General features: G+C 66.7%; 55 protein-coding genes and 2 tRNA genes (1 of these 57 cut by a window edge). 41 read left to right on the top strand and 16 right to left on the bottom strand.

The features are described from left to right. Together typA and thiI are read right to left on the bottom strand one after the other, a co-directional pair. Positions 1-396: the 5' portion of a translational GTPase TypA gene (typA, locus tag HMPREF2924_RS00800; RefSeq protein WP_003096009.1), read on the bottom strand. 1,422 nt of this gene lie to the left of the window's left edge; only the first 396 of its 1,818 coding nucleotides appear in the window; its start codon is at positions 394-396; the stop codon falls past the left edge of the window. 216 nt (positions 397-612) lie between these two features. After that, positions 613-2,067, bottom strand: a complete 1,455-nt coding sequence (gene thiI / locus HMPREF2924_RS00795; RefSeq protein WP_003096011.1) for a tRNA uracil 4-sulfurtransferase ThiI — start codon at positions 2,065-2,067, stop codon at positions 613-615. A gap of 336 nt (positions 2,068-2,403) precedes the next feature. Between thiI and glnA the strand changes: the two genes are divergently transcribed. Further along, the gene (gene glnA / locus HMPREF2924_RS00790; protein WP_003096016.1) at positions 2,404-3,813 is read left to right on the top strand and encodes a glutamate--ammonia ligase; all 1,410 of its coding nucleotides are present in this window, start codon (positions 2,404-2,406) and stop codon (positions 3,811-3,813) included. A 147-nt stretch (positions 3,814-3,960) separates the two neighbouring features. Next, positions 3,961-4,365, top strand: a complete 405-nt coding sequence (locus HMPREF2924_RS00785) for a hypothetical protein (protein ID WP_003096019.1) — start codon at positions 3,961-3,963, stop codon at positions 4,363-4,365. Here the strand turns inward: HMPREF2924_RS00785 and HMPREF2924_RS00780 are convergent. After that, positions 4,362-6,569, bottom strand: a complete 2,208-nt coding sequence (locus tag HMPREF2924_RS00780; RefSeq protein ID WP_003111156.1) for a mechanosensitive ion channel family protein — start codon at positions 6,567-6,569, stop codon at positions 4,362-4,364. The genes HMPREF2924_RS00785 and HMPREF2924_RS00780 overlap by 4 nt on opposite strands. 287 nt (positions 6,570-6,856) lie before the next feature. Here HMPREF2924_RS00780 and HMPREF2924_RS00775 point away from each other — a divergent pair, with 287 nt between their 5' ends. From HMPREF2924_RS00775 to ntrC, 4 genes are all read left to right on the top strand, one after another. Next, complete coding sequence (locus tag HMPREF2924_RS00775; RefSeq protein WP_003096024.1) at positions 6,857-7,378, top strand: DUF4124 domain-containing protein; 522 nt, start codon at positions 6,857-6,859, stop codon at positions 7,376-7,378. Then, positions 7,375-7,947, top strand: coding sequence for a DUF4124 domain-containing protein (locus HMPREF2924_RS00770; protein WP_003135881.1), 573 nt, complete (start codon positions 7,375-7,377; stop codon positions 7,945-7,947). Before HMPREF2924_RS00775 ends, HMPREF2924_RS00770 begins: the two co-directional genes overlap by 4 nt. A 270-nt stretch (positions 7,948-8,217) precedes the next feature. Next, positions 8,218-9,294 carry a two-component system sensor histidine kinase NtrB gene (gene ntrB / locus HMPREF2924_RS00765; protein ID WP_003096033.1) on the top strand — a complete coding sequence of 359 codons (1,077 nt, stop codon included), beginning with the start codon at positions 8,218-8,220 and terminating at the stop codon, positions 9,292-9,294. A gap of 2 nt (positions 9,295-9,296) precedes the next feature. After that, complete coding sequence (gene ntrC / locus HMPREF2924_RS00760; RefSeq protein ID WP_003104661.1) at positions 9,297-10,727, top strand: two-component system response regulator NtrC; 1,431 nt, start codon at positions 9,297-9,299, stop codon at positions 10,725-10,727. A gap of 811 nt (positions 10,728-11,538) precedes the next feature. Here ntrC and HMPREF2924_RS00755 read toward each other — a convergent pair. Further along, positions 11,539-12,006, bottom strand: coding sequence for a hypothetical protein (locus HMPREF2924_RS00755; protein ID WP_003096038.1), 468 nt, complete (start codon positions 12,004-12,006; stop codon positions 11,539-11,541). On the opposite strand from HMPREF2924_RS00755, the gene trmL reads away from it, so the two are divergent. Continuing rightward, positions 12,005-12,466 carry a tRNA (uridine(34)/cytosine(34)/5-carboxymethylaminomethyluridine(34)-2'-O)-methyltransferase TrmL gene (gene trmL / locus HMPREF2924_RS00750; protein WP_003096047.1) on the top strand — a complete coding sequence of 154 codons (462 nt, stop codon included), beginning with the start codon at positions 12,005-12,007 and terminating at the stop codon, positions 12,464-12,466. The two genes, HMPREF2924_RS00755 and trmL, sit on opposite strands and share 2 nt — an antisense overlap. Before the next feature lie 58 nt (positions 12,467-12,524). Here trmL and secB read toward each other — a convergent pair whose 3' ends face one another. From secB to HMPREF2924_RS00735, 3 genes are read right to left on the bottom strand one after another with little or no spacing between them, the layout of a single operon-like run. Next, positions 12,525-13,016, bottom strand: a complete 492-nt coding sequence (gene secB, locus HMPREF2924_RS00745) for a protein-export chaperone SecB (protein WP_023124789.1) — start codon at positions 13,014-13,016, stop codon at positions 12,525-12,527. 36 nt (positions 13,017-13,052) lie between these two features. After that, complete coding sequence (grxC, locus tag HMPREF2924_RS00740; RefSeq protein ID WP_003096057.1) at positions 13,053-13,307, bottom strand: glutaredoxin 3; 255 nt, start codon at positions 13,305-13,307, stop codon at positions 13,053-13,055. 1 nt (position 13,308) lies between these two features. Beyond that, the gene (locus HMPREF2924_RS00735; protein ID WP_003096058.1) at positions 13,309-13,728 is read right to left on the bottom strand and encodes a rhodanese-like domain-containing protein; all 420 of its coding nucleotides are present in this window, start codon (positions 13,726-13,728) and stop codon (positions 13,309-13,311) included. 324 nt (positions 13,729-14,052) lie between these two features. On the opposite strand from HMPREF2924_RS00735, the gene gpmM reads away from it, so the two are divergent. The 6 genes from gpmM (at position 14,053) to HMPREF2924_RS00705 (ending at position 21,830) form a co-directional block, all read left to right on the top strand. Further along, positions 14,053-15,600, top strand: coding sequence for a 2,3-bisphosphoglycerate-independent phosphoglycerate mutase (gene gpmM, locus HMPREF2924_RS00730; RefSeq protein WP_003096060.1), 1,548 nt, complete (start codon positions 14,053-14,055; stop codon positions 15,598-15,600). 313 nt (positions 15,601-15,913) lie between these two features. Next, a complete protein-coding gene (locus HMPREF2924_RS00725; RefSeq protein WP_003096062.1) occupies positions 15,914-16,732 on the top strand; it encodes a CPBP family intramembrane glutamic endopeptidase in 819 nt (272 codons plus the stop codon). Between the two features lie 149 nt (positions 16,733-16,881). After that, positions 16,882-18,168 (top strand): murein hydrolase activator EnvC family protein, encoded by a 1,287-nt coding sequence (locus HMPREF2924_RS00720; RefSeq protein WP_003135885.1) that lies wholly within the window; start codon positions 16,882-16,884, stop codon positions 18,166-18,168. Between the two features lie 28 nt (positions 18,169-18,196). Then, complete coding sequence (gene cptA / locus HMPREF2924_RS00715) at positions 18,197-19,507, top strand: proteolytic complex protein CptA (RefSeq protein ID WP_003096067.1); 1,311 nt, start codon at positions 18,197-18,199, stop codon at positions 19,505-19,507. After that, entirely contained in the window at positions 19,507-20,280 is a 774-nt protein-coding gene (locus tag HMPREF2924_RS00710; RefSeq protein ID WP_003096069.1) for a divergent polysaccharide deacetylase family protein, read from the top strand. Before cptA ends, HMPREF2924_RS00710 begins: the two co-directional genes overlap by 1 nt. Before the next feature lie 68 nt (positions 20,281-20,348). Next, the gene (locus HMPREF2924_RS00705; protein WP_003135887.1) at positions 20,349-21,830 is read left to right on the top strand and encodes a hypothetical protein; all 1,482 of its coding nucleotides are present in this window, start codon (positions 20,349-20,351) and stop codon (positions 21,828-21,830) included. A gap of 40 nt (positions 21,831-21,870) precedes the next feature. Here HMPREF2924_RS00705 and HMPREF2924_RS00700 read toward each other — a convergent pair whose 3' ends face one another. The 8 genes from HMPREF2924_RS00700 to hisB all read right to left on the bottom strand — a co-directional run bounded on the left by HMPREF2924_RS00700 (position 21,871) and on the right by hisB (position 27,599). Beyond that, on the bottom strand, positions 21,871-22,626 hold the full coding sequence (locus tag HMPREF2924_RS00700) for a substrate-binding periplasmic protein (RefSeq protein ID WP_003096075.1): 756 nt from the start codon (positions 22,624-22,626) through the stop codon (positions 21,871-21,873). 149 nt (positions 22,627-22,775) lie between these two features. Continuing rightward, positions 22,776-23,528: a substrate-binding periplasmic protein gene (locus HMPREF2924_RS00695; RefSeq protein WP_003106330.1), complete on the bottom strand. Its 753-nt coding sequence runs from the start codon at positions 23,526-23,528 to the stop codon at positions 22,776-22,778. Positions 23,529-23,618: 90 nt separating this feature from the next. Next, on the bottom strand, positions 23,619-24,365 hold the full coding sequence (locus HMPREF2924_RS00690) for a substrate-binding periplasmic protein (protein WP_003111636.1): 747 nt from the start codon (positions 24,363-24,365) through the stop codon (positions 23,619-23,621). Between the two features lie 171 nt (positions 24,366-24,536). Next, a complete protein-coding gene (hisF, locus tag HMPREF2924_RS00685) occupies positions 24,537-25,307 on the bottom strand; it encodes an imidazole glycerol phosphate synthase subunit HisF (protein WP_003106334.1) in 771 nt (256 codons plus the stop codon). A 10-nt stretch (positions 25,308-25,317) separates the two neighbouring features. After that, the gene (hisA, locus tag HMPREF2924_RS00680) at positions 25,318-26,055 is read right to left on the bottom strand and encodes a 1-(5-phosphoribosyl)-5-[(5-phosphoribosylamino)methylideneamino]imidazole-4-carboxamide isomerase (protein WP_003106336.1); all 738 of its coding nucleotides are present in this window, start codon (positions 26,053-26,055) and stop codon (positions 25,318-25,320) included. 48 nt (positions 26,056-26,103) lie between these two features. Beyond that, positions 26,104-26,364, bottom strand: coding sequence for a DUF2164 domain-containing protein (locus tag HMPREF2924_RS00675; protein ID WP_003111635.1), 261 nt, complete (start codon positions 26,362-26,364; stop codon positions 26,104-26,106). A gap of 3 nt (positions 26,365-26,367) precedes the next feature. Beyond that, positions 26,368-27,006, bottom strand: coding sequence for an imidazole glycerol phosphate synthase subunit HisH (gene hisH, locus HMPREF2924_RS00670; protein ID WP_003096087.1), 639 nt, complete (start codon positions 27,004-27,006; stop codon positions 26,368-26,370). Next, positions 27,006-27,599 carry an imidazoleglycerol-phosphate dehydratase HisB gene (hisB, locus tag HMPREF2924_RS00665; protein WP_003096088.1) on the bottom strand — a complete coding sequence of 198 codons (594 nt, stop codon included), beginning with the start codon at positions 27,597-27,599 and terminating at the stop codon, positions 27,006-27,008. The genes hisH and hisB overlap by 1 nt, the downstream gene beginning before the upstream one ends. Positions 27,600-27,759: 160 nt before the next feature. Here hisB and HMPREF2924_RS00660 point away from each other — a divergent pair, with 160 nt between their 5' ends. The 8 genes from HMPREF2924_RS00660 (at position 27,760) to HMPREF2924_RS00625 (ending at position 34,559) form a co-directional block, all read left to right on the top strand. After that, positions 27,760-28,158: an acetyl-CoA sensor PanZ family protein gene (locus HMPREF2924_RS00660; protein ID WP_003135903.1), complete on the top strand. Its 399-nt coding sequence runs from the start codon at positions 27,760-27,762 to the stop codon at positions 28,156-28,158. A 36-nt stretch (positions 28,159-28,194) separates the two neighbouring features. Next, positions 28,195-28,431, top strand: a complete 237-nt coding sequence (locus tag HMPREF2924_RS00655; protein WP_011666785.1) for a hypothetical protein — start codon at positions 28,195-28,197, stop codon at positions 28,429-28,431. Beyond that, positions 28,428-29,534 carry an NAD(P)/FAD-dependent oxidoreductase gene (locus tag HMPREF2924_RS00650; protein ID WP_003135905.1) on the top strand — a complete coding sequence of 369 codons (1,107 nt, stop codon included), beginning with the start codon at positions 28,428-28,430 and terminating at the stop codon, positions 29,532-29,534. The genes HMPREF2924_RS00655 and HMPREF2924_RS00650 overlap by 4 nt, the downstream gene beginning before the upstream one ends. Positions 29,535-29,627: 93 nt before the next feature. Further along, on the top strand, positions 29,628-31,880 hold the full coding sequence (locus tag HMPREF2924_RS00645; RefSeq protein WP_003135907.1) for an AsmA family protein: 2,253 nt from the start codon (positions 29,628-29,630) through the stop codon (positions 31,878-31,880). After that, complete coding sequence (mutY, locus tag HMPREF2924_RS00640; protein ID WP_003096098.1) at positions 31,877-32,944, top strand: A/G-specific adenine glycosylase; 1,068 nt, start codon at positions 31,877-31,879, stop codon at positions 32,942-32,944. The genes HMPREF2924_RS00645 and mutY overlap by 4 nt, the downstream gene beginning before the upstream one ends. 43 nt (positions 32,945-32,987) lie before the next feature. Beyond that, entirely contained in the window at positions 32,988-33,260 is a 273-nt protein-coding gene (locus tag HMPREF2924_RS00635; RefSeq protein WP_003096100.1) for an oxidative damage protection protein, read from the top strand. A 27-nt stretch (positions 33,261-33,287) separates the two neighbouring features. Then, the gene (locus HMPREF2924_RS00630; protein ID WP_003110599.1) at positions 33,288-34,370 is read left to right on the top strand and encodes an oxidoreductase; all 1,083 of its coding nucleotides are present in this window, start codon (positions 33,288-33,290) and stop codon (positions 34,368-34,370) included. Positions 34,371-34,483: 113 nt separating this feature from the next. Beyond that, a tRNA-Phe gene (locus HMPREF2924_RS00625) sits at positions 34,484-34,559 on the top strand. 56 nt (positions 34,560-34,615) lie between these two features. Here the strand turns inward: HMPREF2924_RS00625 and HMPREF2924_RS00620 are convergent. Next, entirely contained in the window at positions 34,616-35,353 is a 738-nt protein-coding gene (locus HMPREF2924_RS00620) for an SDR family NAD(P)-dependent oxidoreductase (protein WP_003096148.1), read from the bottom strand. A gap of 157 nt (positions 35,354-35,510) precedes the next feature. Here HMPREF2924_RS00620 and HMPREF2924_RS00615 point away from each other — a divergent pair, with 157 nt between their 5' ends. The 20 genes from HMPREF2924_RS00615 to dctM all read left to right on the top strand — a co-directional run. After that, entirely contained in the window at positions 35,511-36,200 is a 690-nt protein-coding gene (locus tag HMPREF2924_RS00615) for a DUF502 domain-containing protein (RefSeq protein WP_003135910.1), read from the top strand. Between the two features lie 248 nt (positions 36,201-36,448). Further along, positions 36,449-37,252, top strand: a complete 804-nt coding sequence (locus HMPREF2924_RS00610) for an ABC transporter ATP-binding protein (RefSeq protein WP_070700303.1) — start codon at positions 36,449-36,451, stop codon at positions 37,250-37,252. A 14-nt stretch (positions 37,253-37,266) separates the two neighbouring features. Continuing rightward, on the top strand, positions 37,267-38,019 hold the full coding sequence (locus tag HMPREF2924_RS00605; RefSeq protein ID WP_003096156.1) for an ABC transporter substrate-binding protein: 753 nt from the start codon (positions 37,267-37,269) through the stop codon (positions 38,017-38,019). A gap of 61 nt (positions 38,020-38,080) precedes the next feature. Then, a complete protein-coding gene (locus tag HMPREF2924_RS00600) occupies positions 38,081-38,776 on the top strand; it encodes an ABC transporter permease (RefSeq protein WP_003135913.1) in 696 nt (231 codons plus the stop codon). After that, positions 38,773-39,465, top strand: a complete 693-nt coding sequence (locus tag HMPREF2924_RS00595) for an ABC transporter permease (RefSeq protein WP_003096163.1) — start codon at positions 38,773-38,775, stop codon at positions 39,463-39,465. Before HMPREF2924_RS00600 ends, HMPREF2924_RS00595 begins: the two co-directional genes overlap by 4 nt. A 68-nt stretch (positions 39,466-39,533) precedes the next feature. After that, positions 39,534-40,754: a methyltransferase gene (locus HMPREF2924_RS00590; protein ID WP_021263146.1), complete on the top strand. Its 1,221-nt coding sequence runs from the start codon at positions 39,534-39,536 to the stop codon at positions 40,752-40,754. Positions 40,755-41,152: 398 nt separating this feature from the next. Further along, a complete protein-coding gene (locus HMPREF2924_RS00585) occupies positions 41,153-41,623 on the top strand; it encodes a MarR family winged helix-turn-helix transcriptional regulator (protein WP_003110596.1) in 471 nt (156 codons plus the stop codon). Between the two features lie 3 nt (positions 41,624-41,626). Further along, positions 41,627-43,105 (top strand): efflux transporter outer membrane subunit, encoded by a 1,479-nt coding sequence (locus tag HMPREF2924_RS00580; protein WP_003135917.1) that lies wholly within the window; start codon positions 41,627-41,629, stop codon positions 43,103-43,105. Positions 43,106-43,119: 14 nt separating this feature from the next. Next, entirely contained in the window at positions 43,120-44,304 is a 1,185-nt protein-coding gene (locus tag HMPREF2924_RS00575; protein WP_003135919.1) for an HlyD/EmrA/EmrK family protein, read from the top strand. 10 nt (positions 44,305-44,314) lie between these two features. Then, positions 44,315-45,844 (top strand): DHA2 family efflux MFS transporter permease subunit, encoded by a 1,530-nt coding sequence (locus tag HMPREF2924_RS00570; RefSeq protein ID WP_003096173.1) that lies wholly within the window; start codon positions 44,315-44,317, stop codon positions 45,842-45,844. A gap of 73 nt (positions 45,845-45,917) precedes the next feature. Then, positions 45,918-45,993, top strand: a tRNA-Thr gene (locus HMPREF2924_RS00565). A gap of 235 nt (positions 45,994-46,228) precedes the next feature. Next, entirely contained in the window at positions 46,229-47,287 is a 1,059-nt protein-coding gene (gene rfbB / locus HMPREF2924_RS00560; RefSeq protein ID WP_003096179.1) for a dTDP-glucose 4,6-dehydratase, read from the top strand. After that, positions 47,284-48,192: a dTDP-4-dehydrorhamnose reductase gene (rfbD, locus tag HMPREF2924_RS00555; RefSeq protein WP_003135921.1), complete on the top strand. Its 909-nt coding sequence runs from the start codon at positions 47,284-47,286 to the stop codon at positions 48,190-48,192. Before rfbB ends, rfbD begins: the two co-directional genes overlap by 4 nt. Then, positions 48,189-49,070, top strand: coding sequence for a glucose-1-phosphate thymidylyltransferase RfbA (gene rfbA, locus HMPREF2924_RS00550; protein ID WP_003135922.1), 882 nt, complete (start codon positions 48,189-48,191; stop codon positions 49,068-49,070). The genes rfbD and rfbA overlap by 4 nt, the downstream gene beginning before the upstream one ends. Further along, complete coding sequence (gene rfbC / locus HMPREF2924_RS00545; RefSeq protein ID WP_003096184.1) at positions 49,070-49,615, top strand: dTDP-4-dehydrorhamnose 3,5-epimerase; 546 nt, start codon at positions 49,070-49,072, stop codon at positions 49,613-49,615. Before rfbA ends, rfbC begins: the two co-directional genes overlap by 1 nt. A 59-nt stretch (positions 49,616-49,674) precedes the next feature. Continuing rightward, a complete protein-coding gene (dctB, locus tag HMPREF2924_RS00540; protein ID WP_003135924.1) occupies positions 49,675-51,513 on the top strand; it encodes a two-component system sensor histidine kinase DctB in 1,839 nt (612 codons plus the stop codon). Continuing rightward, positions 51,510-52,898, top strand: coding sequence for a two-component system response regulator DctD (gene dctD, locus HMPREF2924_RS00535; RefSeq protein ID WP_003096187.1), 1,389 nt, complete (start codon positions 51,510-51,512; stop codon positions 52,896-52,898). Before dctB ends, dctD begins: the two co-directional genes overlap by 4 nt. A 240-nt stretch (positions 52,899-53,138) precedes the next feature. Further along, the gene (gene dctP, locus HMPREF2924_RS00530) at positions 53,139-54,134 is read left to right on the top strand and encodes a C4-dicarboxylate TRAP substrate-binding protein DctP (RefSeq protein WP_003105525.1); all 996 of its coding nucleotides are present in this window, start codon (positions 53,139-53,141) and stop codon (positions 54,132-54,134) included. A gap of 18 nt (positions 54,135-54,152) precedes the next feature. Next, positions 54,153-54,785, top strand: coding sequence for a C4-dicarboxylate TRAP transporter small permease protein DctQ (gene dctQ, locus HMPREF2924_RS00525; RefSeq protein ID WP_003096191.1), 633 nt, complete (start codon positions 54,153-54,155; stop codon positions 54,783-54,785). Then, on the top strand, positions 54,782-55,637 hold an 856-nt coding region (gene dctM, locus HMPREF2924_RS00520), incomplete at its 3' end, for a C4-dicarboxylate TRAP transporter large permease protein DctM (protein WP_070700300.1). The genes dctQ and dctM, both read left to right, overlap by 4 nt.

Here is a 55,637-nt window from a genome sequence, read left to right as displayed (position 1 = left end):
GCGGTCGATCTTGTTCACCACCACGATCGGACGCAGGCCGGCCTTGAAGGCCTTCTGGGTCACGAAGCGGGTCTGCGGCATGGGGCCGTCCTGGGCGTCGACCACCAGCAGCACGGAGTCGACCATCGACATCACGCGCTCCACCTCGCCGCCGAAGTCGGCGTGACCGGGGGTGTCGACGATGTTGATGTTGTAGCCGTTCCACTTGATCGCGGTGTTCTTCGCCAGGATGGTGATGCCACGCTCTTTTTCCTGGTCGTTGGAGTCCATCACCCGCTCGCTTTCCGCTTCTTTGCGGTCGAGGGTGCCGGACAGCTTCAGCAGCTTGTCCACCAGGGTGGTCTTGCCATGGTCGACGTGGGCGATGATGGCGATGTTGCGCAGATTTTCGATCACAAGTCTTGTCTCGTTTAACGCCCGAAGCGCGGCTTCGCGGCGGTGGTGGGGTCGGACAGGGCGGCGCCCGACACGACAGGCTTCTTCAATTAAGGGGCGGGCAGCAGGCGGACGCTGCCCCGGTCCGGCCGGCACGCCGAAGGGCGGGCATCGGCCTAGGCGGCGGACGTGTCGGGAGGACGGTGGCGGATGCTGCCGCCGAACAAGCCCGGCTGCTTAAGCCGGACGATAAACACGCACATTGGTGTGCCCCTCGTTGAGCAGATGATGGGCATGCAGGCGGCTCATCACCCCTTTGTCGCAATACAGGAGGTACTGGCGGTTGGCGTCCAGTTCCTTGAAGCGGCTGTTGATCGCGTAGAACGGCAGCGCCTGGACTTCGACGCCTTCCAGGGCCAGGGGTTCGTCTTCCTGGGCATCAGGATGGCGGATATCGATGACAATCTGACCGGGCAGCACCTCGCCGACCTCTTCCACCTGCAGGTCCTGGCCGAGTTCGTCGATCACCCGGTCGACGGTGCGCTGGGTGGCGCGCTCCAGGGCGCGCTCGAGCACCGCCATGTCGAATTTCGACTCTTCGTGCTCGACGCGGTAGGGCTTGGCCTGGGTGGTCGGGTTCACCGAGATCACCCCGCAGTATTCCGGCATGTGCCGGGCGAACTCGGCGGTGCCGATCTGCCGGGCGGTGTCGATGATGTCCTGCTTGTGGCTGACGATCAGCGGGCGCAGCACCAGGGTGTCGGTAACCCGGTCGATCACCGAGAGGTTCGGCAGGGTCTGGCTGGACACCTGGGAGATCGCCTCGCCGGTCACCAGCGCGTCCAGCTCCAGGCGCTCGGCCACGCGGCTGGCGGCGCGCAGCATCATGCGCTTGAGGGTCACGCCCATATAGCTGTCGTCGACCTTGGTAAGGATCTCGCCGACCACTTCCTCGAACGGCACGCTGACGAACAGCACGCGCTGCGAGCGGCCGTACTTCTCCCACAGGTAGTGGGCGACTTCCATCACCCCCAATTCGTGGGCGCGCCCGCCGAGGTTGAAGAACACGAAGTGGCTGATCATCCCGCGACGCATCATCTGGTAGGCCGCCACGGTCGAGTCGAAGCCGCCGGACATCAGCACCAGCACCTGCTCCAGCGCGCCCAGCGGATAGCCGCCCAGGCCCGGATGCTGGCGATGGATGACGAACAGGCGGTCGAGGCGGATTTCCATCCGCACCTCGACTTCCGGCTGCTTCAGGTCGATCCCGGCAGCCCCGCATTCGCGGCGCAGGCCGCTGCCGACGTAACGCTCCACCTCCATCGAGGTGAACGCGTGCTTGCCGGCGCGCTTGCAGCGCACGGCGAAGGTCTTGCCGGCCAACTGGTCGCCGAAATGCGCCTTGCACTTGGCGAGGATGTCGTCGAAATCGCCCAGCGGATACTCGTGGACCTCGAGGAAATGACCGATGCCCGGGGTGCAGGTCAGGCGCTCGATCATCTCGCGCCTGGCCTTGGCGTCGACCACGGCGGTCTCTACCTCAAGGTTGTCCCACTCGCCCTCGACCTTCAGCTCCGGGTCCAGGTCGCGCAGCACCGCGCGGATGTTCTTCGCCAACTGCCGGATGAAGCGCTTGCGCACCGGCCGGCTCTTGATGGTGATTTCCTGGAAGGTCTTGACGATGAGTTTCATGCGAGGGACGCGAACGCGCGGGGCGACGGAAAAAAAGGGGCGGAATTATATCTGAAATTGCTCACGTATTGAGCAGAAATATGCACAGTTATTTTTGCTGCACCAAAATGGAATGATGCACCAACATGGAGCACCATAACGGTGCACCCGAAGGCCGCCCAGCTACCCTGAAGAAGACCTGGCCCCGCCAAACATGGGGCCCTGCCCGATTCCGGGCACTGGCACGCAACTTGCTCACTTGTGAGGCAGGTTGCCCTGGCGGAGTATTCCGGCCGGCATCACCCGATACTGGGGCACAGAAAAAGCTCCCAGCTCTAATCCCTCCTGGAGGACAGCATGTCGTACAAGTCGCACCAACTGATCAAAGACCATGACGTGAAGTGGGTAGACCTGCGCTTCACCGATACCAAGGGCAAGCAGCAACACGTCACCATGCCGGCTCGCGACGCGCTGGACGATGAGTTCTTCGAAGCCGGCAAGATGTTCGACGGCTCCTCCATCGCCGGCTGGAAAGGCATCGAAGCCTCCGACATGATCCTGATGCCGGACGACAGCACCGCCGTCCTCGATCCGTTCACCGAAGAGCCGACCCTGATCCTGGTCTGCGACATCATCGAGCCGAGCACCATGCAAGGCTACGAGCGCGACCCGCGCAACATAGCCAAGCGCGCCGAGGAGTACCTGAAGTCCACCGGCATCGGCGACACCGTGTTCGTCGGCCCGGAGCCGGAGTTCTTCATCTTCGACGAAGTGAAGTTCAAGTCCGACATCTCCGGCTCGATGTTCAAGATCTTCTCCGAGCAGGCTTCCTGGAACACCGACGCCGACATCGAGTCCGGCAACAAGGGCCATCGCCCGGGCGTGAAGGGCGGCTACTTCCCGGTACCGCCGGTCGACCACGACCATGAAATCCGCACCGCCATGTGCAACGCCCTGGAAGAAATGGGCCTGGTGGTCGAAGTCCACCACCACGAAGTGGCAACCGCCGGCCAGAACGAGATCGGCGTGAAGTTCAACACCCTGGTCGCCAAGGCCGACGAAGTGCAGACCCTGAAGTACTGCGTGCACAACGTCGCCGACGCCTACGGCAAGACCGTGACCTTCATGCCGAAGCCGCTGTACGGCGACAACGGCTCGGGCATGCACGTGCACATGTCGATCTCCAAGGACGGCAAGAACACCTTCGCCGGCGAAGGCTATGCCGGCCTGTCCGAGACCGCCCTGTACTTCATCGGCGGCATCATCAAGCACGGCAAGGCCCTGAACGGCTTCACCAACCCCTCGACCAACTCCTACAAGCGCCTGGTCCCGGGCTTCGAAGCTCCGGTGATGCTGGCCTACTCGGCGCGCAACCGTTCCGCCTCGATCCGTATCCCCTACGTATCCAGCCCGAAGGCCCGCCGTATCGAAGCGCGCTTCCCGGACCCGGCAGCCAACCCCTACCTGGCCTTCGCCGCGCTGCTGATGGCCGGCCTGGACGGCATCCAGAACAAGATCCACCCCGGCGATGCCGCCGACAAGAACCTGTACGACCTGCCGCCGGAAGAGGCGAAGGAAATCCCGCAGGTTTGCGGCAGCCTGAAAGAGGCGCTGGAAGAGCTCGACAAGGGCCGCGCGTTCCTGACCAAGGGCGGCGTGTTCACCGACGAGTTCATCGATGCCTACATCGAGCTGAAGAGCGAAGAAGAGATCAAGGTGCGCACCTTCGTGCACCCGCTGGAATACGACCTGTACTACAGCGTCTGATCCACCCTTTCCTATAACAACGAGTCACCCTCTTGAGGCCTCCTTCGGGAGGCCTTTTTTATGGGCCGGCCCATGGAGAAACGCAAAGTTCGCCGCGCCGTTCGGTTAGACTTGCCGCGCTCCCCGCCCCAAGGATAAGGACCGTCCATGCGTCACTCTCTCTGGCTCCTGCTTGCCGCCATCCTCAGCCTGCCCGCCCAGGCCGCCACCGAATGCCGCGATATCCACGACCGCGACCTGCGGCGCATGTGCAACGCACTGGAACGCGGCGACAGCGGGGATTGCGGCGACATCGACAGCCGCGACCTGCGGCGTTACTGCGGCGCGCTGCTGGCGCCGGGACAGCGCTACGACTGCGACGACATCCGCGACGGCGACACGCGCCGCCAGTGCCGCGCCATCGTCCGCGGCGACCGCAAGCGCTGCGACGACATCGACAGCCGCGACATGCGCCGCCAGTGCCGGGCCGTGGTATCGCGTGCGCCGTGGCAGTGCGACGGCATCGACGACCGCGACATGCGCCGCATCTGCCGGGTCATCCTGTCGCGCTAGATGCCGCCGTCCGCCGGCGTGCCCTGCTCGTCCGGTTCCGCGGATTTCGCCTTGGGCGCCCGGCTCAACTGTACGTTGAGACGCGGCATGGACAGTTCGAGGCCGGCCTGGTCGAGGCGCCGACGCAGGCGCAGGTTGAACGCCCGCTGGACCTCCCACTGCTTGATCGGCGCGGTCTTGAAGCGGAAGCGCAGGATCGCCTGGCCGTTGTCGAAACTCTCCACGCCCTGCAATTCCATCGGCGACCACAGGTTGCGGTAGACCGCCGGGTCGCTGCGCAGCTCCATCGCGACCTCGCGCACCAGCGCCACCGCGTCGTCGATCGGCATGCTCGCCGGCACCGGCCAGCGGAACATCGCGTAGCCGAACTGGCGCGAGTAGTTCTTGATGCTCTTGATCTCGCTGAACGGGATGGTATGCACCACGCCGTCCAGGTCGCGCAGGCGCACGGTACGGATAGTCAGGCCCTCGACCGTGCCAAGGTGGCCGCCGACGTCGACGTAGTCGTCGATCGACAGCGAGTCCTCGATGATGATGAACAGGCCGGTGATCAGGTCCGCCACCAGCGACTGCGCACCGAAGCCGATGGCCAGGCCGATCACGCCGGCACCGGCCAGCAGCGGGGTGACGTTCATGCCCATGTTGGCCAGGGCGACGATCAGGGCGATCACCGCGATGGTGGCGAACAGCACGTTGCGGATCAGCGGCAGCATGGTCAGCGCGCGGGTGTTCGGCCGGCTCTTGCCGCCCAGGCCGAGGCTGTGCTGGATCGCGGTATCGGTGAGGATCCAGATCAGCCAGGCGACCAGCAGGGTGGTGCCGAAGCTGACCACCTTCATGCTGATCTGCTCGCCCTCGCCTTCCGCATAGCGAATCAGCGACATGCCCCAGACGCGCAAGGCGACCTCGATGAAGAACAGCACCACGAAGATGTGCAGCAGGGTGTAGCCGAAGCTTTGCAACTGCTCGATGTACGGTGCGCTGCGGCGCGGGCCGGCGCCGACCCGACTGGAACGGCGGCGGATCAGCCCGATCACGGTCATCGCCACCACCGCCAGCACCGCGCAGACCAGCGCCCGGCGCAACGCCGAACTGCTGTCGCCGGCGGAAACGAAGGTGGCGAACAGGGAAATCCCCACCAGCACCAGCACCGGCACGAACCACAGCGAGCCGACCAATTGCACCAGGTCGTGCAGGCTACGGCGCTTGAGGCGGCGCTCCAGCGGCTGGTTGCGGATCAGGTGGGCGATCGGCCGGCGGAAACGCATCACGAACAGCGCGGTGAACAGCGCGGCGCTGGCGTTGGCCAGGGTACTCAGGCAGATCGAGGTGTGCTCGCCGAGGCCGGCGATCAGCCGCGGATCGTGGGCGACCTCGCCCAGCGCGGCGAGGCTGCCGATCAGCCACAACGGGCGGAACGCCTGGCGCCGCAGGATATCCAGGGCGCGCTGGCGGTGCGGGCCGCTGAGCAGCGAGAGGGAAATCACGCACAGCGCGGAGAACAGCGTGCCGCAGACCAGCACATAGGCCATGACCATCGCCAGGGTCTTGCTCAGGGAGTCCGGCAGCACCACCGACAGGTACAGGGTGATGAGGAAGGCCACCAGCCAGGGGCCCAGCTTGCGCAGGGAGAACAGCAGCAGGTCGCGGGTCTTCGGATGCTGCGGCAACTCCGCCGACAGGCCGAAGCGCTCGCGCATGCGCCGGCTGAGCCAGAGCAGCGCGCTGGCCAGGCAGGCCCAGAGGAGGATCACCACCGAAAAATCGAAGACCATCGCCGGCAGGTCGCGCCAGCTGGGAAAGCGCTCCTCGAGTTCGGCACGCGCCAGCTGGAACTGGTTGCCCCATAACGCGACCGGGCTGTTCGCGCCCTGGAACTGCTTTTCCAGGCTGGTCAGGGTATCGCCGATCAGCCCCAGCACCCCACCCTCGCTTTCCTTGCCTTTCTTGGTCACGTCGCGCAGCTGTTTCAGCTTTTTCAGCAGGTCGGCGCGCTGCCTGTCGTTCTCCAGGGTCTGGATGACCTGGTTCAGCGATTGTTCCAACTGCGCATCGCTGACCTTCTCGCCACCGGAGGAACTCCCCGCCAACGGGTTCGGCAGCGCCGCGGCGCCCGGCGGCGAGTAGAACAGGGCGGCGCAGAGGCACAGCAGCAGGGCCGCCAGGACGCGGGAGCGAAGGGTGAAGCGGGCGATGATCGGCACGAGAAAGGCAGTCCCCAAGGTGAGAAACCGAAACAGCCGCATCATACAAGCCGGACACCCGCCGTTTCGAACGGGGCCGCCGGCCGGCGGCGCAAGCACAGACACTCTGGCGCAACGAGGGTTCGCCCCGCCAGTGCCGGCTGAGACGAACGCAGCCGCGCGGCGGGGCACAGCGACCGCCAACGTGCCCCAGCGCACACCTTCGAATACCCGCATGCCGCACAATGCACGGCTTGCCAGCGCGCCGATGCGGTGCAACGCTTGGCAGGTTCACCCGGAGACCGTCCATGCGCCTGATCACCAGCTGCCTGCTCCTGGCCGCCGCCCTGCCGGCCATGGCGCAGATCTACCAATACACCGACGCCAACGGCAACAAGGTATTCACCAACCAGCCGCCAGACGGGGTGCAGGCGCAGACCGTCGAACTGCAGCCGACCAATACCGTAGGAATCGACACGCCGGAAAAGTCCTCCGCGGGCAATGCCCCGGCCGCCGATAGCGAGGCCGCCGCCTACGAGATCCTTGCCCTCAGCGACCTCCCCACGGAAGAGGCGCTGCGCGCCAACAACGGCACCTTCAACGTCAGCGTCAGCATCCGCCCGGCCCTGCACAGCGGCCACCAGTTGCAACTGGTGCTGGACGGCAAACCCTACGGCACGCCCAGCGGCGGCACCCGCTTCACCCTGCACGAGATCGACCGCGGCGACCACAGCCTCGCGGTACAGGTACTCAACGGCGAACGGGTGCTGCAATCCAGCCCGCCGGTGACCTTCACCGTGCAGCGCGTGCACCTCGGGAAGAAGCGATGATCCCGCGCGTTCTCGGCGCCTTCCTGCTGTGCCTGGCCTGCGCCGCGCAAGCGGGGGTCTACACCTACATCGACGCCGAGGGCAACCGCGTCTACACCGACCAGCCGCCCAGCGGGCTCAAGGCCCAACGCGTCGAACTGGCGCCGGGCAACAGCGTGGCGCCGCCGGGCATACGCTATCGTCCGCCCGCCGCGCCGCTGGAGGTGAAGCCGCCGGCCTACCAGCTACTGCGCATCCTCTTCCCCGAACCGGACGCAACCCTGCGCGCCAACAGCGGCGACGTCATCGTCACCGTCACCAGCGAGCCGGCGCTGCTGCCCGGCCATCGCTATCGTCTGCTGCTCGACGGCAAGCCTGCCGGAGCGCCGGGACGCAGCCCGGTGTTCCCGTTGAAGAACCTCGATCGCGGCACCCACCAGGTCGCAGTGGAAATCATCGATGGCGACGGCATGACCGTCGAAAGCACCCCGAGCCAGCCCTTCCACCTGCATCGAGTGAGCATCGCCGGGCAACCCCTGCCGGAGGTCGATACGCCGCTGGTCAGCGCGGTACAGCCGAGCGAGCGCTAGCCGAACTTCCCCTGCCCACTCCGCCGTGGGCGGGATTTTCCGGTTTTTTTCCCGACTCTCCTGGCGAAAACGCCGCCGGCCACGTCAACGCACCAGATTGGTGCGATTACCCGCACCACTTTCTATACTGTCCCCATTTCGGGTCACCGCTCGTCGCCGAAAACCTTCCCGGCGCACCTCTAGCCAGCGCCTCGGCAGAAAAAACGCGCCTTTTCGGCGCCTGGTTTGCTTTTTGCATTTTCCTGCCCAACCTTGGAACAGCTGCCCGCCATGCCGACCGATACCCTGCACCGACTGTTGCTCGACAACCTGACCACCGCGGTGATCCTGCTCAACGGCGAACTGCGCCTGGAGTACATGAACCCGGCAGCGGAGATGCTCCTGGCCGTGAGCGGCCAGCGCAGCCACGGGCAATTCATCAGCGAGCTGTTCACCGAATCGCCGGAAGCCTTGAACTCGCTGCGCCAGGCGGTGGAACAGGCGCATCCGTTCACCAAGCGCGAAGCGACCCTGACCTCTATCACCGGCGTCAGCATCACGGTCGACTATGCAGTGACGCCCATCCTCAATCGCAACGAGACGCTGCTGCTGCTCGAGGTCCATCCGCGCGACCGGCTGATGCGGATCACCCGCGAAGAAGCGCAGTTGTCCAAGCAGGAGACCACCAAGCTGCTGGTGCGCGGGCTCGCCCACGAGATCAAGAACCCGCTCGGCGGCATCCGCGGAGCGGCGCAACTGCTGTCTCGCGAGTTGCCGGAAGAGTCGCTGAAGGACTACACCAACGTCATCATCGAAGAAGCCGACCGGTTGCGAAACCTGGTGGACCGCATGCTCGGCTCGAACAAACTGCCGAACCTGGCGCCGACCAACATCCATGAAGTGCTGGAGCGGGTCAGCAGCCTGGTGGAAGCGGAGAGCCAGGGCAGCATCACCCTGGTCCGCGACTACGACCCGAGCATCCCCGACCTGCTGCTCGACCGCGAGCAAATGATCCAGGCCGTGCTCAACATGGTACGCAACGCCATGCAGGCGATCGCCGGGCAGAACGACCTGCGCCTCGGTCGCATCACCCTGCGCAGCCGTACCCTGCGCCAGTTCACCATCGGCCACACGCGTCACCGCCTGGTGTGCAAGGTGGAGATCATCGACAACGGCCCGGGCATTCCGGCCGAGCTCCAGGAAACCATCTTCTACCCCATGGTCAGCGGCCGTCCGGACGGTACCGGACTCGGCCTGGCCATCGCCCAGAACATCATCAGCCAGCACCAGGGGCTGATTGAATGCGAGAGCCACCCCGGCCATACCGTGTTCAGTCTGTTCCTGCCCCTGGAACAAGGAGTGCATTGACCATGAGCCGATCAGAGACCGTCTGGATCGTCGACGACGACCGCTCCATCCGCTGGGTACTGGAAAAAGCCCTGCAACAGGAAGGCATGACCACGGTGAGCTTCGACAGCGCCGACAGCGTGATCGGCCGCCTCGGCCGGCAGCAGCCGGACGTGATCATCTCCGATATCCGCATGCCCGGCGCCAGCGGCCTCGACCTGCTGGCGCAGATCCGCGAACTGCATCCGCGCCTGCCGGTGATCATCATGACCGCGCATTCCGACCTCGACAGCGCGGTGGCCTCCTACCAGGGCGGCGCCTTCGAATACCTGCCCAAGCCGTTCGACGTCGACGAGGCGGTCTCCCTGGTCAAGCGCGCCAACCAGCACGCCCAGGAGCAGCAGGGCCTGGAGCTGCCGGCGAACCAGGCGCGCACGCCGGAGATCATCGGCGAGGCGCCGGCGATGCAGGAGGTATTCCGCGCCATCGGCCGCCTCAGCCACTCCAACATCACCGTGCTGATCAACGGCGAATCGGGTACCGGCAAGGAGCTGGTCGCCCATGCCCTGCATCGCCACAGCCCGCGCGCAGCCTCGCCATTCATCGCGCTGAACATGGCGGCGATCCCCAAGGACCTGATGGAATCCGAGCTGTTCGGCCATGAGAAGGGCGCCTTCACCGGGGCCGCCGCCCAGCGCCGCGGACGCTTCGAGCAGGCCGATGGCGGCACCCTGTTCCTCGACGAGATCGGCGACATGCCGGCCGACACCCAGACCCGCCTGCTGCGCGTCCTGGCCGACGGCGAGTTCTACCGGGTCGGCGGGCACACGCCGGTGAAGGTCGACGTGAGGATCATCGCCGCCACCCACCAGAACCTGGAAAGCCTGGTGCGCGACGGCAAGTTCCGCGAGGACCTGTTCCATCGCCTGAACGTGATCCGCATCCACATCCCGCGGCTGGCCGACCGCCGCGAGGACATCCCGGCGCTGGCCCGGCACTTCCTCAGCCGCGCCGCCCAGGAGCTGGCGGTGGAACCCAAGCTGCTGAAGGCGGAAACCGAGGAGTACCTGAAGAACCTCGGCTGGCCGGGCAACGTCCGACAACTGGAGAACACCTGCCGCTGGATCACCGTGATGGCCTCCGGCCGCGAGGTGCACATCGACGACCTGCCGCCGGAGCTGCTGACCCAGCCGCAGGACAGCGCGCCGGCGGCGAACTGGGAACAGGCCCTGCGCCAGTGGGCCGACCAGGCGCTGGGCCGCGGCCAGTCGAACCTGCTGGACAGCGCCGTGCCGGCCTTCGAACGGATCATGATAGAAACCGCCCTCAAGCACACCGCCGGCCGCCGCCGCGATGCCGCCGTGCTGCTCGGCTGGGGCCGCAATACCCTGACCCGCAAGATCAAGGAGCTGGGGATGAACGTCGATGGAGCCGACGACGAAGGCGACGACTGAAGCGCCACTGCTCCCATGAGCGACCCAACGGGGCCTTCGGGCCCCGTTTTTCATGGTCCGTCGCGCGCCCCTGCCAAGCGAGACGCCGCCCCGGCCTCGGCAGGGCGCCCGCCCGATACCGTCGGTCAAACCGTGGCGTAGGGCGAATAACCGCATCGCGGTTATCCGCCGGTTGTGCAGAGCCGCGGCGGATAACGCCTATGGCGTTATTCGCCCTACCGTCCGCAGCACAGCCCCAGCCTCGGCAGAGCGCCCGCTCGGCACCGTCGATCAAACCGTGGCGTAGGGCGAATAACCGCATCGCGGTTATTCGCCGGTTCGGCGGGGCAGCGGCCCTTGCCCGGATTTTGGGCAGCGTGCACCAGCAGGCGACAAATCGGCATCAATCGCTGGCGGAAAAGCCCGCTCCGTCATTTTTCCGCAATCGACTTCCCACAAACCCCTGGGATGCCGCCAAGCCCTTGATCCACGGGCTTCCAGAGGCATTCATCACCAGCTCGCCCACAGACTTATCCACAACCCTTCAGGAAAGGGAGCGCGCCGCCAGCGTCTCATGAGAATTGGCACAGCCCCTGCATTGGAGCAGATAACGAAGATTTCGGGGGCCTCGGTACAGGCAGGCTGGGGAATCCCCTCTTTTACACCCGGCGGCAGACGCAGCATCCGCGCGCAACCGCCACACCCGTTTCGGGGACCTCGGTACAGGCAGGCTGAGAACTCCCCTCTTTTATGCCCGGCGGCAGCGCAGCGATCCGCGCCTCCGCCCTCCCGTTTGGGGACCTCGGTACAGGCAGGCTGAGAATTCCCCCTTTTATTCCCGGCCGTCGCGCTCCTGCAGTTCGACGACCAGGCGCCAGCCCTCGCCGTCCTCCGACCACTGCCAGCGCCCCTGCAAGGGGCGGGTCGAGACCAGGCTCAACAGCAGCGCCTTTCCCTCCTCGCGGACGCGCCAGCGCAACGGCTGGCCCAGCCATCGCCCGTCTCCCTGCTGCGCCGCGCCCCGGGCGACGATGCGCAACGTCAGGGCACCCTCCACCCGTGCCGCCGTAACCGCAGCCTGGCGATCGAAGCGCAGGACCAGGCCCTGCTCGCTCTCCCCGACCGCCAGCAGTTGCGGCGCAGACGTCGGCAGCGAAGCGGGACCGAACAACCTGCCGAGCATCAGCCCGAACAACAACCCGGCAAGCACCAGCGCACCCCAGACTTTCCAGCGCTGGCGCCGCAGATCGTCGATGGCGGAGGTAGAATGCCGCCCGTTATCTGCTCCGGAGCCCTGCATGTTCCACGTCATCCTGTTTCAACCGGAGATTCCTCCGAATACCGGCAACATTATCAGGCTCTGCGCCAACGCCGGATGCAGTCTGCACCTGATCGAGCCGCTCGGTTTCGAACTGGACGACAAGCGCTTGCGCCGTGCCGGCCTCGACTACCACGAATACGCCAGCGTACGCCGCTACCCGGATCTGCAGAGCTGCCTCGAGGCCCTCGGCCAGCCACGCCTGTTCGCCTTCACCACCAAGGGGTCGCGGGCCTTCCACGAAGTGGCCTACCAGCGCGGCGATGCCTTCCTCTTCGGCCCGGAAAGCCGCGGACTGCCGGAGGACGTGCGCAACGCCCTGCCAACCGATCGGCGCCTGCGCCTGCCGATGCGCGAAGGCTGCCGTAGCCTGAACCTGTCCAACACGGTGGCGGTGACCGTCTACGAAGCCTGGCGCCAGCTCGGCTTCGCCATGGACTGAGCCGGCCGACAGGCATGAAAAAGCCCGCGCAAGGCGGGCTTCTTCGCAAGCGCTGGGCTTACTGGACCGACGGCGTCGGGATCTCGCCGGAGGCCTGCATGCGGGCGATTTCCTGGGCGTAGAGGGCGTCGAAGTTCACCGGCGACAGCATCAGCGCCGGGAACGAACCGCGTACCACCAGGTTGTCCAGGGCTTCGCGAGCGTACGGGAAGAGGATGTTCGGGCAGAACGCGCCGAGGGTATGGCTCATGCTCGACGGATCGAGGTTCTTGATCAGGAAGATGCCGGCCTGCTGCACTTCGGCGATGAAGGCAGTGATGTCCTCGCCGTTCTTCACGGTCACCGATACGGTCAGGACCACTTCGTAAAAGTCGCCGTCCAGCTGCTTCTGGCGAGTGTTCAGGTCCAGGCTGATGGACGGGTTCCATTCCTGGCGGAAGATTTCCGGGGACTTCGGCGACTCGAACGACAGGTCGCGCAGGTAGATGCGCTGCAGGGAGAACTGGGGTTGCTGCTCGTCGGCAGCGCCGTTGGTAGCTTGCTCGGTCATTTTCGGGCCTTCCCTTGGGTCAATTCATGAATGGTTTCAGGCAGACAGCAGCGCGTCCAGCTTGCCGGCGCGCTCCAGTGCATGAAGGTCGTCGCAGCCGCCGACATGGGTCTCGCCGATCCAGATCTGCGGCACGGTGGTCGATCCCGCCTTGCGTGCCAGCTCGGCGCGCAGTTCGGGCTTGCCGTCGCAGGCGATCTCCTGGAAGTCCACGCCCTTGCGTTGCAGCAGCTGCTTGGCGCGGATGCAGTACGGACACCAGGCGGTGGTGTAGATCACGACGGGCGGCATGTCACTTCACCAGCGGCAGGTTGTCGCCGCGCCAGCTGCCGATCCCGCCGGACAGCTTGGCGGCGTTGAAGCCGGCCTTCTTCAGGACGCCGCCCCAGGTACCGGAGTGCTGGCCCATGGCGTCGACCAGGATGATGGTCTTGCCCTTGTACTTTTCCAGTTCGGTCATGCGGCTGTTCAGCTTGTCGGCCGGGATGTTCAGCGCGTCGACGATGTGCCCGCTGGCGAACTCCTTGGCCGGACGGATATCCAGGACCACCGCCTGGTCGGCATTGACCAGCGCGGTCAGCTCGCGGGTCGACAGGCTCTTGCCGCCCTTGCGCAGCTCGTGCAGCAACAGCAGGACCAGCAGGACCAGCAGCGCCGCGACCAGCAGGTAGTGGTTGGTGGCGAACTCGATCAGACGGGAAACGAATTGCATGGTGACGGATATCCAGGGCGTAAAAATGCCGGCCAGTATACAGACCGCGCCGGCCAGGGGGGAACCCGCCGGGCGGCGCCCCGCTCGGCTCCAGGAAATGGCGTCGCGGGAAACTTCACGGTTAGAATGCCGGTCCTTTTCTGTGAAGCTGGCCAGTTCCGGCCCGGGCACGGCTCGGGCAGGACAGAGGGAGCGAGGATAGCGGCATTCGGTTGCGGATCGGCGTCATCGGTTTAATCAATCAGCCTCTTCCTACGTCTTGAACGACAATGTTCCCACTAAATTTGGTCAGTTTCTGAACCCCGCGGAAATAGAGCCGGACATATGACTGCCACGCCCAAACCCCTGGTCCTGATCATCCTGGACGGCTTCGGCCACAGCGAAAGCCCTGACTACAACGCCATCTACGCCGCGAAGAAGCCGGTCTGGGATCGCCTCCTGGCGACCCAGCCGCACGGCCTGATCTCCGGCTCCGGCATGGACGTCGGCCTGCCCGACGGCCAGATGGGCAACTCCGAGGTCGGCCACATGAACCTCGGCGCAGGCCGCGTGGTGTACCAGGACTTCACCCGCGTCACCAAGGCCATCCGCGACGGCGAATTCTTCGAAAACCCGGTGATCGCCGGGGCGGTCGACAAGGCCGTCGCCGCCGACAAGGCGGTGCACATCCTCGGCCTGCTCTCTCCGGGCGGCGTACACAGCCATGAAGACCACCTGGTGGCGATGGCGCAGATGGCCGCCAGGCGCGGCGCCGGCAAGATCTACCTGCATGCCTTCCTGGATGGCCGCGATACCCCGCCGAAAAGCGCGCAACCGTCGCTGGAGCGTCTCGACGCCACCTTCGCCGGGCTCGGCAAGGGCCGCATCGCCTCGATCATCGGCCGCTATTTCGCGATGGACCGCGACAACCGCTGGGACCGCGTCCAGGCCGCCTATGAACTGATCGTCGACGGCAAGGCCGAGTTCACCGCCGACTCCTCGGTGGCAGCCCTCGAGGCCGCCTACGCCCGCGGCGAGAGCGACGAATTCGTCAAGGCCACCGCGGTGGTCCCGGCCGGCGCCGAAGCGGTGCGGGTCGAGGATGGCGACGCGGTGATCTTCATGAACTTCCGCGCCGACCGCGCCCGCGAGCTGAGCCGCGCCTTCGTCGAGCCGGCATTCAATGAGTTCCCCCGCGAACGAGCCCCGCAACTGGCAGGTTTCGTCATGCTGACCCAGTACGCGGCGAGCATCCCGGCGCCCTGTGCCTTCCCGCCGGAGCCGCTGACCAACGTCCTCGGCGAATACCTGGCCAAGCATGGCAAGACCCAGCTGCGCATCGCCGAGACCGAGAAGTACGCCCACGTGACCTTCTTCTTCTCCGGCGGCCGCGAGGAACCCTACGAAGGCGAGGAGCGCATCCTGATCCCCTCGCCGAAGGTCGCCACCTACGACCTGCAGCCCGAGATGAGCGCGCCGGAAGTCACCGACCGTATCGTCGAGGCCATCGAGCAACAACGCTACGATGTGATCGTGGTCAACTACGCCAACGGCGACATGGTCGGCCACACCGGCGTGTTCGAGGCCGCGGTCAAGGCCGTGGAGTGCCTGGACACCTGCATGGGGCGCATCGTCGAGGCGCTGGACAAGGTCGGCGGCGAAGCCCTGATCACCGCCGACCACGGCAATGTCGAGCAGATGGAAGACGAGTCCACCGGCCAGGCGCACACCGCGCACACCTGCGAACCGGTGCCCTTCGTCTACGTCGGCAAGCGCAAGCTGAGCATCCGCGAAGGCGGCGTGCTGGCCGACGTGGCGCCGACCATGCTGACCCTCATGGGGCTGGAGCAGCCGGCGGAAATGACCGGTCGCAGCATCGTCATCCTCGGCTGATCCGCGAACGACGAACTCCCGCGCAGGGCGGATAACCGCGTCGCGGTTATCCGCCGCTTCTGCAGGCCATCGGCGGAGAACGCCTGCGACGTTATCCGCCGTAGCGGGCCGGGCGCCGCGCCCCGTTTCCACGACGTCACCTTCCCCGCTTTAACGCTGCCGATCGGCCGACAGGCCTGGCCACGCGACCTCGAGACGTGTGCCGCGGTTTTCATTTTCCGCGTCTTCCCCCCTGCCTCCCGCTACGTCGCCGAGGCCCGTGCTAGCCTTGCCCGCGCTGTCTTTTCCATCTGCCCTACAAGGATTTCCGCCGATGTGGTTCCTCCTCGCCACCTCGCTCCTCGCCCTGTCCTTCCAGCGCCTGCTGGCTCTCGCCTTGCTGCTCGCGACCTGCTGCCTCGCCTTCTACGACGGAGTTCTCGCTCCGCCTGCGGTCGCCGCCCTGGCTGTACTGGGCGTCCTCGCCCTGTTGCGCCGGCGCCTGGCGGCACGCCGCGCCTGGGCCCTGGGCCTGGAGCTGCTGCTGGTCGCCGGCGCGGTGGGCCTGTTCCTGCACCTGCTACCCGGCTTCGCCAACCCCAAGGTCCTGGACAAGGCGGTGGTCGGCCCGCAGAGCCTGCCGTTCACCATGTACTTCAACTTCGACAAGGCACTGGTGCCGTTCCTGCTACTGGCCTGCCTGCCGAGCCTGTTCCGCGACGAAGCCCGCGCTCCCGGCCGCCCCTGGCACTGGCTGCTGCTCGTGGCGGCGGTGCCGGCGCTGCTTCTGCTGGCTGTCGGCGTCGGCCTGCTGCGGCCGGAACTCCACGCGCCGGCCTGGCTCTGGCAGTTCGTCCTGGCCAACCTGTTCTTCGTTTCCCTTGCCGAGGAAGCGCTGTTCCGCGGCTACCTGCAGCAACGCCTGGGCCAATGGCTGGGCCCCTGGCCCGCCCTGGCGCTAGCCTCGGCGCTGTTCGGCCTGGCGCACTTCGCCGGCGGCCCGCTGCTGATGCTGTTCGCCGGCCTCGCCGGGCTGATCTACGGGTTGGCCTGGCTGTGGAGCGGCCGCCTGTGGGTGGCGACGCTGTTCCACTTCGGGCTGAACCTGACGCATCTGCTGCTGTTCACCTACCCGCTCTACAGACCCGCCTGATGCCCGTGACCTTCGTCGTCGACGACATCCGCCGCTGCCATCCGGCTGAAATACGTGGAAGCGCCCCACAGCGCGCGGTGCGGGGCGTTTTTTTTAACGGCGGCCACGGGCATACTAGGCCGGTCCAATTCCCAGGTGCCCGCCACCCCATGCTCCGCCTCTTTCCTCTCCTGCTATCCCTCGCCTGTCTCGCTCCGGCCTTCGCCGACGAGCGCGCCGACACCCAACGCCAGCTGGAACAGACGCAGAAGGACATCGGCGAGCTGAAGAAGCTGCTGGACGGCATCCAGCAGGAAAAGAGCGGCGTGCAGAAGCAGCTGAAGTCCACCGAGACCGAGATGGGCGACCTGGAAAAACAGATCAAGGCCCTGCAGGACGAGCTGGACAAGAGCGAAGCCGAGCTGAAACGGCTGGATGGGGAGAAAAAAAAACTCCAGGACGCGCGCATTGAGCAACAGCGCCTCCTCGCCATCCAGGCCCGCGCTGCCTACCAGAGCGGACGCGAGGAATACCTGAAGCTGCTGCTGAACCAGGAACACCCGGAAAAATTCAGCCGCACCCTCACCTACTACGACTACATCAACAAAGCCCGTCTCGAACAGCTCGCCAGCTTCAACGAAACCCTCCGCCAGTTGGCCAACGTCGAGCAGGACATCTCTGCGCAGAAAGCCGAACAACTGAGCAAGCAAGGCGAGCTGGACAGCCGCCGCGAGGCGCTGGCAGCGACCCGCAAGGAGCGCCAGCAAGCCCTGGCCAAGCTGAACAGCGACTACCGCGAACGCGACCAGAAGCTCAAGTCCCGCCAACAGGACCAGGCCGAGCTGGCCAAGGTACTGCGGACCATCGAGGAAACCCTGGCCCGCCAGGCCCGCGAAGCCGCCGCCGCGGCGGAGCGCGAGCGCCAGCGCGCGCTGGCCGCCGAACGCGAGCGTGCGCGTCAGCAGCAGGCCGCCCCCGGACGAGTCACCAGCCCGCCGCGCGAACCTGCGCCGGGCCCGCTGGTCTCAAGCACTGGCGCGGTCTACGGCGGCGCGTTCGGCTCGGCCCGCGGCAAGCTGCCGTGGCCGGTGAATGGCCGCGTCGTGGCGCGCTTCGGCAGCCAGCGCGGCGACGATCCGCGGGCGAAATGGGACGGCGTACTGATTTCGGCGAGCGCCGGCAGCACCGTCCGCGCGGTGCACGGCGGACGCGTGGTATTCGCCGACTGGTTGCGCGGAGCCGGCCTGTTGGTCATCCTCGACCACGGTGGCGGCTACCTCAGCCTTTATGGCCATAATCAAAGCCTGCTGAAAGACGCCGGCGACACCGTGAAGGCCGGCGACCCGATCGCCACCGTTGGAACCAGCGGCGGCCAGAGTAGCCCGGCCGTGTACTTCGCCATTCGCCATCAGGGCCGCCCGGCGGACCCTACTACCTGGTGCCGCGCGCAGGGATAGGCGCCGAACTCGTGATTAGGAGCTGAACATGCTGCATTGCTTCCGTCCCACCACCCTGGCGCTGGCCCTGCTGCTCGGCGCGGGCGCGGCCCAGGCTGCCGACGCCCCGGCCGACGCCGCGCCACTGGCCAACGGTAGCAGTGCCCCGCTGCCCCTCGACGAGCTGCGTACCTTCGCCGAGGTTCTCGACCGGGTGAAGGCCGCCTATGTCGAGCCAGTGGACGACAAGACCCTGCTGGAGAACGCCATCAAGGGCATGCTCAGCAACCTCGACCCGCACTCCGCCTACCTCGGCCCGGAGGACTTCGCCGAGCTGCAGGAAAGCACCAGCGGCGAGTTCGGCGGCCTGGGCATCGAGGTCGGCAGCGAAGACGGCTTCATCAAGGTGGTCTCGCCGATCGACGACACCCCCGCGGCCCGCGCCGGCATCCAGCCCGGCGACCTGATCGTGCAGATCGACGGCAAGCCGACCAAGGGCCAGTCGATGACCGAAGCGGTCGACAGCATGCGCGGCAAGGCCGGCTCCCCGATCACCCTGACCATCGTCCGCGATGGCGGCAGACCGTTCGACGTCGAACTCAAGCGCGCCATCATCAAGGTCAAGAGCGTCAAGAGCCAGGTCCTAGAACCCGGCTACGCCTACCTGCGCATCACCCAGTTCCAGGTCAACACCGGCGAGGAAGTGGTCAAGGCGCTGAACCAGCTGCGCAAGGACAACAAGGGCCGTCTCAAGGGCCTGGTCCTGGACCTGCGCAACAACCCCGGCGGCGTGCTGCAGTCCGCCGTCGAGGTAGCCGACGCCTTCCTCACCAAGGGCCTGATCGTCTACACCAAGGGCCGCATCGCCAACTCCGAGCTGCGCTTCAGCGCCGACCCGGCCGATCCCAGCGACAAGGTTCCGCTGGTGGTGCTGATCAACGGTGGCAGCGCCTCGGCGGCGGAAATCGTCGCCGGTGCCCTGCAGGACCAGAAGCGCGCGATCCTGATGGGCACCGACAGCTTCGGCAAGGGCTCGGTGCAGACCGTGCTGCCGCTGAACAACGACCGCGCCCTGAAGCTCACCACCGCGCTCTACTACACCCCCAACGGGCGCTCCATCCAGGCCCAGGGCATCGTTCCGGACATCGAGGTCGGACGCGCCAAGGTGACCCAGGAGCGGAGCAGCTTCGAGGGCTTCAAGGAAGCCGACCTGCAGGGCCACCTGGCCAACGGCAACGGCGGCGCCGACCGCCCCACCGGCAAGCGTGCCGCGCCGAGCGAGCGCCCGCAGGATTCCGACTACCAGCTCAGCCAGGCCCTTAGCCTGCTGAAAGGCCTGAGCGTCACCCGCGGCAACTGATGTCGGCGTTCCGCGTTGCCCTGCTGGGCCTGTGCCTGCTGTTCAACCAGGCCCAGGCCCGCCAGGACCCCGTCCCCTACCAGCGCCCGCCGCTGCTGACCGTGGTCATCGATGACCTCGGGCAGAACCTGGCGCGCGACCGCCGGGTCCTCGACCTGCCCCCCGGCGTAACCCTGGCGATCATCCCGGAAACCCCGCATGCCGCCGAACTGGCCCGCGAGGCGCACCAGCGCGGGCGCACGGTGATCCTGCACATGCCGATGGACCCAGCCGGCGGTCCCTACGCCTGGCGGCCGGAGCTGACCCAGGAAGAGCGTGCGCGGCGGCTGGACGCGGCGCTGGCCAAGGTGCCGTTCGTGCAGGGCCTGAACAACCACGAGGGCAGCCGCATGACCGCGGTGCGCCCGGCGATGGCCTGGCTCGCCGAGGAACTCCAGCGTCGCGGCCTGTACCTGGTCGACAGCCGCACCAGCGCCGCCACCGTGGCCGCCAGCGAGGCGCAGCGGATCGGCCTGGCGAGCGTCTCGCGCGATGTGTTCCTCGACAACGAAGCCACACCGGAAGCGGTCTCCGCACAACTGCAGGCCGGCGTCGCCCTGGCCCGCAAGCAGGGTTCGGCGTTGCTCATCGGCCACCCGCACAAGGCCACCCTCGACGTGCTGGCGCGGGAGCTGCCGAAGCTGCGCGCCCAGGGCATCGAGCTGGTACCGCCGCAGATGCTCATCGGCGAGCGCGGCAACCGCAACGTCAACCCACGCCAGGCGCCGCACTGAAGCCGGGTTTACCGGCGTCGCGGCAGCGGTTAAGGTGACGCCCTCGTCATTCCTGCACGGACGCACCGATGGCCCGCCCTTCCCCTCCCATGCCCCTGCTCGCCGCCGCCCTGCTGGTCGCTGGCGCGATTCCCCTCGGTTTCATCTGGATCCTCACCAGCGCCAAGTTCGAGATAGGCGGCGCCAGCCCCGGCGAGAGCACCGTCGGCAAGGTCGAGAACATCGACCAGCGCGCCATGGAGCAATTCTGCACCGGCGTGCGGGCGACGCCCGCCGGCACCTGGCTGGTAGGCCGGCGCGAGGTCGGCCGCGACGAGCAGGCACTGCCCGAGGGCGTCATCGACCTGGACCTGGTGGCGGCCGCCCAGCCCAGGGAAGAAGAGTCCGAACCCCACCTCTTCAACTTCCTCAACGGCATGCTGCTATCCGGCGGCGATCCGGAAACCACCTATGTCTCGCGCCTGGGCGCGGACGGCGTGTTCCACGAAGTGGCGCGGCTCGGCGAGACCGCCTGCATGGAAGTCACGCCGGACGGTTCCAGCGTCTTCCTGCTCACCGGCCTGCGGCGCCCGGGCAAGGACAACGGTCAGCGCGAGCAGACAGTGGTGCTGCGCAGCGACGACCAGGGCAAGAGCTGGCGGCGGCTCGAGGAAGGCTTCATGGCCGAGGCGAATCGACTGGGCTGGGCTCTCGCACCGCGCTTCCACGGCAAGGACGAAGTCTGGGTCTGGGGTGATTTCGAATACGGCGGTGCCGATGGCGGCCGGGAACCCAGCCAGCCGAGCGGGCTGTTCTATTCGCCCGACCGCGGCGCCAGCGTCGAGTCGATCGCCACCTCCGCGCCGCTGCTGGTCGACCTCGCCTACGCCCGCGAGTTGGCGCCGAACGGCGTCAGCTGGGGCGACTACAACGGCAAGCACGGGCAGATCAAGGCACACGTCGCCCAACTGGATGCGGAGCGCGCCGCGATCTGGGTAAGCCAGACCTTCCGCTATGGCCCGCCCGAAGGGCGCTACCTGACCAGCTCGGTATTGGTCACCACCCAGGCCGAACTGCGCCGCGAGGGCGGACGCTGGCAGATGGGCGCGATCCGGCGCACCGACGGCGTGGCCGTCGAGCGCCTGGAACAGAACATGGACGGTCGGGTGATCGCAGTGCTCGACCACCCGGACGAATCGCGCTCGCTGATCGCCAAGCTCGATCGCGAAGCGCTCGAATGGAAGATCACCGGCAAGCTGCCCAGCCCGTTCTGGCCCCTGCCGTCCAGTTCCGGGCTGCGCGAGTTCTACATGGGCAGGAATGTGCTGCTGGCCAACACCATGAACCACTACGAAGTGCCGCTGTGGCTGTATCCCGACGAAGAGCCGGCGAGCGTCTCCGCCAACGCGGTGTACTACTCGGACGACTGGGGATCATCCTGGCGCCGCCTGGACATCGCCGGCTACCTCGGCGTGCTCGGTTTCGACGAGGCGCACGACCGGGTGTTCTGGGCCCGCGGCAACTGGTACGACAGCCGCGACCTCGGCGTCCAGGCCTACGACCTGGACTGAGCGCCCCCTCGCCGCGCCGACGGAGGGGCGCCCGCCAGGTTCAGAGGTAGTTGGCGACGGCTTCGTCGACGAAGCCTTCCTGGCGCATCTGCTCCAGGGCCTTTTGCAGGCGCTCCACCACCTCGTCCGGAGTGTCCTTGTTCAACGCCAGGTAGAGCTTGGCCTCGTTGAAACGCAGCACCGTCTGCAGGCCGGACACGCCTTCCTGCTTGGCCAGGTAGCGACCGACCGGATCGGTGGTGGCCCACAGGTCGATCTGCCCGCCGGTAAGCTTCTTCACGTTTTCCTGGTCGCGCAGGGCGTTGATCACCGGGATGCCCTGGGCTTCCAGGTGCTGGCTGACCGCGTCGTTCTTGTAGGCGCCGAGCTTGTAGCGGGCGGCGTCCTTGAGATTCTTCACGGCGATCTTGCTGCCGGCCGGCGCCAGCAACACCCAACTGGTGTCGGCCAGCGGGCCGACCCACTTGAACTGCGGCACCCGCTCGGGGGTGTAGGTCATGGAGAACAGCCCGTAGCCGGGCTTGTCCAGGGTCAACCGGTACAGGCGGTCCCAGGGGAAGCGCAGGCTCAGGGAATAGCCGATGCCGGCGCGCCTGAACATCTCCCGGACGATGTCGGCACTGATGCCGTCGATGCCATCGTCGCGGGCGAAGTTCTTGTCGTCCACCGCCATGTTGAAGGGCGGGAAGTTCTCGGTCAGCAGCACCACCTTGTAGTCGGCGGGCAATTCGGCACGGGCCGCGGAGGCCCCCAGCAACACCCCCAGGATCAGGGTCTGGATCAGGACTTTCAGCATGGTCACACCGCTCGCTTGGTTATCGTTATTGGCTAGCGGCATCCCTGCGTCAGGACGAAATACCTGGCTCGTCGGCCTTCCATGGCATTGCCGGCGGGGCCGGCAAAGGCGTTTCCCCGCCCGGCCCCCTGTCGGCCGGACGGAGCGAATCAGAGATAGCTGTTGAGGATGTCCTCGACGAAGCCTTCCTTGCGCATGCCGTCCAGGGCTGCCTGGAGCTTCTGCACCACTTCGTCGGGAGTCTCGCGGTTGAGCGCCAGGTACAGCTGGTCGCTGTTGAAGCGCAGCACCGTCTTCAGGCCGGTCACGCCTTCCTGCTTGGCCAGGTAGCGCCCGGCAGGATCGCCGCTGGCCCAGAGGTCGATCTGGCCCTTGACCAGCTTCTGCGCGTTTTCCTGGTCGCGTAGCGCCAGGTCGGCCTCGAAACCGTTCTTGCCGAGGAACTCGGCGATGGCATCGCCCTTGTAGGCGCCGATCCGGTATTTCTTCGCCTCGTCCAGGCTGCCCAGGGTGATCGGGCTGTCGCCCTTGGCCAGCAGCACCCAGTCGTCCGGGCCGATCGGACCGACCCACTTGAACTTGTCCTCGCGCTCGGCCAGGCGGGCGGTGACGAACACCCCGTAGCCGGGCTTCTCCAGCGCCAGCTTGTAGATGCGGTCCCAGGGGAAACGCAGGGTCAGGCTGTACTTGATGCCGGCGCGCTTGAACATCTCGCGGACGATATCCACGGCGATGCCGTCGATGTTGTCTTCCTGGGCGAAGTTCTTGCCGTTGATCGCCATGTTGTACGGCGGGAAGTTCTCCGTGAGCAGGACCATGCTGTAGTCGGGATCGGTTTCGGCGCGCGCGCCGCCGACCAACAGCAGGGTTGCGAGCAGCGCGAAGAGCAGGCTTCTTTGCATTGTTGTCATCCTGTCAGGGGCCTGGAGCGAGGCAGAATAACCAGCGCCGCGCCGCCAGGCCAGCCTTTTGCCAGCATCGCCGGCGAGGCGTCAGTAGCGCTCGCGGATCTGCTTCAACAAGCCTTCGCTGCGCAGCGCGTCGACCGCCGTTTGCAACTTCTGCACCAGCTCGTCCGGGGTGTCCTTGTTCAGCGCCAGGAACAGCTCGGCGGTATGGAAACGCTGGACCACCTTCACCTCCTTGAGGCCCTCGCGCTGGGCGACGTAGCGCCCGCTCGGATCGGCGGTGACCCAGAGATCGATCTGCCCGCTGGCCAGCTTGTCGACGTTCTCGTTGTCGCGCAGCGCCAGTTGCACCTGCAGGCCGCGGTCGACCAGGTGCTGGCTGATGGCGTCGTTCTTGTAGCCGCCGATGCGATAGCGCGCGGCGTCTTCCAGGCTGTTCAGGTGGATGCTGCTGTCGCCGCGGGCCATCAGTACCCAGTCGTTGACCGCCAGCGGGCCGACCCACTTGAACTTGTCCTCGCGCTCCGGCGTACGGGCGGTGGAAAACACGCCATAGCCGGGCTCGCTCAGCGCCTGCTGGTAGACCCGGTCCCAGGGGAAACGCAGGATCAGCTGGCACTCGATCTGCGCGCGCTCGCAGGCGGCGCGCACGGTATCGGTGCTGATGCCGCTGATGCCATCGTTCTTGGCGTAGTTGCCGCCGTTCACCGCCATGTTGAACGGCACCAGGTTCTCGGTCAGCAGGACCAGGGTTTCGGCGCGCGCCAGGGCGCTAGCGCATAGCAGGGCCAGGCTGCCGACGCAGCCGAGAGCCAGACGGAAGATGGACATGGAGGACTCCCTGTCGGTCGCAATGTTTGTCGTTATGGCAGGGCATCGGCGCTCTAGCGGCACCTGATGCGGGGGGCGTGACTGTACCTGAAAGAAAGCCGCGCGAGTGTCGACTCGCGCTCAGGAATGGCTAGCCGATCACCGGCCCTGTGCGCTGCGGCGCAACGTGCCTCAGCGCACCACGATACCGCGGCTGGCCAGGTAGGCCTTGGCTTCCGGCACGGTGTACTCGCCGAAGTGGAAGATGCTCGCCGCGAGCACCGCGTCGGCCTTGCCCTCGAGGATGCCGGCGGCCAGGTGCTCCAGGTTGCCGACGCCGCCGGAAGCGATCACCGGTACGTTCACCGCCTCGCTGATGGCGCGGGTCACGCCCAGGTCGTAACCGCTCTTCACGCCGTCCTGGTCCATGCTGGTCAGGAGAATCTCGCCAGCGCCCAGGTCTTCCATCTTCTTCGCCCAGAGCACGGCATCCAGCCCGGTGGGCTTGCGCCCGCCATGGGTGAAGATTTCCCAGCGCGGCGCCTCGCCCGGGGCGGAAACCTTCTTCGCGTCGATGGCGACCACGATGCACTGCGAGCCGAAGCGGTCGGCGGCCTCACCGACGAACTCGGGGTTGAACACCGCGGCGGTGTTGATCGAGACCTTGTCCGCGCCGGCATTCAACAGGTTGCGGATGTCCTGCACGCTGCGTACGCCGCCGCCCACGGTCAGCGGAATGAACACCTGGCTGGCCATGCGCTCGACGGTATGCAGGGTGGTGTCGCGCCCGTCGACGCTGGCGGTGATGTCGAGGAAGGTGATCTCGTCGGCACCCTGCTCGTCGTAGCGGCGGGCGATCTCGACCGGATCGCCGGCGTCGCGGATGTTCTCGAACTTGACGCCCTTGACCACTCGGCCATTGTCCACGTCGAGGCAGGGGATGATGCGTTTTGCCAGTGCCATGCGGTTCGCCTCAGGCCTTGAAGTTGTCGCACAGCGCCTGGGCTTCGGCCACGTCCAGGGTGCCTTCGTAGATCGCCCGGCCGGTGATGGCGCCGATGATCCCCGGGGTGCGGGCGTCCAGCAGCTTCTGGATGTCGCCGAGATTGTGGATGCCGCCGGAGGCGATCACCGGAATCCGCGTGGCATTGGCCAGCGCGGCGGTAGCCTCGACGTTGCAGCCCTGCATCATGCCGTCCTTGGAGATATCCGTGTAGACGATGGCGGACACCCCGTCGGCCTCGAAGCGACGGGCCAGGTCGATCACCTGGACTTCGCTGACCTCGGCCCAGCCGTCGGTGGCGACGAAACCGTCCTTGGCATCCAGGCCGACGATGACCTTGCCCGGGAAGGCGCGGCAGGCCTCGCCGACGAACTCAGGCTGCTTGACCGCCTTGGTGCCGATGATGACGTAGCTAACGCCGGCGCGAACGTAATGCTCGATGGTCTCCAGCGAGCGGATGCCGCCGCCGATCTGGATCGGCAGGTCCGGGTAGCGACGGGCGATGGCGGTGACCACCTCGCCGTTGACCGGCTTGCCTTCGAAAGCGCCGTTCAGGTCCACCAGGTGCAGGCGGCGGCAACCGCCATCGACCCATTTGGCGGCCATCGCCACCGGATCGTCGGAGAAGACCGTGGCGTCTTCCATCAGGCCCTGGCGCAGACGCACGCAGGCGCCGTCTTTCAAGTCGATCGCGGGAATGATCAGCATCGGTGAACCCTGTTCAAGTCTGTATTCGGTGGACAGGCGCGCGGAAACTCAACTCTTTTCCAGCGCCCAGACATCGCTCTCGATGCTTTCGAACCGTTCCTTCAGGTACGACTGCACGTCGAGGATGGCCTTGTTGTAGAAGTACGGGGCGAACTCGCGGGCGAAGAAATCGAGCAGTTCCTCGGCTTCGAAGGAGCCCAGCTCCAGTTCGAAGCGGTCCTCCATGAAGCGCTTGATCGCCAGTGCCGCGTCCTGGGTCTGCGCGGCGTCCAGCTGGAGGATCGGCGTCTTGCTCTTCGCCCTGGCCATGGGCTACCAGCGCCCGTCCCAGGCCACGAAGTTCTGCAGCAGTTGCAGGCCGTGGGTATGGCTCTTTTCCGGGTGGAACTGCACGGCGAAACGCGAGCCTTCGGCCAGCGCGGCGGCGAAATCGACGCCGTAGTGCCCGTGCCCCACCACCTGGCGCGGATTGCCGGCCTCGATGTAGTAGCTGTGCACGAAGTAGAAGCGCGCCTGGTCGGGAATCTCGTGCCACAGCGGGTGCTCCACCGCCTGGCTCACCTGGTTCCAGCCCATGTGCGGCACCTTCAGGTGCTCGCCGGCTTCGTGCAGGTCCTTGCCGAAGAAGCGCACCTGGCCGGGGAACAGACCGATGCAGTCGACCCCGTCGTTCTCCTCGCTGCGCTCCAGCAATGCCTGCATGCCGACGCAGATGCCGAGGAACGGGCGGTCCTGGCTGACCTCGCGGACCAGGGCGTCGAAGCCCAGGCGGCGGATCTCGGCCATGCAGTCGCGGATCGCGCCAACCCCGGGGAACACCACCCGGTCGGCCTCGCGGATCACCGCCGCGTCGCTGCTCACCAGCACCCGGCCGGCACCGACGTGCTCGAGGGCCTTGGCCACCGAGTGCAGGTTGCCCATGCCGTAGTCGATCACGGCTACCGTCTGCATCACAGGCACCCTTTGGTCGACGGCATCTGCCCGGCCATCCGCTCGTCCAGCTCGATGGCCATGCGCAGCGCTCGGCCGAAGGCCTTGAACACGGTCTCGATCTGGTGGTGGGTGTTGTGCCCGCGCAGGTTGTCGATGTGCAGGGTCACCTGGGCGTGGTTGACGAAGCCCTGGAAGAATTCCATGAACAGGTCGACGTCGAAGCCGCCGACGCTGGCACGGGTAAAGGGTACGTGCATCTGCAGGCCGGGCCGCCCGGAGAAGTCGATGACCACCCGCGACAGCGCCTCGTCGAGGGGCACGTAGGCGTGGCCGTAGCGGCGGATGCCCTTCTTGTCGCCGATGGCCTTGGCGAAGGCCTGGCCGAGGGTGATGCCGATGTCCTCGACGGTGTGGTGATCGTCGATATGCAGGTCGCCCTTGCACTCGATGTCCAGGTCGATCAGGCCGTGGCGGGCGATCTGGTCCATCATGTGGTCGAGGAAGGGAACCCCGGTATCGAACCGGGCCTTGCCGGTCCCATCCAGGTCGATGGAGACCTTGATCTGGGTCTCCAGGGTGTCGCGCGCGACGGATGCCTTGCGTTCGGCCATCACCAGCTCCACAGCTAACACTGCACGTAATTATAAGAGGGCCAGCATTATAGGCAGGCCCGGGCTGGCGCTGCCAGCCGCGACCGTCGGCGCGAATCGCCCCACGGGCGGCGGGCCAGGCCTTACACTGCGCTCCTTCCATCCCGCCGCGGAGAGCCGCATGCCCGTGATCGTCGAAACCCTCGCCCAACCCAGCGCCCAGGATCGCCTGGACCTGGCGAAGATCTACGCCGACGCACCGGACTGGCTGTTCGCCCCGCATGCCGACGGCGCGGCGCTGGTCGCGGCCGGGCTGGCCGCCGGCGAGCTGATCGCCGGGCGCTTCAACGACCGCCTGCTGGGTGCCGCCCTGCTGCGGCGCGGCGGCGACGCCTGGCAGCTGTCGCACCTCTGCGTGCGCGGCATCACCCGCGGCCGCGGGGTCGGCCGACGCCTCCTCGACGAAGCCCGACGCCTGGCCGCCGAAGCCGGCAAGCCGCTGCGCCTGGTCGCCCCGGACGGGCACCTGGAATCCCGCGCCCTCGCCGCGCGCCACGGGCTGCCGCTGGACAGCCTCTGATATGCTCGGCGGCGGTCCCCGCCACGGAGCTTCGCCATGTCCTTTTCCTCCGCCGAACGCGCCGCCCTGCTTGCCCTCAAGGGAGTCGGCCCGACCGTGCTGCAACGCCTGGAACAGATGGGCCTGGACAGTTTCGTCCGGCTGCGCGATTGCGATGCCGCAAGTATCCTCGCCCAAGGCGCGGTCCTGACCGGCTCCAGTTGCTGGAAGAACAGCCCGCAGGCGCGGGCAGCGATCGTCACCGTGCTGCAGCGCGCAGCCAGCGACGCATGAACGACGTCGACGTACTGGTAGTCGGCGCCGGCGCCCTCGGCCTGGCCTGCGCCGCGCGCCTGGCCGAAGCCGGCCACGGCGTACTGGTGGCGGAGCGCGAACGGCTGGTCGGTAGCCACACCTCCAGTCGCAATTCCGAAGTGATCCACGCCGGCCTCTACTACCCGCCCGGCTCGCTCAAGGCCGATCTCTGCCTGGAAGGCCGCGAACGCCTGTACGCCTGGTGCGCCCGCCACGGCGTCGGCCACCGGCGCATCGGCAAGCTGCTGGTGGCGGTGGAGGAAAACGAGCGCGAGAAGCTCCAGGCCCTGGCGGCCAACGCCCGCGCCTGCGGGGTCGACGACCTGATGCCGCTGGACGGCACCACGCTGCGCGCGCTGGAGCCCCAGGTCCGCGGGGTCGCCGCCCTGCTCTCGCCGAGCACGGGAATCATCGACAGCCACGCCTACCTGCAATCGCTGCAGGCCGTCGCCGAGCGCCACGGCGCACAACTGGCGCTGGACACCCGGGTCGACCGCCTGGAGCGCCACGCCGGCGGCTGGCGCGCCGAAGGACAGAGCGTCGGCGAAGCGTTCCGGTTGCGCGCGGGCTGGGTGATCAATGCCGGCGGCCTGTTCGCCCAGGCGCTGGCGCAACGCACCGAAGGCCTCGATCCGCGCCTGGTGCCGGCGCTGCACCTGTGCCAGGGGCGCTATTTCTCCTACAGCGGCCGCTCGCCGTTCCGCCACCTGGTCTACCCGATGCCCGAGGCGCGCACCACAGGGCTCGGCATCCACGCCACCCTCGACCTCGGCGGCCAGTTGCGCTTCGGTCCCGACGTGAATTACGTGGACAACCTCGACTACCGCGTCGACGAATCCCTCGGCCCCGCCTTCGCCCAGACCATCTCGCGCTACTTCCCCGGCATCGACCCTCGGCGCCTGGCCGCCGGCTACGCCGGCATCCGGCCCAAGCTCGGCGGGCCGGGGGAACCCGCCGCCGACTTCATCATCCAAACCCCTGCCGAACACGGCCTGCCCGGCCTGGTCAACCTGTTCGGCATCGAGTCGCCCGGCCTCACCGCCAGCCTGGCGCTCGCCGAACGGGTCGCCCGAGCACTCTGAGACGAGGTTTCGCCGCGCGCAGGGTCGGCCTGGCAAAACGGCGTTGTTATACTCGCCCGCACATTCACCGCTGCCAGCACAAAGGATTCGTCCATGAAAGCATTCGGCAAGGTCCTGGGGCTGTTCTTCCTGGGACTCTTACTGCTCGTCGTGGCCCTGGGCTTCGCCCTGACCCACCTGTTCGATCCCAATGACTACAAGGACGAAATCCGCCAGATCGCCCGCGACAAGGCCAACCTGGAGCTGGACCTGAAGGGCGACATCGGCTGGAGCCTGTTCCCCTGGCTGGGCCTGGAACTGCACGACACCAGCATCGCCAGCGCCGCCACGCCGACCAAGCCGTTCGCCGACCTGCAGATGCTCGGCCTGTCGGTGCGGGTCCTGCCGCTGCTGCGCAAGGACGTACAGATGAGCGCGATCCGCGTCGAAGGCCTGAGCCTGGACCTGGTCCGCGACAAACAGGGCAAGGGCAACTGGGAAAACATCGGCAAGCCGGCCCAGCCCCAGGCCTCGGTCGCTCCTTCCGCCACCCCGCCGGCAGCGGACGGCAAGGGCGCCCAGGCGCAGGCACCGGAGCAGGCGCCGCAGAACGACAGCCCGCGCACCCCGATCAAGCTCGACATCGACAGCCTCAACGTCAACAACGCCCGCGTCACCTACACCGACGAAGCCAGCGGCAAGCAGTACAACGTCGAGGGCATCGAGCTGAGTACCGGCGCCATTCGCGAAGGCAGCAGCATTCCGCTGAAGCTCAACGCCTACCTCGGCACCAACCAGCCGGTGGTGCGGGTCAAGACCGAGCTGACCGGCAACCTGCGCTTCGACACCGCGCTCAGACGCTACCAACTGGAAGACGCCAGGCTCTCCGGCGAGGCCTCGGGCGAGCCGCTGCAAGGCAAGACCGCCACCTTCTCCGCCCAGGGCCAGTTGCTGCTCGACCAGTCGGCGCAGATCGCCGAGTGGAACGGCCTGAAGCTGAGCGTCAACCAGTTGCGCGCCCTCGGCGAACTGAAGGCCCGCGAGCTGGACAAGGACGCCAAATTCAGCGGCGGCCTGTCGATCGCGCCGATGAACCTGCGCGAGTTCCTCGCCGGCATCGGTGTGACCCTGCCGGCCATGGCCGACGCCAACACCCTCGGCAAGTTCGAGCTGAACACCCGCCTGGCCGGCAGCCGCAACAGCCTGAATCTCGAAGACCTCAAGCTGGGCCTGGACGACACCGCCTTCAGCGGCCGCTTCGGCATCGCCGATTTCGCCAGGCAATCGCTGCGCGCCCAGCTCAAGGGCGACAAGCTCGACCTCGACCGCTACCTGCCGGCCAAGGCCAAGCAGGCCCAGGATGCCGCCAGCGCCACGCGCAAGGCGGAAGTCGACGCCACCGTGGCCAGTGCCGCCCAGGGCAACACGCCGCTACCGGAAAAACCGACCAGGCAGGCCTGGAGCGACGCGCCGCTGCTGCCCATGGCGACCCTGCGCAAGCTCGACCTGGACGTGGCGCTGAACTTCGGCCGGCTGACCGTCGAGAAGCTGCCGATCGACGACGCCAGCCTGAAGCTGCGTGGCCAGGGCGGCGTGATCAGCCTCGACGACATGCGCGGCGGGCTGTACAACGGCCGCTTCAACGCCAAGGCCAACCTCGACGTACGCCAGGACAGCGCCGTGTTGACCGCCACCAAGCACATCGCCAACGTGCCGGTGGAGCGCTTGCTCGAAGCCCAGGGCAAGAAACCGCCGGTGAAGGGGCTGCTCGACCTCGACGCCGACATCCGCACCAGCGGCAACAGCGAGAAGTCCTGGATCGGCCATCTCAACGGCAGCGCACGCTTCAGCCTGATCAACGGCGTGCTGCTCGACGCCAACCTGGAACAACAGCTCTGCCAGGGCATCGCTACCCTCAACCGCAAGGCCCTTGCCGGTACCCACGGCGGCAAGGACACGCCTTTCCGCGAGCTCAAGGGCAGCCTGAACTTCACCAACGGCGTGGCCAGCAACCCTGACCTGAAAGTGGCCATTCCCGGCCTGGCGGTCAGCGGCCACGGCGATATCGACCTGCGCGTGCTGGGCATGGACTATCGCATCGGCGTGGAGATCCAGGGCGACAAGAGCGACATGCCGGACCCGGCCTGCCAGGTCAACCAGCGCTACGCCGGCATCGAATGGCCGCTGCTCTGCCGCGGCCCGCTGGAACTCGGCGCCAAGGCCTGCCGCCTGGACAAGGAAGGCCTGGGCAAGGTCGCCGCGAAACTGGCCGGCAATCGCCTCAACGAAAAACTCGAAGAGAAGCTCGGCGACAAGGTCAGTCCGGAGCTGAAAGACGCACTCAAAGGGCTGTTCAACCGCAAATGACACCTGAAGGCTTCAACGGCGCGGTCCTCGACTGGTACGACCGTCACGGTCGCAAGGACCTGCCCTGGCAGCAGGGCATCACCCCCTACCGGGTGTGGGTCTCGGAAATCATGCTGCAACAGACCCAGGTCAGCACCGTGCTCGGTTACTTCGACCGTTTCATGGCAGCGTTGCCCGACGTCGAGGCACTGGCCGCGGCGGCCGAGGACGAAGTCCTGCACCTGTGGACCGGGCTCGGCTACTACAGCCGTGCGCGCAACCTGCACAAGACCGCGCAGATCGTGGTCGAGCGGCATGCCGGGGAGTTCCCCCGCGACGTCGAGCAACTCGCCGAACTGCCCGGCATCGGCCGCTCCACCGCTGGAGCCATCGCCAGCCTGTCGATGGGCCTGCGCGCACCGATCCTCGACGGCAACGTCAAGCGCGTACTGGCGCGCTACCTGGCGCAGGACGGCTATCCCGGCGAACCGAAGGTGGCCAGGGCGCTGTGGGAAGCCGCCGAGCGCTTCACCCCGCACGCACGGGTCAACCACTACACCCAGGCGATGATGGACCTCGGCGCCACCCTCTGCACGCGCAGCAAGCCCAGTTGCCTGCTTTGCCCGCTGGTCTCCGGCTGCCGCGCGCACCTGCTCGGCCGCGAAGCCGATTATCCGCAGCCCAAGCCGCGCAAGGCGTTGCCGCAGAAGCGCACGCTGATGCCGATCCTGGCCAACCGCGACGGCGCCATACTGCTCTACCGGCGGCCTTCCAGCGGACTCTGGGGCGGGCTCTGGAGCCTCCCCGAACTGGACGACCTCGACGGCCTCGAACCGCTCGCCGCGCGCCATTCCCTGGCCCTCGGCGAGCGCCGCGAACTGAGCGGCCTGACCCATACCTTCAGTCATTTCCAGCTCGCCATCGAGCCCTGGCTGGTGGCGGTGGAAGGCGCTCCGCGCGCCGTGGCCGAGGGCGACTGGCTCTGGTATAACCTCGCCACCCCGCCGCGCCTGGGCCTCGCCGCTCCGGTGAAGAAGCTGCTCAAGCGCGCAGAACAGGAACTCGGACGCGGCACGACCGCGTGAATGCCGGGCCCGCGGGCCCGGCGGCAACTGCAGGAGAACGACCATGAGCCGCACCGTGATGTGCCGCAAGTACCACGAAGAGCTGCCCGGCCTCGACCGCCCGCCGTATCCGGGCGCGAAGGGCGAGGACATCTACAACAACGTGTCGCGCAAGGCCTGGGACGAGTGGCAGAAGCACCAGACCATGCTGATCAACGAGCGTCGCCTGAACATGATGAACGCCGAGGACCGCAAGTTCCTCCAGCAGGAGATGGACAAGTTCCTCTCCGGCGAGGACTACGCCAAGGCCGACGGCTACGTGCCGCCATCCGCCTGAGCCCCACCCCGCCCGACGGAGGCCGCCATGACCCCATCCCTCTCTGGCCTGCCTCCGATCCGCACCGCGCTGATCGGCTACGGCTTCGCCGGCAAGACCTTCCACGCCCCGCTGATCCGCGCGGTACCGGCATTGCGCCTGGAGCGCGTGGTCTCGCGCGACGCCGGGCGGGTGCACGCCGACCTGCCCGAAGCCCGGATCAGCGCCGACCCGGATGAGGCCATCGAGGCCGCCGACATCGACCTGGTGGTCATCGCCTCGCCCAACGCCACCCACGCCAGCCTCGCCGAACGGGCCTTGCGCGCCGGCAAGCACGTGGTGGTGGACAAGCCGTTCACCGTCACCCTGGCCGAAGCCCGGCGCCTCGCCGACCTCGCCCGCGAACGGCCTGGCCAGGTCCTCTCGGTGTTCCAGAACCGGCGCTTCGACAGCGACTTCCTCGCCGTGGAGGCCGCCCTGCAGGCCGGCAGCATCGGCCCGGTGCGCTACTTCGAGTCGGCCATCGAGCGCTTCCGTCCGCAGGTCCGCGACCGCTGGCGCGAACACGACCTGCCCGGCTCCGGGCTGTGGTTCGACCTCGGCCCGCACCTGCTCGACCAGGCACTGTGCCTGTTCGGCATACCGCAGCGTATGCACGGACACCTGCGCCGGCTGCGCGAGGGCGCGCTGACCGACGACTGGTTCGAGGTCCTGCTCGACTATCCGCACTGCCAGGTGGCGCTGCGCGCCAGCATGCTCGCCGCCAATCCGGCGCCACGCTTCAATGTGCACGGCGACCACGGCAGCCTGCTAAAGGCCGGCGCCGACATCCAGGAAGCGCAACTGCTCCAGGGACTGCACCCCGGTTCCGCCGGCTGGGGCCGCGATCCCGACCTGTTGCAGCATATCGACGGCCAGGGCCTGCGCCAGTCGCTGGTCACCCCGGCCGGCGACCAGAGCCGCTACTACCAGGCGCTAGCCGCCGCCATCCGCGGTCAGTCGCGCAACCCGGTGTCGGCGCAACAGGCCTGCGCGCTGATGGCCCTGCTGGAGTTGGCACGACGCTCCGCCGAGGAAGGCCGGAGCCTGCCGGTGGAGCTGCGCGACGAGGAACGCCAGGCCTGGAACTGAGGCACGGCAGTCCGGCGGAAACCGCGAGGGGATCGTAAGGCGTTAAAAAACAAAAAAAATTTCTTCGCCGGTGTTGACACTGCCGCGCTAAACCCGTTTAATTGCGCCCCGTTGCCCAGGTAGCTCAGTTGGTAGAGCAGGGGATTGAAAATCCCCGTGTCGGCGGTTCGATTCCGTCCCTGGGCACCATGAACACGACGAAAAGGCTCACCTCCGGGTGGGCCTTTTTGCTTTCCGCCGTTCGCCTAGACGTGCTGCCCGCCGTTGACGTGGATTTCCGCGCCATTCACGTAGGATGCGCCGCTGGTGCAGAGGAAGTAGATCAGCGAAGCGATCTCCTCCGGCCGGCCGAGGCGGTGCAGCGGGATGCTGCGCTCGACGATCTCCTCGGTGCCCGGCGACAGGATCGAGGTGTCGATCTCCCCCGGCGCGATGGCGTTCACCCGCACCCCATGCGGGCCGAAGTCGTGGGCCATCTCGCGGGTCAGCGCGGACAACGCCGCCTTGGAAGTGGCGTAGGCCACCCCGGCGAACGGATGCACCTTCGAGCCGGCGATGGAGGTCACGTTGATCACCGTTCCCTGCGCCGCCTTCAGCTCGGCGAACAGGCCGCGCGCCAGCAGCGCGGTGGAGAACAGGTTGACGTTGAACACCCGCAGCCAGGTGGCGTAGTCGGTTTCCAGCACACCGAGGCGCTCGCCGCCTTCGCCCTTGGGCGAGATGCCGGCATTGTCCACCAGCGCGTGGAGCCGGCCGTCGCCAAGCTTCTCGCGGATCAGTTCCAGGCTGGCCTCGACGCCGGGAATGTCCTCCAGGTCCAGATGGATGTGGTTTTCCTCGCCGTCCGCCCAGGGACATTCGCTGGCCCAGCTCTGCCGCGACGCGGTGAACACCCGCCAACCCGCGGCATTGAAGTACTTCACCGTGGCATGCCCGATACCGCGGCTCGCCCCGGTCAGCAACAGGGTCTTTCTCTCCGCCATACGCCCTCCGTGAAGGCCTGCTGGAATGAACGCGACTCGCACAGCCTACAAGGAATGACGAATCGCCGCGGCGGATCTTTCGCCCATCCCGGCGAACGGCCGAGCGTGAGCCAGGCAGTGCCGATAGACTAGGCGGACCCTGTCAGGACCCCGATCGATGCTGAAGAAAAGCTTCAACTCCCTGCTCGCCACCTGGCTCGCCGGCCTGCTGGTGATGCTGCCGCTGGTACTCACCGTAGCCTTGCTGGCCTGGGTGGTCAGCTTGCTGAACCGCTTCGTCGGTCCATCCAGCCTGATCGGTCGCGGCTTCGCCGCCATCGGCCAGCCGCTCGCCGGCGATTCACCACTGGCCTACCTGCTCGGTACCGCGCTACTGCTGGTAGCCATCTACCTGCTTGGCCTCGGCGTACAGCTAGGCCTGAAGCGGCCGCTGGCCAACCTGTTCGACCTGACCCTGCGGCGCACCCCGCTGATCGGCAACCTGTACAACCTGGCCGACCGTTTCGTCGGCCTGCTGGACAAGAAGCAGGACGCCGACATCGCCGCGATGAGTCCGGTGTGGTGTTTCTTCGGCGGCGACGGCGCCGCCGTGCTGGCGCTGATGCCCAACCCCGAAGCGGTGGAACTGGACGGCCGCGCGCACTACGCGATCCTGGTGCCGACCGCGCCGATCCCGGTGGGCGGCGGCCTGCTCTACGTTCCGGTGGAATGGGTGAAACCGGCACAGATCGGCATGGACACCTTCACCAGCATCTATGTGTCGATGGGCATCACCCCACCGCCGCCGCTGGCCGCCGCCAAGGTGCTGGCGGAGCCGCGCGCGGAGCAGCCGCCGGCGGCTCCATAGGCGGTCCCGCGTGCCCGGGAACGGGGCGCGCACCGACCTCCAGGCTCTGCTTCAGGTCAGGGTTCGCCAGGAGTTTTCTTCGAAAGCCGACAGTTTTGTTCCTACGCGACAGCGCACTGCAGCGATGCGACAAGATGCCGCCAACCCCGCTCCAGAGGCACGCAGCCTGCTTGGCTCCGGTTGAAGCGCTGTGCTAGCTTGCCTTCGCCAGGAAGGCCCTTCCAATCCGAATAACAAGAGGAAAATCCATGGCCGAGGCCACCCCCGCACTGGAAATCCGTAACCTGCACAAGCGCTACGGCGACCTCGAAGTGCTCAAGGGCATCTCCCTCACCGCCCGCGACGGCGACGTGATCTCCATCCTCGGATCGTCCGGCTCGGGCAAATCCACCTTCCTGCGCTGCATCAACCTGCTGGAGAACCCGCACCAGGGCCAGATCCTGGTCTCCGGCGAAGAGCTGCGCCTGAAGAAGAGCAAGAACGGCGACCTGGTCGCCGCCGACAGCCAGCAGATCAACCGGCTGCGCAGCGAACTCGGTTTCGTCTTCCAGAATTTCAACCTGTGGCCGCACATGAGCATCCTCGACAACGTGATCGAGGCGCCACGTCGCGTACTGGGCAAGAGCAAGGCCGAAGCGATCGAGATCGCCGAGGGCCTACTGGCCAAGGTCGGCATCGCCGAGGGCCTACTGGCCAAGGTCGGCATCGCCGACAAGCGCCACAGCTATCCCGCGCAACTTTCCGGCGGCCAGCAGCAGCGCGCGGCCATCGCCCGGACCCTGGCCATGCAACCCAAGGTGATCCTGTTCGACGAGCCCACCTCGGCGCTCGACCCGGAAATGGTACAGGAAGTGCTTAACGTGATCCGTGCGCTCGCCGAAGAGGGCCGGACCATGCTGCTGGTCACCCACGAAATGAGCTTCGCCCGCCAGGTTTCCAGCGAGGTGGTATTCCTCCACCAGGGCCTGGTAGAAGAGCAGGGAACGCCGCAACAGGTTTTCGAAAACCCCCAGTCGGCGCGCTGCAAACAGTTCATGTCCAGCCACCGCTAACGGAGCAACACCGCATGAAGAACTATAAGAAGATCCTGCTGGCCGCCGCTGCAACCCTGGCCTTCGCCCTCGACGCCAGCGCCGCCGACAAGCTGCGCATCGGCACCGAAGGCGCCTACCCGCCCTTCAACGGCATCGATGCCAGCGGCCAGGCGGTCGGCTTCGACCTCGACATCGGCAAGGCGCTGTGCGCCAAGATGAAGACCGAGTGCGAGGTGGTGACCTCCGACTGGGACGGCATCATCCCGGCGTTGAACGCCAAGAAGTTCGACTTCATCGTCGCGTCCATGTCGATCACCGACGAGCGCAAGCAGGCAGTCGACTTCACCGATCCCTACTACACCAACAAGCTGCAGTTCGTCGCGCCGAAGAGCGTCGACTTCAAGACCGACAAGGACTCCCTGAAGGGCAAGGTGATCGGCGCCCAGCGCGCCACCATCGCCGGCACCTGGCTGGAAGACAACATGGCCGACGTGGTCACCATCAAGCTCTACGACACCCAGGAGAACGCCTACCTCGACCTCTCCTCGGGGCGCCTGGACGGCGTGCTGGCCGACAAGTTCGTGCAGTACGACTGGCTGAAGAGCGACGCCGGCAAGGAGTTCGAGTTCAAGGGCGAACCGGTGTTCGACAACGACAAGATCGGTATCGCCGTGCGCAAGGGCGACCCGCTGCGCGAGAAGCTCAACGCCGCGCTGAAGGAAATCGTCGCCGACGGTACCTACAAGAAGATCAACGACAAGTACTTCCCCTTCAGCATCTATTGATGCCAAGCCAGGCTACCGCCGGGCGCGTCCCGGCGGTGGCCGCCTTCAGGCCTGACTTCTCATGATTCTCGACCTGCATGGGTTCGGCGAGCAACTGCTCGCCGGTACCTGGATGACCCTCAAGCTGTCGCTGGCGGCGGTCTGCGTGGGGCTGTTGCTCGGCCTCCTCGGCGCCATCGCGAAGACTTCGAAGTACGCGGCCCTGCGCTTCCTCGGCGGCACCTACACCACCATCGTCCGTGGCGTGCCGGAAACGCTCTGGGTACTGATGATCTATTTCGGCACGGTGAGCGGCCTGAACGCCCTCGGCGACCTTTTCGGCAAGCCGGACCTAGCGCTCTCGCCGTTCGCCGCCGGCACCCTGGCCCTCGGCCTGTGCTTCGGCGCCTACGCCACCGAGGTGTTCCGCGGCGCGCTGTTGTCCATTCCGCGCGGCCATCGCGAGGCCGGCCAGGCGCTCGGCCTGTCGTCCGGACGGATCTTCTGGCGCATCGTCCTGCCGCAGATCTGGCGGGTCGCCCTGCCCGGCCTCGGCAACCTGTACCTGATCCTGCTGAAGGACACCGCGCTGGTGTCGCTGATCACCCTCGACGAGATCATGCGCAAGGCGCAGGTCGCCTCCAACGCGACCAAGGAACCCTTCACCTTCTACATGACCGCGGCCGCCATCTACCTGAGCCTCACGGTCGTCATCATGGTCGCCCTGCACTTCCTCGAACGTCGCGCCGGCCGTGGTTTCGTGAGGAACGAGCTATGAGCGAGTGGGAGCTGATCCTCAAGTGGATGCCGAAGATGCTCCAGGGCGCGGCGCTGACCCTGGAGCTGCTGGCGATCGCGGTGGTCGCCGGGCTCGCCCTGGCCCTGCCGCTGGGCATCGCCCGCGCCTCGCGGCACTGGTACGTGCGCGCGGTGCCGTACGCCTACATCTTCTTCTTCCGCGGCACGCCGCTGCTGCTGCAACTGTTCATCGTCTACTACGGCCTGGCGCAGTTCGAGGAAGTGCGCAAGAGCGCCTTCTGGCCCTACCTGCGCGATCCGTACTGGTGCGCGCTGCTGACCATGACCCTGCACACCGCCGCCTATATCGCCGAGATCCTCCGCGGCGCGATCCACTCGGTGCCGGTCGGCGAGGTGGAGGCCGCCCGCGCCCTCGGCATGTCGCGGCGCCAGGCGCTCTGGCACATCATCCTGCCGCGCGCGGTGCGCATCGGCCTGCCGGCCTACAGCAACGAAGTGATCCTGATGCTCAAGGCCAGCGCGGTGGTCTACACCGTGACCCTGTTCGACATCATGGGCATGGCCCGGACCATCATCGCCCGCACCTACGAATCGATGCTGTTCTTCTGCCTGGCCGGCGCGCTGTACCTGGTGATCACCATCGTGCTGACGCGGATCTTCCGCCTGATCGAACGCTGGTTGCGGGTCGACGCCACCCAGGGCCGCTGAGCGGGCGCTTTCCGATGCCTGCGGGGCGGCTATAATCGCCGCCCCGTTTTCCCGCTGCCGCTCGCATCGTGTCCGAAACCTTCCCGTTCCTCACTGGCGACGCCCTGTCGCAGCGCTTCCTCGCGCTGGACGCGTTCCTCCTCGAACACCAGCGGCTCTGGCGACCCCGCCCGTTCAGCGAACCGACCCTGGCATGGGAAGCCGAACACGCCGAGCTGGCGTCCTGGCTGCGCGGGCGCAGCCTCGAACAGGCCGACGCGGAGCACAACCAGCCCACCCGCCTGGCCGCGCCCGCGCCTTATCCGCAGCTCGCCGCCCAGGCCGCAGCGCTGGGCGCGGTCGGCGAACTGCCATTGGCGGAACGCCCGCAGGCACCGAACCGCTTCAATGTCGACGTACCGGGACGCAAGTGGCAGCAGATCGGCCTGTTCGCCGGGCGCCTGCAGTTCGCCCGGCCGGTCGTCCACTGGCTCGACTGGTGCTCCGGCAAGGGCCATCTGGGCCGCCTGCTGGCCCATGCGGGGCAACCGCTGACCTGCCTCGAACACGATCCCGCGCTGGTCGCCGACGGACAGCGCCTGAGCGACCGCCTGGGGCTCTCCGCCCACCACCTCCGCCAGGATGTGCTGGCCGTGGACTGCGCCGAGCGCCTGCTTCCCGGGCATACGCCAGTGGCCCTGCACGCTTGCGGCGAACTGCACCTGCGCCTGCTGCGCCTGGCCAGCCAGGCCGGCTGTCGCCAACTGGCGGTGGCGCCATGCTGCTACAACCGCATTCCGGGGCCTTTCTACCAGCCACTCTCGCAAGCAGCAGGCCGATCGCTGCTCGCGCTATCGCTCGACGACCTGCGCCTGCCCCTGAGCGAGACAGTCACCGCCAGCCAACGGGTCCGTCGCCAGCGCGACCAGTCGATGGCCCGGCGCCTGGGTTTCGACCTGCTGCAGCGCGAGCTACGCGGAATCGACCAGTACCTCAGTGTGCCTTCCCTTCCGGTGGCCTGGCTGGAACGTCCATACGCCGACTACTGTCGCGAACTCGCCGCCCTCAAGGGACTTCCCGAACCGGCCGCGCGCGACTGGCAGGCGCTGGAAGCGGCCGGCTGGAAGCGCCTGGCGATGGTTCGCAACCTGGAACTGGTGCGCGCCCTGTTCCGCCGCCCGCTGGAACTCTGGCTGCTGCTGGACCGCTGCCTGTATCTGGTCGAACAGGGCTATAGCGTCCGCCTGGGCGAGTTCTGTCCGACCTCCCTGTCTCCGCGAAACCTGCTGATCCTTGCGGAGCGCAGCTGATACGGGTGTTCCGGATGGTTGCCCACACAACCTGTGGATAAGTCTGGTGACAAGTTCTGGGAAACATCTGCCGAGGGGCCCGTATCCAGGGGCGGGCAATGCTGTTCAAAAAATGAACAGAAAAAATAAAATCCATATAAAACAATATCTTGATAACAACCGAAATAACCGCAGCGACTCTTAGAGCGTTTCCTTCCTATCCCTTGCCCGCTTGTGCATAAGCCTGGCTTTCCGGTTAATCCGAAAGTGGACTTCGGCACCGGCAATAGTTGCAAAACGGCATCGTATGCCGTTCGAAGGAACGGATTGTTCTTTTATTGCAACGGTTGACCTCTTGTTAATCGCTGCCTAGGCAGTATTATTTTGAAACACTTTCCCTGCCTAGACAGCGATCCCCCATGGGCCACTACAGCGCTTCCGACTTTCCCTTCAAGGGCTCCATTGGCCAGCTCATCGGCGTCAGTGCCGCGACCAAGGACCGCATCCTCGAGAAGCACCTAGCCGCGCTGGACATAACCGCCGCCCAGTTCAAGGTGCTGATCTTCGTCGGTCTCAACCGTGCCAACAGTCCGGTCGAACTGTGTCGCGAGCTGTCGGTGGACAGCGGCTCGATGACTCGCATGCTGGCGCGCCTGGAGAAAAAAGGGCTGCTGCTGCGTGGTCGCTGTCCCGAAGACCGCCGTTGCCTGCGCCTGGATCTCAGCGAAGCGGGACGGAAGGTCCAGGAGCAGCTTCCTCTGATCGCCTCGGCGGCGATGAACGAGCTGGTCGCCTGCCTGAGCACGGAAGAATTGCAGACGCTGACCCATCTGCTGACCAAGGTTCTGCTACACGCCGGCTGCCCGCGGGCCAGCCTGCAGGAGTCCTGATCCATGCCGTTCCCTCCTCTCCATCTCTGGCCGCAGCGATTGGTGCTGGCCTCGGCGATACTGCTGGCCGCCGGCTGCGTCACTTCCGAAGGCCTGGAACCGAACGCCCGACTGCAACCGGCAGGCGCCCTCCAGGCGGGCAGGAGCCTGGACGGCGTAGCCCTTTCGCCAGCGGCCTGGCCGCGCCAGGACTGGTGGACCGGGCTCGGCGACCGGCAGCTCGACCAACTGATCGGCGAAGCCCTGCAAGGCACTCCCGACCTGCAGATCGCCGAGGCGCGTGCGCGCCAGGCGGCGGCAACGGCCCAGGCGCAAGATGCCGCGCGCCAGCCGACGCTGGACGCCAAGGCCAGCTACTCCGGCATCCGCGCGCCGACCAGCGTGGCCCCGGCACCGCTCGGCGGCCGCTATTCGGCGATCAAGTACCTGTCGCTCGGCTTCAACTACGACTTCGACCTCTGGGGCGGCGAGCGCGCCGCCTGGGAAGCCGCCCTCGGCCAGGCCAATGCCGCGCGGATCGACAGCCAGGCCGCGCGCATCGGCCTCTCGGCAAGCATCGCCCGCGCCTACAGCGACCTCGCCCATGCCTTTACCGTGCGCGATCTCGCCGAGGAAGAACTGAAGCGCTCGCAGCGCATGACCGAGCTGAGCCAGAAGCGCATGAGCGCCGGGCTCGACAGCAAGGTCCAGCTGCAACAGACGCAGACCCAGCTGGCTACCGCCCGCCAGCAGCTCAGCGCCGCCGAGCAGGACATCGCCAGCGCCCGCATCGCCCTCGCCGTGCTGCTGGGCAAGGGGCCCGATCGCGGTCTCGAACTGCAGCGCCCGCAACCGCTGAACCCGGCCAGCCTGAGCCTGCCCTCGGTGCTCCCGGCGGAACTGCTCGGCCGCCGCGCCGACATCGTTGCCGCGCGCTGGCGGGTCGAGGCGGCGCGCCGCAACATCGACTCGGCGAAGACCGAGTTCTATCCCAACCTCAATCTCGGCGCGATGGCCGGCCTCGCCGCCCTGCACACCAGCGACGTGTTGCAGGCGCCGAGCCGCTTCTTCCAGGTGGCGCCGGCGATCTCCCTGCCGATCTTCGACGGTGGCCGCCGCCGCGCCAACCTGGCCGAACGCGACGCCGACTACGACCTGGCCGTCGGCCAGTACAACAAGACGCTGGTCCAGGCCCTCGGCGAGGTCAGCGACGACCTCGGCAAGTTGCGCTCCCTGGAGCAGCAGGTGATCGACCAGCGCCAGGCCCGCGATATCGCCAGGTCCAACTTCGACCTGGCCATGCGTCGCTACGGCGAAGGCGTCGGCAGCTACCTCGACGCCCTCAGCGTGCAACAGCAACTGCTGGTCGCCGAACGCCAGCTGGCCAGCCTGGAGAGCCAGCAGATCGATCTTTCCGTCCAGCTGGTCCAGGCCCTGGGCGGCGGTTTCCAACCCGATTCCCGCTCCGCTGCGCTCGCTACCGCGAAAGCGCCGGCAGAATGAACGAGGCACCCACCATGACTACCGCCAACAGCGAAACCCCCGCCGGCAACCCGAAGCGCAAGCGCTGGTTGCTGATCCTGCTCGCCGTGATCGTCCTCGCCACCCTGGCCAGCGTGGCCTGGGAGTTCTTCTACGGCCGCTGGCACGAGGACACCGACGACGCCTACATCAACGGCAACGTGGTACAGATCACCCCGCAGATCGTCGGCACCGTGGTCAGCATCGGCGCCGACGACGGCGACCTGGTGCGCAAGGGCCAGGAACTGGTCAGGTTCGATCCCAGCGACGCCGACATCGCCCTCCAGCGCGCCGAGGCCAACCTGGCCCACACCGTGCGCCAGGTACGCGGGCTGTTCAGCAACGTCGACGGCTATCGCGCCGAGGTCGCCACCCGCAAGGTCGCGCTGGCCAAGGCCGAGGCCGACTACAAGCGGCGCAAGAACCTCGCCGACGACGGCGCCATTTCCCAGGAGGAACTGGCCCACGCCCGCGACGCGCTGGACAGCGCGAAAGCCTCGCTGACCAGCTCGGAACAGCAGTTGAACACCAATCGAGCGCTGGTCGACGACACCCAGATCACCTCCCATCCGGACGTCAAGGCCGCCGCCGCGCAACTGCGCCAGGCCTACCTGGACGACGCCCGTTCGACCATCGTCGCGCCGGTCACCGGCTACGTCGCCAAGCGCAGCGTACAGGTCGGCCAGCGCGTGCAACCGGGCAATGCGCTGATGGCCGTGGTCCCGCTGGACCAGATCTGGATCGACGCCAACTTCAAGGAAACCCAGCTCAAGCACATGCGTATCGGCCAGCCGGTGGAGATCCGCTCCGACCTCTACGGCAGCGACGTGCGCTACAGCGGCACCGTCGACAGCCTCGGCGTGGGCACCGGCAGCGCGTTCTCCCTGCTGCCGGCGCAGAACGCCACCGGCAACTGGATCAAGATCGTCCAGCGGGTGCCGGTGCGCATCCATATCGATCCGCAAGAATTGCAGAAGCATCCGCTGCGCATCGGCCTGTCGATGGACGTCAAGGTCGACCTGCACGACCAGAGCGGCCCGGCCCTGGCCCTGCAGCCACCGCGCGAAGCGCTGTTCTCCACCGATGTCTACCAGCAGCAACTGGCCTCGGCCGACAAGCTGATCGAACGCCTGATCGAAGCCAACCTCGCCGAAGACCACGGCAAGACCGCCCAGCGTTGAGCCCGCCAGCATGAGCGAAAGCAGCAGCTTCTCCCCGCCCAGCCTGGTGATGGCGACCATCGGCCTGTCCCTGGCGACTTTCATGCAGGTGCTCGACACCACCATCGCCAACGTCGCCCTGCCGACCATCTCCGGTAACCTCGGGGTGAGTTCGGAACAGGGCACCTGGGTGATCACCTCGTTCGCCGTGAGCAACGCCATCGCCCTGCCGCTGACCGGCTGGCTGGCCCGGCGGGTCGGCGAGGTGCGCCTGTTCATCGCCGCCGCGCTGCTGTTCGTACTCGCCTCGTTCCTCTGCGGCATCGCCCAGTCGATGCCTTCTCTGGTTGGCTTCCGCGCCTTGCAGGGCTTCGTCGCCGGGCCGCTGTATCCGATCACCCAGACCCTGCTGATCTCCATCTACCCACCGGCGAAGCGCGGCATGGCCCTGGCCCTGCTGGCGATGGTCACGGTGGTGGCGCCGATCGCCGGGCCGATCCTCGGCGGCTGGATCACCGACGACTACAGCTGGCCGTGGATCTTCTTCATCAACGTGCCGGTCGGCCTGTTCGCCGCCTTCGTCGTCTACCAGCAACTGAAGGCACGCCCGGTGGTGATCAAGAAGGCGCCGATGGACTACGTCGGCCTGATCGCCCTGGTGATCGGCGTCGGCGCCCTGCAGATCGTCCTCGACAAGGGCAACGACCTGGACTGGTTCGAGTCGAACTTCATCGTCGGCGGCGCGCTGATCGCGGCGATCGCCCTGGCCTTCTTCATCATCTGGGAATTCACCGACCGCCATCCGATCGTCAACCTGCGCCTGTTCGCCCACCGCAACTTCGCCGCCGGCACCCTGGCGCTGGTGCTGGGCTATGCCGCGTTCTTCGGCATCAACCTGCTGCTCCCGCAATGGCTACAGACCCAGATGGGCTACACCGCCACCTGGGCCGGGCTGGCCGCCGCGCCAATCGGCATCCTCCCGGTGTTCCTCTCGCCGCTGGTCGGCCGCTACGCCAACCATTTCGACCTGCGCATGCTCGCCGGCCTGTCGTTCCTGGCGATGGCCATCACCTGCTTCATGCGCGCCAACTTCACCACCGAGGTCGACTACCAGCATATCGCCATCGTGCAGTTGATCATGGGGCTCGGCGTGGCATTCTTCTTCATGCCGATCCTGAGCATCCTGCTCTCCGACCTGCCCCCCGACCAGATCGCCGACGGCTCCGGCCTGGCCACCTTCCTGCGCACCCTCGGCGGCAGCTTCGCCGCCTCGCTGACCACCTGGATCTGGAACCGCCGCGCCACCCAACACCACGCCTATCTCAGCGAAAACATCAGTCTCTACGACCCGGCCACCCACGAAACCCTCGCCCAGCTCGGCGGCAACACCCAGGCGAACGCGGCGCTGCTCGACAGGATGGTGCAGAGCCAGGCCTACATGATGTCCACCATCGACTACTTCACCATGCTCGGCTGGCTGTTCCTCGCCCTGCTGGTGATCATCTGGCTGGCCCGCCCGCCGTTCGGCGCCAAGCCCGGCGCGGCCGCCTCCGGGCACTGAGGACGAACGGCATTCGGGCAGGAAAATCAGTGGTTTACTCCTGGCGGCGGCTGGCTATAATGTCGCCCTCTTCGCCGGTATAGCTCAGCTGGTAGAGCAACTGACTTGTAATCAGTAGGTCCCGGGTTCGACTCCTGGTGCCGGCACCACGAATCCCCGAAAAGCCCCGCCTCGCGCGGGGCTTTTTTGTTTTATCCTCCTACCTGCCGCCCGATGATGGCACTTCGCATAGAATGCCGGGTCAGATGCACCTACCAGATCTGGGGTTGGCAGGATCGCCATTTTTCCCGTACTAATCGTCGTCTTCACGATCGATTGGTACACCTTGGCGGGACGTGTCGAAGCAGCCCTACGGACAACCACTGCTTGAACAAGGTATGACTCATGACGATTCTCGTGACCGGCAGCGCCGGCTTCATCGGCGCCAATTTCGTGCTCGACTGGCTGGCCCTGCATGACGAGCCGGTGGTCAGCCTCGACAAGCTCACCTACGCCGGCAACCGGCAGAACCTCGCCAGCCTCGACGGCGACGCCCGGCACACCTTCGTCGCCGGCGATATCGGCGATAGCCAGCTGGTAGCCCGCCTGCTCGCCGAGCACCAGCCGCGGGCGATCCTCAACTTCGCCGCGGAATCTCATGTGGACCGCTCGATCCACGGCCCCGAGGACTTCATCCAGACCAACATCGTCGGCACCTTCCGCCTGCTGGAAGAAGTGCGCGCCTACTGGGGCGCGCTGGAGCCGGAAGCGAAGGCGGCATTCCGCTTCCTCCACGTCTCCACCGACGAAGTCTATGGCTCGCTGGCACCGAGCGATCCGGCCTTCACCGAGAACAACCGCTACGAGCCGAACAGTCCCTACTCGGCGTCCAAGGCGGCCTCCGACCACCTGGTGCGGGCCTATCACCACACCTACGGGCTGCCGGTGCTGACCACCAACTGCTCGAACAACTACGGCCCCTACCACTTCCCGGAAAAGCTCATCCCACTGGTGATCCACAACGCCCTGGCCGGCAAGCCGCTGCCGATCTACGGCGACGGCCAGCAGATCCGCGACTGGCTCTACGTCAAGGACCATTGCAGCGCCATCCGCCGGGTCCTCGAAGCCGGGCAACTGGGCGAGACCTACAATGTCGGCGGCTGGAACGAAAAGGCCAACCTCGACGTGGTCGAGACCCTCTGCGCCATCCTCGACCAGGAGCAGCCGCGCGCCGACGGCCGCAGCTATCGCGAGCAGATCACCTTCGTCAAGGATCGTCCGGGCCATGATCGCCGCTACGCCATCGATGCCACGCGCCTGGAGCGCGAGCTGGGCTGGAAGCCGGCGGAAACCTTCGAGACCGGCATCCGCAAGACCGTGCGCTGGTACCTGGACAACCAGGACTGGGTGGCCAACGTAACCAGCGGTGCCTACCGCGAGTGGGTGGGTAAGCAGTACGCATGAACCGGATCCTTCTCCTCGGCGCCAACGGCCAGGTCGGCTGGGAGCTGCAGCGCGCCCTGGCGCCGCTGGGCGAACTGCTGGTCTGTGACCGCCGGCGCGCCGATCTCGCCGACCCCGAAGGCCTGGCGCGACTGGTTCGCGCCGAGCGGCCGCAGTTCATCGTCAACGCCGGTGCCTACACCGCGGTGGACAAGGCCGAGAGCGATGCCGACAACGCCCGCCTGATCAATGCCCGCGCCGTCGCGGTACTGGCCGAGGAGGCCGCGGCCTGCGGCGCCTGGCTGGTGCATTACTCCACCGACTACGTGTTCGACGGCGCGGGCAGCGCGCCTTTCGCCGAGGACGCGCCGACCGGCCCGCTGAGCGTCTACGGACAGACCAAGCTGGAAGGCGAGCAGGCCATCCGCGCCAGCGGCTGCCGCCACCTGATCTTCCGCACCAGCTGGGTCTACGCCGCGCGCGGCGGGAACTTCGCCAAGACCATGCTGCGCCTGGCCGGGCAACGCGACGAACTCAAGGTCGTGGCCGACCAGTTCGGCGCGCCGACCAGCGCCGAGCTGATCGCCGACGTCACCGCCCAGGCCCTGCAGCGCCTGCGCTGGGACGCCGAGCTGGCAGCACGGGCCAGCGGCACCTACCACCTGGTCGCCAGCGGCGAGACGTCCTGGCACCTCTATGCGCGCTTCGTCATCGAACAGGCGCTGGAGCGGGGCTGGGAGTTGCAGGCGACGCCGCAGCGGGTCCTGCCGATCACCACCGAGGATTACCCGGTGCCGGCGAAGCGTCCGGCCAATTCGCGCCTCGACAACCGCAAGCTGCAACAGGTCTTCGGCCTGGTACTGCCAGACTGGCGCTACCATGCCGGACGCATGATCCAGGAACTGAGCGAGCAGGGACCACTATGAAACGCAAGGGCATCATCCTCGCCGGGGGCTCGGGCACCCGCCTGCACCCGGCAACGCTGGCCATCTCCAAGCAGTTGCTGCCGGTGTACGACAAGCCGATGATCTACTACCCGCTCAGTACCCTGATGCTGGCGGGCATCCGCGAGATACTGATCATCTCGACCCCACAGGACACCCCACGCTTCCAGCAGTTGCTGGGCGACGGTTCGAACTGGGGCCTGGACCTGCAATATGCCGTGCAACCGTCGCCGGACGGCCTGGCCCAGGCCTTCCTGATCGGCGAGTCGTTCATCGGCAACGACCTCAGCGCGCTGGTCCTGGGCGACAACCTCTATTACGGCCACGACTTCCACGAGTTGCTCGGCAGCGCTTCGCAGCGCCAGACCGGCGCCAGTGTCTTCGCCTACCACGTGCTGGACCCGGAGCGCTACGGCGTGGTCGAGTTCGACCAGGGCGGCAAGGCCATCAGCCTGGAAGAGAAGCCACTGAAGCCGAAGTCGAACTACGCGGTCACCGGCCTGTATTTCTACGACCAGCAGGTGGTGGACATCGCCAGGGACCTGAAGCCTTCGCCGCGCGGCGAGCTGGAGATCACCGACGTCAACCGCGCCTACCTGGAGCGCGGCCACCTCAGCGTGGAGATCATGGGCCGCGGCTACGCCTGGCTGGATACCGGCACCCACGATTCGCTGCTCGAGGCCGGCCAGTTCATCGCCACCCTGGAGAACCGCCAGGGTCTCAAGGTGGCCTGCCCGGAAGAGATCGCCTACCGGCAGAAGTGGATCGACGCCGCGCAACTGGAAAAACTCGCCGCGCCGCTGGCCAAGAACGGCTACGGCCAATACCTCAAGCGCCTGCTGACTGGAACCGTGTACTGATGAAAGCGACCCGCCTGGCAATCCCCGACGTCATCCTCTTCGAACCCCGGGTGTTCGGCGACGATCGCGGATTCTTCTTCGAAAGCTACAACCAGCGCGCCTTCGAGGAGGCCTGCGGTCATCCGGTCAGCTTCGTCCAGGACAACCATTCGCGTTCCGCCCGTGGCGTCCTCCGCGGCCTGCACTACCAGATCCGGCAAGCCCAGGGAAAACTGGTGCGCGCCACCCTCGGCGAGGTATTCGACGTGGCCGTCGACCTGCGTCGCGGCTCGCCGACCTTCGGCCAGTGGGTAGGCGAACGCCTGAGCGCGGAGAACAAGCGCCAGATGTGGATTCCGGCCGGCTTCGCGCACGGCTTCGTGGTGCTCAGCGAATACGCCGAGTTCCTCTACAAGACCACCGACTTCTGGGCGCCGGAACACGAACGCTGCATCGTCTGGAACGATCCCGAGCTGAAGATCGACTGGCCGCTGCAGGATGCCCCCCTGCTTTCGGAGAAGGACCGCCAGGGCAAGGCATTCGCCGACGCCGACTGCTTCCCCTGAACGGCGGGGAGCGACCGGACTCGGCGCAAGGCGTGATAATTTAGGGCGTCCCGTCCGGGATGCCCCGGATACTCGCAGCCACGGCAGGTTCGTTCGTCTTGAAAGCCTATTTCCATCGCTGGCGCTCGCTGGTCATCCTCGCCCTGCTTCTCGCGCCCTTGCTCTGGCCCCTGCAATATTTCGCCGAGCGCTACTACAGCGAGCAGTTGGCCGAGCAGAACCGCCAGACGCTCGACCTCTACGTCGCCAACCTGCTCGGCACGCTGCGCCGCTACGAAGAACTGCCGCAGATCCTCGGCGGCCTGCCGGTGCTGCGCCAGGCCCTGCAACAACCTGGCGACCCGCTGCTGCAGAAGATCGCCAACGAGACGCTGGCCGACATCCGCCGACGCACCGGCGCCGACGTGATCTACCTGCTGCAACCGGACGGCACCACCCAGGTCGCCTCCAACTGGGCCCAGGCGGACAGTTTCGTCCACCGCAACTTCGCCTTCCGCCCCTATTATCGCGAGGCCATGCAGGGCCGCCTGGCGCGCTTCTTCGGCCTGGGCACCACCTCGATCAAGCGCGGCTACTACTTCGCCAGTGCGGTGAAGGAAGGCTCGCGGATCATCGGCGTGCTGGTGGTGAAGGTCGATCTCGAACACATCGAACGGCTCTGGGGCAATTCCCCTGAGCAACTGCTGGTGATAGACAACTACGGCGTGGTGATCCTCTCCTCGCGCGAGGATTGGCGCTTCCATGCCAGTCGGCCGCTGAGCGCGGCGGAGCGCGACGAGATCCACGCCAACATCCCCTACCCGGTGCAGGACCCGAAGCCCCTGCGCCTGCAACAGAGCGCCTGGCTCAGCCAGAGCCGGACGCTGCCGGAAACCGGCTGGACGGTGAGCATCTACGCCCCCCGCACCCTCATCGAACGGCCGGTGCGCAGCGTCCTGCTGATCGGCGGCGCGACCCTGCTCGCCCTGCTCCTGCTGCTTACCCTGCTGACCCTCAGCCGCCGTCACTACCTGGACCGCATCGCTCTCGAGGCCGAGGCCAAGCGCCAGTTGGAAGAGCGCGTACTGGAACGCACCCGCGAGCTGGAGAGCGCCAACGCGCAGTTGCAGCAGGAAGTCCACGAACGCGAGCAGGCCCAGCGCGAGCTGATGCGCGCCCAGGACGAAGTGGTCCAGGCCGGCAAGCTCACGGCCCTCGGCACCATGTCGGCGAGCATCAGCCACGAACTCAACCAGCCACTGGCGGCGATCCGCAGCTACGCCGACAACGCCCGGGTGCTGCTCGACCACCAGCGCACCGAGGACGCCCGCGGCAATCTCGAGCAGATCAGCGACCTCACCACCCGCATGGCCTCGATCATCGCCCACCTCAAGGCCTATGCCCGCGGTGCGCGCCGGGCGCCGGAGAACGTGCAGTTGCAGCCGGCGATCGAGGACGCCCTGTCGATGCTCGCCAGTCGGCGGCGGGCGATGAACGTCGAACTGCTGCGCGACGTGCCGGACGCCCCGCTGTGGGTCCAGGCCGGCGAGACCCGCTTGCGGCAGATCCTCGGCAACCTGCTCACCAATGCCCTCGACGCGCTCGCCGAGAAAGCTCCGCCGCGGCGCCTGTGGGTGATCGCCAGCCAGGACCAGCACGGCGTGACCCTGACCCTGCGCGACAACGGCCCGGGGTTTTCCGAGGACGCCCTGGCCCACGCCCACGAACCCTTCTTCACCACCAAGACCACCGCCAAAGGGCTCGGCCTCGGCCTGGCCATCTGCGATAACCTATTGCGCGCCCTCGGCGGCCGCCTGGAAATGGGCAACCATCTCGAAGGCGGCGCCGTGGTGCGCCTGCACTTGCTGCCGGGAGTTCCCGGCGTCGCCGCCATGCCCCAGGAGGAAACCCGCGCATGAGTCCCTTCGCGCCATTCGATGCCCAGACCCAGGTCCTGCTGATCGACGACGATCCGCACCTGCGCCAGGCCCTGCGCCAGACGCTCGACCTCGCCGGGCTCAAGGTCGCGACCCTGGACGACGCGCGCCAGCTGGATACCGCGCAGTGCAAGGACTGGCCCGGGGTGGTGGTCAGCGACATCCGCATGCCCGGCATCGATGGCATGGAACTGCTCCGCCAATTGCACGAACAGGACGCCGACCTGCCGGTGATCCTGATCACCGGCCACGGCGACGTGCCGCTGGCGGTCCAGGCCATGCGCGGCGGCGCCTACGACTTCCTGGAAAAGCCCTTTCCCAGCGACGCCCTGCTCGACAGCGTGCGCCGCGCCCTGGAGGTGCGCCGGCTGGTCCTGGAGAACCGCACCCTGCGCCTGGCCCTGGCCGAACGCCACGAACTGCATGGGCGCCTGATCGGACGCTCGGCCGGCATGCAGCGCCTGCGCGAGCAGGTCGGCTCGCTGGCGGCGATCCAGGCCGACGTGCTGGTCCTTGGCGAAACCGGCGCCGGCAAGGAGGTGGTCGCGCGGGCCCTGCATGACCTGTCGAGCCGACGCGACGGACCGTTCGTCGCGATCAACGCCGGCGCTCTCGCCGAATCGGTGGTGGAAAGCGAACTGTTCGGCCACGAGGCCGGCGCCTTCACCGGCGCGCAGAAGCGCCGCATCGGCAAGTTCGAGTACGCCAATGGCGGCACCCTGTTCCTCGACGAGATCGAGAGCATGAGCCTGGACGTGCAGGTCAAGCTGTTGCGCCTGCTGCAGGAACGGGTAGTCGAGCGGCTCGGCTCCAACCAGCTGATCCCGCTGGATATCCGCATCATCGCGGCAACCAAGGAAGACCTGCGCCAGGCCGCCGACCAGGGCCGCTTCCGCGCCGACCTCTATTACCGCCTCAACGTCGCCAGCTTGCGCATCCCACCGCTGCGCGAGCGCGGCGAGGACATCCCGCTGCTGTTCCGCCATTTCGCCGAAGCCGGCGCCATGCGCCATGGCCTGACGCCACGCGAACTGGACGCCGGCCAGTCGGCGCGGCTGCTGGCCTACGACTGGCCGGGCAACGTGCGCGAATTGCAGAACGCCGCCGAGCGCTTCGCCCTGGGCCTCGGCCTGAGCCTGGACGATGGAGTCCTGCCCGACGCCGCCGACGAGCCGCACAACCTCAGCGCCAAGGTCGAGGCCTTCGAACGCTCGCTGATCGCCGCCGAGCTGGAACGCCCGCACAATTCGCTGCGCAGCGTCGCCGAGGCCCTCGGTATCCCGCGCAAGACCCTGCACGACAAGCTGCGCAAGCACGGCCTGCCGTTCAACACGCCTGGCGAGAATCCGCCAGATGATGGCGAATGAATGGCGGAATACCGCCAGCCGTTCGCCATTCGCGCCCGCAGCATCTCCCCTGCACGCCCTTGCCCGACTGGCACAGGGCTTGCTCACTGCTTCCCGAGCGTTCCAACAAGCAGAAGACCAGGCGCTTTTCCGATTCACGCAGCATCTGCCGCTGCGCTGCCTAGACTTCCCTTGTTCGGCCACGCCGAGAGGACATCTGTCCTCTTCATAAAAGACAGACAAGAACAAAGAGGAAGTCTCATGCTCAAGCACACCGCGAAGGCGCTCGTCTGCGCACTTTCCCTGACCGTCGCCGGAATCGTCCAGGCGGCCGACCCGATCGTCATCAAGTTCTCCCACGTCGTCGCCGAGCACACGCCCAAGGGCCAGGGCGCGCTGCTGTTCAAGAAACTGGTGGAGGAACGCCTGCCGGGCAAGGTCAAGGTGGAGGTCTACCCGAACTCGTCGCTGTTCGGCGACGGCAAGGAAATGGAGGCCCTGCTGCTGGGCGACGTGCAGATCATCGCGCCGTCGCTGGCCAAGTTCGAGCAGTACACCAAGAAACTGCAGATCTTCGACCTGCCGTTCCTGTTCGACAACATCCAGGCGGTCGACCGCTTCCAGCAGAGCCCGCAGGGCAAGGAGCTGCTGACCTCGATGCAGGACAAGGGCATCACCGGCCTCGGCTACTGGCACAACGGGATGAAGCAGTTGTCCGCCAACAAGCCCCTGCGCGAGCCGAAGGACGCCCGCGGCCTGAAGTTCCGCGTGCAGGCCTCCAAGGTGCTCGAGGAACAGTTCAAGGCGGTGCGCGCCAACCCGCGCAAGATGAGCTTCGCCGAGGTCTACCAGGGCCTGCAGACCGGCGTGGTCAACGGTACCGAGAACCCCTGGTCGAACATCTACTCGCAGAAGATGCACGAAGTGCAGAAGTACATCACCGAATCCGACCACGGCGTGCTGGACTACATGGTGATCACCAACACCAAGTTCTGGAACGGCCTGCCGGAAGACGTGCGCGGCGTTCTGGCCAAGACCATGGACGAGGTGACCGTGGAGGTGAACAAGCAGGCCGAGGCGCTCAACCAGGGCGACAAGCAGCGCATCGTCGAGGCCAAGACCAGCGAGATCATCGAACTCACTCCCGAACAGCGGGCCGAATGGCGCAAGGCCATGCAGCCGGTGTGGAAGAAGTTCGAAGGTGAGATCGGCGCCGACCTGATCAAGGCCGCCGAAGCCGCCAACCAGGCTCAATAAGAAGAAGAGGGAAAGCCCATGCACGCGCTCGCGCGCGTCTGGGCGCGCCTGGAGGAAGGCCTGATCGCCTTCCTCCTCGCCGCCATGACGCTGGTTACCTTCGTTTATGTAGTCCTCAATAACCTCTACACGCTGTTCTACGATCTCGCCGACCTCTGGGAGGGCGGCAACGAGACGCTGCTCGCCATCGGCGACGCCATCCTCAGCCTGGCCCAGGAGATGACCTGGAGCAACGCCCTGACCAAGGCCCTGTTCGCCTGGCTGATCTTCCTCGGCATCGCCTACGGCGTACGCACCGCCGGGCACCTCGGCGTGGACGTGCTGGTGAAGCTGGCTTCGCGGCCGGTACAGCGGGTCCTCGGCGTGATCGCCTGCCTGGCCTGCCTCGGCTACGCCGGCCTGCTCTGCGTGGCCAGCTACGACTGGGTGAAGACCCTGTTCATCGCCGGCATCGGCGCCGAGGACCTCGACCACTTCGGCATCCGCCAATGGCACATCGGCCTGATCGTGCCGGTCGGTTTCGCCCTGGTGTTCATCCGTTTCGCCGAGATCCTCGTGCGCATCCTGCGCAACCGTCAGACCGGCCTGGGCCTGGCCGACGAGGCCGCCGACGCGCTGAAGCTGACCGAGCACGAGGAGCCGAAAGCATGACCATCCTGTTCCTCTTCCTGCTGCTGTTCCTGCTGATGTTCATCGGCGTGCCGATCGCCGTCTCCCTGGGGCTCTCCGGTGCGCTGACGATCCTCCTGTTCAGCCCGGACTCGGTACGCTCGCTGGCGATCAAGCTGTTCGAGACCTCCGAGCACTACACCCTGCTGGCGATCCCGTTCTTCCTGCTCTCCGGCGCGTTCATGACCACCGGCGGGGTGGCGCGGCGCCTGATCGACTTCGCCAACGCCTGCGTCGGGCATATTCGCGGCGGCCTTGCGATCGCCGCGGTGCTCGCCTGCATGCTCTTCGCCGCGCTGTCCGGTTCCTCGCCGGCGACGGTGGCGGCGGTCGGCTCGATCGCCATCGCCGGCATGGTCCGTTCGGGCTACCCACAGGCGTTCGGCGCCGGGATCGTCTGCAACGCCGGCACCCTGGGCATCCTCATCCCACCGTCGATCGTCATGGTGGTCTATGCCGCGGCGACCGAAACCTCGGTCGGCAAGCTGTTCATGGCCGGCGTGGTCCCCGGACTATTGCTGGGCCTGATCCTGATGGTGGTGATCTACATCGTCGCCCGGGTCAAGAAGCTGCCGGCCATGCCGAGAGTCAGCCTTCGCGAATGGATCGCCAGCGCGCGCAAGGCGCTCTGGGGCCTGCTGCTGATGGTGATCATTCTCGGCGGCATCTATTCGGGCGCCTTCACCCCAACCGAGGCTGCCGCCGTCGCGGCCGTGTACTCGGCGTTCGTGGCGCTGTTCGTGTACAAGGACATGCGCCTGAAAGAGTGCCCGAAGGTGCTGCTGGAGTCTGGCAAGCTGACCATCATGCTGATGTTCATCATCGCCAACGCCA

This window comes from Pseudomonas sp. HMSC063H08, from assembly GCF_001813645.1.
GTDB classification, from domain to species: Bacteria; Pseudomonadota; Gammaproteobacteria; order Pseudomonadales; family Pseudomonadaceae; genus Pseudomonas; species Pseudomonas aeruginosa.
Note: the sequence above shows the minus strand (reverse complement) of the source record. Positions and strands in the feature narration are given on the sequence as shown.

Coding starts and splice junctions, on each gene's coding strand:
- HMPREF2924_RS00785 (WP_003096019.1), top strand. CDS start 3,961: ATGCGTCACTCTCTCTGGCTCCTGCTTGCCGCCATCCTCAGCCTGCCC.
- trmL (WP_003096047.1), top strand. CDS start 12,005: ATGTTCCACGTCATCCTGTTTCAACCGGAGATTCCTCCGAATACCGGC.
- HMPREF2924_RS00690 (WP_003111636.1), bottom strand. CDS start 24,365: ATGTCCATCTTCCGTCTGGCTCTCGGCTGCGTCGGCAGCCTGGCCCTG.
- HMPREF2924_RS00645 (WP_003135907.1), top strand. CDS start 29,628: ATGAAAGCATTCGGCAAGGTCCTGGGGCTGTTCTTCCTGGGACTCTTA.
- HMPREF2924_RS00635 (WP_003096100.1), top strand. CDS start 32,988: ATGAGCCGCACCGTGATGTGCCGCAAGTACCACGAAGAGCTGCCCGGC.
- ntrC (WP_003104661.1), top strand. CDS start 9,297: ATGAGCCGATCAGAGACCGTCTGGATCGTCGACGACGACCGCTCCATC.
- HMPREF2924_RS00720 (WP_003135885.1), top strand. CDS start 16,882: ATGCTCCGCCTCTTTCCTCTCCTGCTATCCCTCGCCTGTCTCGCTCCG.
- dctD (WP_003096187.1), top strand. CDS start 51,510: ATGAGTCCCTTCGCGCCATTCGATGCCCAGACCCAGGTCCTGCTGATC.
- cptA (WP_003096067.1), top strand. CDS start 18,197: ATGCTGCATTGCTTCCGTCCCACCACCCTGGCGCTGGCCCTGCTGCTC.
- HMPREF2924_RS00575 (WP_003135919.1), top strand. CDS start 43,120: ATGACTACCGCCAACAGCGAAACCCCCGCCGGCAACCCGAAGCGCAAG.
- HMPREF2924_RS00600 (WP_003135913.1), top strand. CDS start 38,081: ATGATTCTCGACCTGCATGGGTTCGGCGAGCAACTGCTCGCCGGTACC.
- HMPREF2924_RS00675 (WP_003111635.1), bottom strand. CDS start 26,364: ATGGCCAGGGCGAAGAGCAAGACGCCGATCCTCCAGCTGGACGCCGCG.
- HMPREF2924_RS00700 (WP_003096075.1), bottom strand. CDS start 22,626: ATGCTGAAAGTCCTGATCCAGACCCTGATCCTGGGGGTGTTGCTGGGG.
- rfbC (WP_003096184.1), top strand. CDS start 49,070: ATGAAAGCGACCCGCCTGGCAATCCCCGACGTCATCCTCTTCGAACCC.
- HMPREF2924_RS00650 (WP_003135905.1), top strand. CDS start 28,428: ATGAACGACGTCGACGTACTGGTAGTCGGCGCCGGCGCCCTCGGCCTG.
- HMPREF2924_RS00775 (WP_003096024.1), top strand. CDS start 6,857: ATGCGCCTGATCACCAGCTGCCTGCTCCTGGCCGCCGCCCTGCCGGCC.
- hisB (WP_003096088.1), bottom strand. CDS start 27,599: ATGGCCGAACGCAAGGCATCCGTCGCGCGCGACACCCTGGAGACCCAG.
- HMPREF2924_RS00695 (WP_003106330.1), bottom strand. CDS start 23,528: ATGCAAAGAAGCCTGCTCTTCGCGCTGCTCGCAACCCTGCTGTTGGTC.
- HMPREF2924_RS00610 (WP_070700303.1), top strand. CDS start 36,449: ATGGCCGAGGCCACCCCCGCACTGGAAATCCGTAACCTGCACAAGCGC.
- dctQ (WP_003096191.1), top strand. CDS start 54,153: ATGCACGCGCTCGCGCGCGTCTGGGCGCGCCTGGAGGAAGGCCTGATC.
- HMPREF2924_RS00570 (WP_003096173.1), top strand. CDS start 44,315: ATGAGCGAAAGCAGCAGCTTCTCCCCGCCCAGCCTGGTGATGGCGACC.
- gpmM (WP_003096060.1), top strand. CDS start 14,053: ATGACTGCCACGCCCAAACCCCTGGTCCTGATCATCCTGGACGGCTTC.
- HMPREF2924_RS00615 (WP_003135910.1), top strand. CDS start 35,511: ATGCTGAAGAAAAGCTTCAACTCCCTGCTCGCCACCTGGCTCGCCGGC.
- HMPREF2924_RS00630 (WP_003110599.1), top strand. CDS start 33,288: ATGACCCCATCCCTCTCTGGCCTGCCTCCGATCCGCACCGCGCTGATC.
- dctP (WP_003105525.1), top strand. CDS start 53,139: ATGCTCAAGCACACCGCGAAGGCGCTCGTCTGCGCACTTTCCCTGACC.
- hisH (WP_003096087.1), bottom strand. CDS start 27,006: ATGCAGACGGTAGCCGTGATCGACTACGGCATGGGCAACCTGCACTCG.
- HMPREF2924_RS00585 (WP_003110596.1), top strand. CDS start 41,153: ATGGGCCACTACAGCGCTTCCGACTTTCCCTTCAAGGGCTCCATTGGC.
- glnA (WP_003096016.1), top strand. CDS start 2,404: ATGTCGTACAAGTCGCACCAACTGATCAAAGACCATGACGTGAAGTGG.
- HMPREF2924_RS00710 (WP_003096069.1), top strand. CDS start 19,507: ATGTCGGCGTTCCGCGTTGCCCTGCTGGGCCTGTGCCTGCTGTTCAAC.
- rfbB (WP_003096179.1), top strand. CDS start 46,229: ATGACGATTCTCGTGACCGGCAGCGCCGGCTTCATCGGCGCCAATTTC.
- HMPREF2924_RS00655 (WP_011666785.1), top strand. CDS start 28,195: ATGTCCTTTTCCTCCGCCGAACGCGCCGCCCTGCTTGCCCTCAAGGGA.
- HMPREF2924_RS00705 (WP_003135887.1), top strand. CDS start 20,349: ATGGCCCGCCCTTCCCCTCCCATGCCCCTGCTCGCCGCCGCCCTGCTG.
- HMPREF2924_RS00605 (WP_003096156.1), top strand. CDS start 37,267: ATGAAGAACTATAAGAAGATCCTGCTGGCCGCCGCTGCAACCCTGGCC.
- rfbA (WP_003135922.1), top strand. CDS start 48,189: ATGAAACGCAAGGGCATCATCCTCGCCGGGGGCTCGGGCACCCGCCTG.
- HMPREF2924_RS00770 (WP_003135881.1), top strand. CDS start 7,375: ATGATCCCGCGCGTTCTCGGCGCCTTCCTGCTGTGCCTGGCCTGCGCC.
- HMPREF2924_RS00595 (WP_003096163.1), top strand. CDS start 38,773: ATGAGCGAGTGGGAGCTGATCCTCAAGTGGATGCCGAAGATGCTCCAG.
- HMPREF2924_RS00725 (WP_003096062.1), top strand. CDS start 15,914: ATGTGGTTCCTCCTCGCCACCTCGCTCCTCGCCCTGTCCTTCCAGCGC.
- HMPREF2924_RS00660 (WP_003135903.1), top strand. CDS start 27,760: ATGCCCGTGATCGTCGAAACCCTCGCCCAACCCAGCGCCCAGGATCGC.
- mutY (WP_003096098.1), top strand. CDS start 31,877: ATGACACCTGAAGGCTTCAACGGCGCGGTCCTCGACTGGTACGACCGT.
- HMPREF2924_RS00735 (WP_003096058.1), bottom strand. CDS start 13,728: ATGCAATTCGTTTCCCGTCTGATCGAGTTCGCCACCAACCACTACCTG.
- rfbD (WP_003135921.1), top strand. CDS start 47,284: ATGAACCGGATCCTTCTCCTCGGCGCCAACGGCCAGGTCGGCTGGGAG.
- hisF (WP_003106334.1), bottom strand. CDS start 25,307: ATGGCACTGGCAAAACGCATCATCCCCTGCCTCGACGTGGACAATGGC.
- hisA (WP_003106336.1), bottom strand. CDS start 26,055: ATGCTGATCATTCCCGCGATCGACTTGAAAGACGGCGCCTGCGTGCGT.
- HMPREF2924_RS00580 (WP_003135917.1), top strand. CDS start 41,627: ATGCCGTTCCCTCCTCTCCATCTCTGGCCGCAGCGATTGGTGCTGGCC.
- ntrB (WP_003096033.1), top strand. CDS start 8,218: ATGCCGACCGATACCCTGCACCGACTGTTGCTCGACAACCTGACCACC.
- HMPREF2924_RS00620 (WP_003096148.1), bottom strand. CDS start 35,353: ATGGCGGAGAGAAAGACCCTGTTGCTGACCGGGGCGAGCCGCGGTATC.
- thiI (WP_003096011.1), bottom strand. CDS start 2,067: ATGAAACTCATCGTCAAGACCTTCCAGGAAATCACCATCAAGAGCCGG.
- grxC (WP_003096057.1), bottom strand. CDS start 13,307: ATGCCGCCCGTCGTGATCTACACCACCGCCTGGTGTCCGTACTGCATC.
- HMPREF2924_RS00755 (WP_003096038.1), bottom strand. CDS start 12,006: ATGCAGGGCTCCGGAGCAGATAACGGGCGGCATTCTACCTCCGCCATC.
- dctB (WP_003135924.1), top strand. CDS start 49,675: ATGCCCCGGATACTCGCAGCCACGGCAGGTTCGTTCGTCTTGAAAGCC.
- secB (WP_023124789.1), bottom strand. CDS start 13,016: ATGACCGAGCAAGCTACCAACGGCGCTGCCGACGAGCAGCAACCCCAG.